This window comes from Dehalococcoides mccartyi (assembly GCF_001889305.1).
GTDB lineage: Bacteria > Chloroflexota > Dehalococcoidia > Dehalococcoidales > Dehalococcoidaceae > Dehalococcoides > Dehalococcoides mccartyi_A.
In genome coordinates, this window is the sequence record NZ_CP013074.1 from 1,017,368 (window position 1) to 1,074,149 (window position 56,782).

General features: G+C 46.4%; 64 protein-coding genes, 1 tRNA gene and 1 pseudogene (1 of these 66 only partly in view). 42 read left to right on the forward strand and 24 right to left on the reverse strand.

The features are described 5' to 3' along the window. Positions 1–45: 45 nt before the first annotated feature. From ASJ33_RS05625 to ASJ33_RS08430, 6 genes and pseudogenes are all read left to right on the forward strand, one after another. A tRNA-Met gene (locus tag ASJ33_RS05625) sits at positions 46–120 on the forward strand. 88 nt (positions 121–208) lie between these two features. Further along, positions 209–265: pseudogene (locus tag ASJ33_RS08675) on the forward strand (hypothetical protein); the annotation flags it as partial. A 342-nt stretch (positions 266–607) separates the two neighbouring features. Continuing rightward, positions 608–1,621: a hypothetical protein gene (locus ASJ33_RS05635; protein WP_072555756.1), complete on the forward strand. Its 1,014-nt coding sequence runs from the start codon at positions 608–610 to the stop codon at positions 1,619–1,621. A 1-nt stretch (position 1,622) separates the two neighbouring features. Further along, positions 1,623–2,000, forward strand: a complete 378-nt coding sequence (locus ASJ33_RS05640; RefSeq protein WP_072555758.1) for a dATP/dGTP diphosphohydrolase domain-containing protein — start codon at positions 1,623–1,625, stop codon at positions 1,998–2,000. Next, positions 1,991–2,251, forward strand: coding sequence for a SemiSWEET family sugar transporter (locus tag ASJ33_RS05645; RefSeq protein ID WP_072555760.1), 261 nt, complete (start codon positions 1,991–1,993; stop codon positions 2,249–2,251). Before ASJ33_RS05640 ends, ASJ33_RS05645 begins: the two co-directional genes overlap by 10 nt. Next, positions 2,235–2,411: a hypothetical protein gene (locus ASJ33_RS08430; protein WP_155760398.1), complete on the forward strand. Its 177-nt coding sequence runs from the start codon at positions 2,235–2,237 to the stop codon at positions 2,409–2,411. The genes ASJ33_RS05645 and ASJ33_RS08430 overlap by 17 nt, the downstream gene beginning before the upstream one ends. Here ASJ33_RS08430 and ASJ33_RS05650 read toward each other — a convergent pair. Continuing rightward, the gene (locus tag ASJ33_RS05650) at positions 2,408–2,776 is read right to left on the reverse strand and encodes a type II toxin-antitoxin system HicB family antitoxin (RefSeq protein WP_072555762.1); all 369 of its coding nucleotides are present in this window, start codon (positions 2,774–2,776) and stop codon (positions 2,408–2,410) included. The genes ASJ33_RS08430 and ASJ33_RS05650 overlap by 4 nt on opposite strands. A gap of 20 nt (positions 2,777–2,796) precedes the next feature. Beyond that, on the reverse strand, positions 2,797–3,018 hold the full coding sequence (locus ASJ33_RS05655; RefSeq protein WP_072555764.1) for a hypothetical protein: 222 nt from the start codon (positions 3,016–3,018) through the stop codon (positions 2,797–2,799). Between the two features lie 94 nt (positions 3,019–3,112). On the opposite strand from ASJ33_RS05655, the gene ASJ33_RS05660 reads away from it, so the two are divergent. From ASJ33_RS05660 to ASJ33_RS05780, 25 genes are all read left to right on the forward strand, one after another. After that, on the forward strand, positions 3,113–3,313 hold the full coding sequence (locus tag ASJ33_RS05660) for a hypothetical protein (protein WP_041331045.1): 201 nt from the start codon (positions 3,113–3,115) through the stop codon (positions 3,311–3,313). Next, positions 3,294–3,833 (forward strand): hypothetical protein, encoded by a 540-nt coding sequence (locus ASJ33_RS05665; protein ID WP_072555766.1) that lies wholly within the window; start codon positions 3,294–3,296, stop codon positions 3,831–3,833. Before ASJ33_RS05660 ends, ASJ33_RS05665 begins: the two co-directional genes overlap by 20 nt. Next, entirely contained in the window at positions 3,823–4,989 is a 1,167-nt protein-coding gene (locus ASJ33_RS05670; RefSeq protein ID WP_172812217.1) for a PBSX family phage terminase large subunit, read from the forward strand. The genes ASJ33_RS05665 and ASJ33_RS05670 overlap by 11 nt, the downstream gene beginning before the upstream one ends. 11 nt (positions 4,990–5,000) lie before the next feature. Further along, complete coding sequence (locus ASJ33_RS05675; RefSeq protein WP_072555768.1) at positions 5,001–6,983, forward strand: phage portal protein; 1,983 nt, start codon at positions 5,001–5,003, stop codon at positions 6,981–6,983. A gap of 56 nt (positions 6,984–7,039) precedes the next feature. Next, complete coding sequence (locus ASJ33_RS05680) at positions 7,040–7,903, forward strand: HK97 family phage prohead protease (protein WP_072555770.1); 864 nt, start codon at positions 7,040–7,042, stop codon at positions 7,901–7,903. Beyond that, positions 7,904–9,115: a phage major capsid protein gene (locus ASJ33_RS05685; protein ID WP_072555772.1), complete on the forward strand. Its 1,212-nt coding sequence runs from the start codon at positions 7,904–7,906 to the stop codon at positions 9,113–9,115. 55 nt (positions 9,116–9,170) lie between these two features. Next, positions 9,171–9,554 (forward strand): hypothetical protein, encoded by a 384-nt coding sequence (locus ASJ33_RS05690; protein WP_072555774.1) that lies wholly within the window; start codon positions 9,171–9,173, stop codon positions 9,552–9,554. Between the two features lie 64 nt (positions 9,555–9,618). After that, on the forward strand, positions 9,619–9,819 hold the full coding sequence (locus ASJ33_RS05695; RefSeq protein WP_072555776.1) for a hypothetical protein: 201 nt from the start codon (positions 9,619–9,621) through the stop codon (positions 9,817–9,819). Beyond that, positions 9,820–10,275 carry a hypothetical protein gene (locus ASJ33_RS05700; RefSeq protein WP_072555778.1) on the forward strand — a complete coding sequence of 152 codons (456 nt, stop codon included), beginning with the start codon at positions 9,820–9,822 and terminating at the stop codon, positions 10,273–10,275. A 1-nt stretch (position 10,276) separates the two neighbouring features. Next, the gene (locus ASJ33_RS05705; protein ID WP_072555780.1) at positions 10,277–11,929 is read left to right on the forward strand and encodes a hypothetical protein; all 1,653 of its coding nucleotides are present in this window, start codon (positions 10,277–10,279) and stop codon (positions 11,927–11,929) included. Positions 11,930–11,999: 70 nt separating this feature from the next. Further along, positions 12,000–12,518, forward strand: coding sequence for a hypothetical protein (locus ASJ33_RS05710; protein ID WP_041331055.1), 519 nt, complete (start codon positions 12,000–12,002; stop codon positions 12,516–12,518). Between the two features lie 13 nt (positions 12,519–12,531). Further along, the gene (locus tag ASJ33_RS05715) at positions 12,532–12,861 is read left to right on the forward strand and encodes a BppU family phage baseplate upper protein (protein WP_041331057.1); all 330 of its coding nucleotides are present in this window, start codon (positions 12,532–12,534) and stop codon (positions 12,859–12,861) included. Between the two features lies 1 nt (position 12,862). Next, positions 12,863–13,441 carry a head-tail connector protein gene (locus tag ASJ33_RS05720; protein WP_041331058.1) on the forward strand — a complete coding sequence of 193 codons (579 nt, stop codon included), beginning with the start codon at positions 12,863–12,865 and terminating at the stop codon, positions 13,439–13,441. Between the two features lie 107 nt (positions 13,442–13,548). Beyond that, positions 13,549–13,830, forward strand: coding sequence for an HK97 gp10 family phage protein (locus ASJ33_RS05725; protein ID WP_236886645.1), 282 nt, complete (start codon positions 13,549–13,551; stop codon positions 13,828–13,830). Then, on the forward strand, positions 13,827–14,243 hold the full coding sequence (locus ASJ33_RS05730) for a hypothetical protein (RefSeq protein ID WP_041331059.1): 417 nt from the start codon (positions 13,827–13,829) through the stop codon (positions 14,241–14,243). The genes ASJ33_RS05725 and ASJ33_RS05730 overlap by 4 nt, the downstream gene beginning before the upstream one ends. Positions 14,244–14,255: 12 nt before the next feature. Beyond that, positions 14,256–14,624, forward strand: a complete 369-nt coding sequence (locus ASJ33_RS05735; protein ID WP_041331060.1) for a hypothetical protein — start codon at positions 14,256–14,258, stop codon at positions 14,622–14,624. 11 nt (positions 14,625–14,635) lie between these two features. Next, positions 14,636–15,442 (forward strand): hypothetical protein, encoded by an 807-nt coding sequence (locus tag ASJ33_RS05740; RefSeq protein ID WP_041331062.1) that lies wholly within the window; start codon positions 14,636–14,638, stop codon positions 15,440–15,442. Between the two features lie 255 nt (positions 15,443–15,697). Continuing rightward, positions 15,698–15,985, forward strand: coding sequence for a hypothetical protein (locus ASJ33_RS05745; RefSeq protein WP_041331064.1), 288 nt, complete (start codon positions 15,698–15,700; stop codon positions 15,983–15,985). A gap of 7 nt (positions 15,986–15,992) precedes the next feature. Then, positions 15,993–17,234 (forward strand): phage tail tape measure protein, encoded by a 1,242-nt coding sequence (locus tag ASJ33_RS05750; RefSeq protein ID WP_041331065.1) that lies wholly within the window; start codon positions 15,993–15,995, stop codon positions 17,232–17,234. A 1-nt stretch (position 17,235) separates the two neighbouring features. Continuing rightward, positions 17,236–18,480: a hypothetical protein gene (locus tag ASJ33_RS05755; protein ID WP_041331066.1), complete on the forward strand. Its 1,245-nt coding sequence runs from the start codon at positions 17,236–17,238 to the stop codon at positions 18,478–18,480. A gap of 12 nt (positions 18,481–18,492) precedes the next feature. Next, positions 18,493–18,915: a hypothetical protein gene (locus tag ASJ33_RS05760; RefSeq protein WP_041331068.1), complete on the forward strand. Its 423-nt coding sequence runs from the start codon at positions 18,493–18,495 to the stop codon at positions 18,913–18,915. A 37-nt stretch (positions 18,916–18,952) separates the two neighbouring features. Continuing rightward, entirely contained in the window at positions 18,953–19,135 is a 183-nt protein-coding gene (locus ASJ33_RS05765; protein ID WP_148311294.1) for a hypothetical protein, read from the forward strand. Between the two features lie 58 nt (positions 19,136–19,193). Beyond that, a complete protein-coding gene (locus ASJ33_RS05770; protein WP_041331071.1) occupies positions 19,194–19,733 on the forward strand; it encodes a hypothetical protein in 540 nt (179 codons plus the stop codon). Continuing rightward, a complete protein-coding gene (locus ASJ33_RS05775; protein WP_041331073.1) occupies positions 19,726–19,974 on the forward strand; it encodes a hypothetical protein in 249 nt (82 codons plus the stop codon). The genes ASJ33_RS05770 and ASJ33_RS05775 overlap by 8 nt, the downstream gene beginning before the upstream one ends. A gap of 1 nt (position 19,975) precedes the next feature. Then, entirely contained in the window at positions 19,976–20,362 is a 387-nt protein-coding gene (locus ASJ33_RS05780) for a hypothetical protein (protein WP_041331075.1), read from the forward strand. On the opposite strand, the gene ASJ33_RS05785 is transcribed toward ASJ33_RS05780, so the two are convergent. After that, entirely contained in the window at positions 20,363–20,941 is a 579-nt protein-coding gene (locus ASJ33_RS05785; protein WP_148311295.1) for a GNAT family N-acetyltransferase, read from the reverse strand. Further along, entirely contained in the window at positions 20,910–21,074 is a 165-nt protein-coding gene (locus ASJ33_RS08435; protein WP_155760399.1) for a hypothetical protein, read from the reverse strand. The genes ASJ33_RS05785 and ASJ33_RS08435 overlap by 32 nt, the downstream gene beginning before the upstream one ends. A 512-nt stretch (positions 21,075–21,586) precedes the next feature. On the opposite strand from ASJ33_RS08435, the gene ASJ33_RS05790 reads away from it, so the two are divergent. Next, positions 21,587–21,829 (forward strand): hypothetical protein, encoded by a 243-nt coding sequence (locus ASJ33_RS05790; RefSeq protein ID WP_012882189.1) that lies wholly within the window; start codon positions 21,587–21,589, stop codon positions 21,827–21,829. 75 nt (positions 21,830–21,904) lie between these two features. On the opposite strand, the gene ASJ33_RS05795 is transcribed toward ASJ33_RS05790, so the two are convergent. Continuing rightward, complete coding sequence (locus ASJ33_RS05795; protein ID WP_041331774.1) at positions 21,905–22,282, reverse strand: RidA family protein; 378 nt, start codon at positions 22,280–22,282, stop codon at positions 21,905–21,907. A gap of 130 nt (positions 22,283–22,412) precedes the next feature. Here ASJ33_RS05795 and ASJ33_RS05800 point away from each other — a divergent pair, with 130 nt between their 5' ends. Beyond that, a complete protein-coding gene (locus ASJ33_RS05800; protein ID WP_041331077.1) occupies positions 22,413–23,738 on the forward strand; it encodes a hypothetical protein in 1,326 nt (441 codons plus the stop codon). Positions 23,739–23,829: 91 nt separating this feature from the next. On the opposite strand, the gene ASJ33_RS05805 is transcribed toward ASJ33_RS05800, so the two are convergent. Further along, on the reverse strand, positions 23,830–24,969 hold the full coding sequence (locus tag ASJ33_RS05805) for a tubulin/FtsZ family protein (protein WP_041331079.1): 1,140 nt from the start codon (positions 24,967–24,969) through the stop codon (positions 23,830–23,832). Positions 24,970–25,152: 183 nt separating this feature from the next. Here ASJ33_RS05805 and recN point away from each other — a divergent pair, with 183 nt between their 5' ends. The 5 genes from recN (at position 25,153) to ASJ33_RS05830 (ending at position 30,611) form a co-directional block, all read left to right on the forward strand. Next, on the forward strand, positions 25,153–26,919 hold the full coding sequence (gene recN / locus ASJ33_RS05810) for a DNA repair protein RecN (protein WP_041331081.1): 1,767 nt from the start codon (positions 25,153–25,155) through the stop codon (positions 26,917–26,919). Between the two features lie 2 nt (positions 26,920–26,921). Then, entirely contained in the window at positions 26,922–27,785 is an 864-nt protein-coding gene (locus ASJ33_RS05815; protein WP_023652449.1) for a DMT family transporter, read from the forward strand. Between the two features lie 105 nt (positions 27,786–27,890). Then, positions 27,891–28,415 (forward strand): hypothetical protein, encoded by a 525-nt coding sequence (locus ASJ33_RS05820; protein ID WP_041331083.1) that lies wholly within the window; start codon positions 27,891–27,893, stop codon positions 28,413–28,415. A gap of 93 nt (positions 28,416–28,508) precedes the next feature. After that, the gene (locus ASJ33_RS05825) at positions 28,509–29,192 is read left to right on the forward strand and encodes a response regulator transcription factor (protein ID WP_012882196.1); all 684 of its coding nucleotides are present in this window, start codon (positions 28,509–28,511) and stop codon (positions 29,190–29,192) included. A gap of 6 nt (positions 29,193–29,198) precedes the next feature. After that, positions 29,199–30,611 (forward strand): sensor histidine kinase, encoded by a 1,413-nt coding sequence (locus ASJ33_RS05830; RefSeq protein WP_041331085.1) that lies wholly within the window; start codon positions 29,199–29,201, stop codon positions 30,609–30,611. 29 nt (positions 30,612–30,640) lie between these two features. Here the strand turns inward: ASJ33_RS05830 and ASJ33_RS05835 are convergent, their stop codons facing one another. The 5 genes from ASJ33_RS05835 to ASJ33_RS05855 all read right to left on the reverse strand — a co-directional run bounded on the left by ASJ33_RS05835 (position 30,641) and on the right by ASJ33_RS05855 (position 36,193). After that, on the reverse strand, positions 30,641–31,630 hold the full coding sequence (locus tag ASJ33_RS05835) for an ABC transporter ATP-binding protein (RefSeq protein WP_041331087.1): 990 nt from the start codon (positions 31,628–31,630) through the stop codon (positions 30,641–30,643). Continuing rightward, positions 31,615–32,610: an ABC transporter ATP-binding protein gene (locus ASJ33_RS05840; RefSeq protein ID WP_041331089.1), complete on the reverse strand. Its 996-nt coding sequence runs from the start codon at positions 32,608–32,610 to the stop codon at positions 31,615–31,617. Before ASJ33_RS05840 ends, ASJ33_RS05835 begins: the two co-directional genes overlap by 16 nt. A 1-nt stretch (position 32,611) precedes the next feature. Continuing rightward, on the reverse strand, positions 32,612–33,517 hold the full coding sequence (locus ASJ33_RS05845) for an ABC transporter permease (protein WP_012882200.1): 906 nt from the start codon (positions 33,515–33,517) through the stop codon (positions 32,612–32,614). A gap of 7 nt (positions 33,518–33,524) precedes the next feature. Continuing rightward, the gene (locus ASJ33_RS05850; protein ID WP_023652453.1) at positions 33,525–34,442 is read right to left on the reverse strand and encodes an ABC transporter permease; all 918 of its coding nucleotides are present in this window, start codon (positions 34,440–34,442) and stop codon (positions 33,525–33,527) included. 74 nt (positions 34,443–34,516) lie between these two features. Then, positions 34,517–36,193: a peptide ABC transporter substrate-binding protein gene (locus tag ASJ33_RS05855; RefSeq protein WP_023652454.1), complete on the reverse strand. Its 1,677-nt coding sequence runs from the start codon at positions 36,191–36,193 to the stop codon at positions 34,517–34,519. A 254-nt stretch (positions 36,194–36,447) separates the two neighbouring features. Between ASJ33_RS05855 and ASJ33_RS05860 the strand changes: the two genes are divergently transcribed. Continuing rightward, positions 36,448–37,851, forward strand: coding sequence for an MBL fold metallo-hydrolase RNA specificity domain-containing protein (locus ASJ33_RS05860; protein ID WP_041331091.1), 1,404 nt, complete (start codon positions 36,448–36,450; stop codon positions 37,849–37,851). A gap of 371 nt (positions 37,852–38,222) precedes the next feature. Here the strand turns inward: ASJ33_RS05860 and ASJ33_RS05865 are convergent, their stop codons facing one another. Together ASJ33_RS05865 and ASJ33_RS05870 are read right to left on the reverse strand one after the other, a co-directional pair. Next, the gene (locus tag ASJ33_RS05865) at positions 38,223–38,921 is read right to left on the reverse strand and encodes a response regulator (protein WP_023652456.1); all 699 of its coding nucleotides are present in this window, start codon (positions 38,919–38,921) and stop codon (positions 38,223–38,225) included. Then, a complete protein-coding gene (locus ASJ33_RS05870; RefSeq protein WP_041331093.1) occupies positions 38,918–42,598 on the reverse strand; it encodes a PAS domain S-box protein in 3,681 nt (1,226 codons plus the stop codon). Before ASJ33_RS05870 ends, ASJ33_RS05865 begins: the two co-directional genes overlap by 4 nt. A gap of 133 nt (positions 42,599–42,731) precedes the next feature. Here ASJ33_RS05870 and ASJ33_RS05875 point away from each other — a divergent pair, with 133 nt between their 5' ends. The 3 genes from ASJ33_RS05875 to ASJ33_RS05885 are packed head-to-tail and all read left to right on the forward strand — an operon-like array spanning position 42,732 to position 45,187. Beyond that, on the forward strand, positions 42,732–43,913 hold the full coding sequence (locus ASJ33_RS05875; protein ID WP_041331095.1) for a class I SAM-dependent RNA methyltransferase: 1,182 nt from the start codon (positions 42,732–42,734) through the stop codon (positions 43,911–43,913). A 35-nt stretch (positions 43,914–43,948) separates the two neighbouring features. Further along, positions 43,949–44,485: a carbonic anhydrase gene (locus tag ASJ33_RS05880; RefSeq protein WP_041331097.1), complete on the forward strand. Its 537-nt coding sequence runs from the start codon at positions 43,949–43,951 to the stop codon at positions 44,483–44,485. Positions 44,486–44,512: 27 nt separating this feature from the next. Next, positions 44,513–45,187, forward strand: a complete 675-nt coding sequence (locus ASJ33_RS05885; protein WP_041331098.1) for a Maf family protein — start codon at positions 44,513–44,515, stop codon at positions 45,185–45,187. Positions 45,188–45,232: 45 nt separating this feature from the next. Here ASJ33_RS05885 and ASJ33_RS05890 read toward each other — a convergent pair whose 3' ends face one another. The 11 genes from ASJ33_RS05890 to ASJ33_RS05940 all read right to left on the reverse strand — a co-directional run. Beyond that, positions 45,233–45,661: a DUF3795 domain-containing protein gene (locus ASJ33_RS05890; RefSeq protein ID WP_023652461.1), complete on the reverse strand. Its 429-nt coding sequence runs from the start codon at positions 45,659–45,661 to the stop codon at positions 45,233–45,235. 27 nt (positions 45,662–45,688) lie between these two features. Next, complete coding sequence (locus ASJ33_RS05895; protein WP_041331100.1) at positions 45,689–47,389, reverse strand: NAD+ synthase; 1,701 nt, start codon at positions 47,387–47,389, stop codon at positions 45,689–45,691. 86 nt (positions 47,390–47,475) lie between these two features. Beyond that, positions 47,476–48,807 carry a glutamine synthetase family protein gene (locus tag ASJ33_RS05900; protein ID WP_023652463.1) on the reverse strand — a complete coding sequence of 444 codons (1,332 nt, stop codon included), beginning with the start codon at positions 48,805–48,807 and terminating at the stop codon, positions 47,476–47,478. Between the two features lie 121 nt (positions 48,808–48,928). Continuing rightward, complete coding sequence (locus ASJ33_RS05905; RefSeq protein WP_041331102.1) at positions 48,929–49,267, reverse strand: P-II family nitrogen regulator; 339 nt, start codon at positions 49,265–49,267, stop codon at positions 48,929–48,931. Further along, complete coding sequence (locus ASJ33_RS05910; RefSeq protein WP_041331104.1) at positions 49,264–50,490, reverse strand: ammonium transporter; 1,227 nt, start codon at positions 50,488–50,490, stop codon at positions 49,264–49,266. Before ASJ33_RS05910 ends, ASJ33_RS05905 begins: the two co-directional genes overlap by 4 nt. A 143-nt stretch (positions 50,491–50,633) precedes the next feature. Next, the gene (locus ASJ33_RS05915) at positions 50,634–51,305 is read right to left on the reverse strand and encodes a response regulator transcription factor (protein ID WP_041331106.1); all 672 of its coding nucleotides are present in this window, start codon (positions 51,303–51,305) and stop codon (positions 50,634–50,636) included. 21 nt (positions 51,306–51,326) lie between these two features. Further along, complete coding sequence (locus tag ASJ33_RS05920) at positions 51,327–52,097, reverse strand: hypothetical protein (protein ID WP_041331108.1); 771 nt, start codon at positions 52,095–52,097, stop codon at positions 51,327–51,329. Continuing rightward, positions 52,098–53,600: a glutamate synthase-related protein gene (locus ASJ33_RS05925; RefSeq protein WP_012882216.1), complete on the reverse strand. Its 1,503-nt coding sequence runs from the start codon at positions 53,598–53,600 to the stop codon at positions 52,098–52,100. 1 nt (position 53,601) lies between these two features. Then, positions 53,602–54,363, reverse strand: a complete 762-nt coding sequence (gene hisF, locus ASJ33_RS05930; protein WP_041331110.1) for an imidazole glycerol phosphate synthase subunit HisF — start codon at positions 54,361–54,363, stop codon at positions 53,602–53,604. After that, the gene (locus ASJ33_RS05935) at positions 54,357–55,487 is read right to left on the reverse strand and encodes a class II glutamine amidotransferase (protein WP_041331111.1); all 1,131 of its coding nucleotides are present in this window, start codon (positions 55,485–55,487) and stop codon (positions 54,357–54,359) included. The genes hisF and ASJ33_RS05935 overlap by 7 nt, the downstream gene beginning before the upstream one ends. Positions 55,488–55,499: 12 nt before the next feature. Continuing rightward, positions 55,500–56,782 carry the 3' portion of an NAD(P)/FAD-dependent oxidoreductase gene (locus ASJ33_RS05940; protein ID WP_023652469.1) on the reverse strand. 25 nt of this gene lie beyond the right edge of the window, so the window shows 1,283 of its 1,308 coding nt (coding positions 26–1,308); its start codon lies beyond the right edge, outside the window — the gene reads right to left on this strand; its stop codon occupies positions 55,500–55,502.

Here is a 56,782-nt window from a genome sequence, read left to right on the forward strand (position 1 = left end):
ATTATACAACTGGCCACTCCGGTGATGCGTTGCCGGAGACTATAACGCAGGGTAGAGCAGCGGTTAGCTCGTCTGGCTCATAACCAGAAGGAGCTGGGACAGAACCGGCACCCGTTACCAAAATTCACGCTTTTGACTGAGGAGAATTATGCATTATCGTAAAATCCGTATTTCAAGGGCAGAGACCAAGGATGAACACAGAGTAATCATGGAACGGTTATTAGGTAGGCCTCTAAGAAGCGACGAGGTTGTTCATCACATCAACGGTGATAAACAAGATAACCGTCCTGATAATTTACAATTGATGACATATAAACAGCATAATAGCCTGCATTTTTCACCCGATGAGCCGCGTATTTGTTCGATTCCCGGGTGTGGAGGAATACATGATGCTCAGGGATATTGTAAAAAACATTGGTTCCGATGGCGAAGGACTGGTAGTCCTTATGGATTAAAGGGGCATAGTAGCAGAAATACTGCGTGTATTCCTTAGCCGCCCCCTGCAACCAGCCTTTACCATAGCCCGCCTAACCAGCGGGCTTTATTATTTCCCCTTACAAAATCTTACGTAATCTTACGTTTTTTGACAAAACTAAAGGAGAAGGTTTTGAAATTACCAGAGGGCGAAACCAAGGCATCTTTGTTAGCCAGATATGACCTTGCCAGAGGTGATAAGGATAAAATTATGGAGCTAATGGCTCTCTGTGGGCGCAGTTCAAGAAACTCACTCAGAGACTTTATGTCCACCTTACGCTGTGAGCCAGACCCTCAACCTTTCAGCATGGGTATAGCTCCAACTTTAAAAGACCATCTGGAAGCCTTCAAAGCCTCAGACAAAATCGTATCATACCATCAGCAAGTACCCTTTGAGTGGGTATTTGAGATTAAAACAAATAAACCAGTTGCAATAGTACATACCGCAGATTGGCAATTGGGAGAGTCCGGGGTAGACTATGAGCAATTTGAAGCAGACCATAATACGTGGCTAATTACGCCCAATCTCCTCGTTAATGTTGGCGGAGATGGGTATCAGAATATCATTCAGACTTCCAAGATGGGGTCTTCGCATAACCAACAGCCGATAGTAAGCCAGCGGGGTATTTACTACACGGCAATTAAACCTTTGAGCGACGCGAAAAAGCTTCTTGCCATAGGTACAGGCAACCATAACTACTGGTCTGCCTTACTTTCGGGAGAAGATTGGGATATGGAGTTAGCCCACCGGCTTGATGTTGCCTATTCCAGACATGCTTCGGTAATCCACGTCAAGGTTGGCAAAATGGACTATCCGATACTCAGGATGCATAAGGGCCGGTTTAACTCCTCGTTTAATTTAACCCATTCAGCTAAACAGCATCAGAGAATGGATTTCCCGGATGCCAGAATAGTGGTTGTTGAACATCATCACTGCCCAGCGGTTGAGCAATATTACTATAACAATAAATGGTGTTGTGCTATCCGGCCCGGAACTTACGCTGTCAATGATGATTTTGCTCAACAGAATGGTTTTTTCGGTGCAAGGGTAGCAAATCCAACAGTGGTTTTATTTCCTGACGAAGACAAGATAGTTGGCTTTTTGGATATGTACGCTGCCATTACTTACTTAAAGGCGGTCAGTTAGGATGACAGAAGAATTTGACCATGTGCAAGATAGCGGGGAACGGCAATCATTTCAGACCGGTGCAGTCCGAGACGCTCAAGACCACAAAGGCCGCTATGACCTGTTACCGCCATATGCCATAGAACGCTTGGCAAAACATTTTGAAAACGGCGCAGTCAAATATGCTGCTCGCAACTGGGAAAAGGGTATACCCCTAATGCGCTATATAGATTCCGGTATGCGTCATATGTACAAACTGATGGATGGGCAGACAGATGAAGACCATGCGGCAGCCGCCATGTGGAATATTGCCTGCTATATCCAAACTGAGAAATGGATTAAGGACGGCATACTCCCTAAAGAGCTTGATGACCGCCCTGTACGGATACAATGGACATAATAGGCTGGCTTGGCGTCTGTATAGGCGTTGTAGTGCCACTCCCCCAGCTTATACGCATATTCAAGACGGGTAAGGTCGCCAATATCTCAGTTTTAACCTACGCCTTACTGGTCGTCACTATCACCTGTTATCTGCTCCATGCCATACAGATAGGCGATGCTGTTTTTACAGTGAGCAATGCCTTTAATCTTTTAACAAACAGCCTGGTGCTGATTATGCTCATAAGAGGCCGATATGACAGAGGCAGATAGAACTGAACTTATACTGGACAGCCAGATAAAACTGCGTGACCGGTTCTGCACTGAGGCCATGCTGGAACTGCAAGACCGCTATCCCGGCAGGCCTCTTTGTAACCGCCAGTGGTTTAATACCTATATCAGGCTGTGGAGCGAGTACGCAAGGACTAACTAACTACCTACTGCCTCAGCCAGCTTCTCAGTAACGAACTGGTTCAGGCTCATCTTATCCATAGACGCCTTTTGAGATAGTTTGCGGTGCAGTTCCGGGCCGACCCGGACATTGAACTTACCGCTGAACTTCTGCTGTGGTTCAGGAATTTTATACCCACGTTCCAGTTGGTCTTCAAGCCACATTCGCTTGTGGATAGCCAAACTCTCAAGAGCTTCTTCTGGAGTATCTCCATCACCTATGCACCCTGATAACTCTAAAGCTCTGGCTACATAGTAAGTACCGCCGTCATTATCTTCGTCAGGCTCAATGACAACTGTATAAGGCAATCCCATATAGTAGTCCAAGTTCTTTGATGCTGTTTTCATATTAACCTCCAGACAGCCTGTTATTTCAGGCTGTCTATTTTATTGATTAAATCCTTTACATAGCAAGTGCGAATTGGGTTTGTTCTCGGATAAGGCAGGGAGTATTGCCCAATCTGTGCTTTTGCGTGAGACCCACCCATTTTGATTGTTCCGTATTTATTGACCAGCCATTCAAAATCTTCAAGTGAAACATTCTTAGGGTTCTGGCGTATCTTCTGCTCTCTTTTATCGCTGGTGGTCATTTCATTAACTCCTTACATTCATATAGTACCATATACAGTACCATGTGTCAATACTTTAATCACTGATTATCAAAATATTTTTAGCGGGCAAGTTATGAAACAGTCAGTATTTTACGCCTCACTCCCCCCTATTCAATCAGCAATCAAAATCGGGCAGGACGGGGCAAGAATCCAGTTAGATATTCCTGAAACTGAACTGGATAAACTGGCCCAAATAATCCAGTGGCGGGATAAAGTCTTAAGAATAACCATTGAACCGGTTGAAGGTTACATTTATGGTGCAAAAAGCGAATAAAAAGACATCTGACAAAACAGCAAAAAAGGTTGGCCGTCCCCGAATAAACATAGATTGGGAGATGGCTAAAAGATTATGTGAAATACACTGTACCCAAGAGGAAATAGCCAGCGTACTCAGGGTGTCTGTTGATACTCTGGACAGAGCAGCTATACGCAAATTCAATCATTCTTTGTCTGAGTTTATGCAAAAGAATTCAGAGATTGGCAAAGCCAGCTTACGCCGGATGCAATGGGAAGCATGTATGGGTGTAGCCCCTCAACTGGCAAAGGATAAGAACGGCAATGTAATTCTTGACCGCAAGGGCAAGCCAACAGTCATCCCCGGTATTCCTCCAAGCCCTACAATGCAAATCTGGCTTGGTAAACAATATCTCGGACAGGTTGATAAACATGAGATTACGGGGAAGAACGGGCAGGAACTTATGAACCAGCCCATTATTCAAGTTATTTCTGTGTCTGCCCAACAGGCTACTCAGCGAATTACGGCAGGCGAAGGGACAGAACCTTGTGCAGATTAAAACTACCCGGATTTATGAACAGAATGCCAATGCATGGCTGAAACGCAAGGAAGGTATCCGGCGTGCTTTAAATGAGGGTGGTACGTCCTCAAGCAAGACTTTCTCCGTATTGCAAACTATCTATCTCATTCTCTCCCACTCAAAACGCCCATTACTGGCAACAATCGTTAGCGAATCATTACCGCATCTGAAACGGGGTTGCATACGGGATTTCTTTACAATCCTTGATGAGTCTCCCGACAACAATCCCAAATACAATAAGACAGACCACATTTACACCTTTGTCAATGGCTCCAAGCTGGAATTCATGGGCTTGGATGAGATAGGCAAAGAACGTGGGCCGAGACGGGATATCCTCTACTGCAATGAGCTTAATAACCTCAAGTGGGAAGTGGTGCAAGGGCTTGATGTCCGAACCAATCTATTCACATTTGCAGACTGGAACCCGACCTCTGAATTCTGGGTGCATGAAAAGTGGATAAACCGGCCTGAAAACATCTATATCCACTCAACCTATCTTGACGCTTTGAATGTATTGCCGCCGGAAGTGGTGGCCAATATAGAAAGCAATAAAGACACAGACCCCAACTGGTGGAATGTGTACGGGTTGGGCCGTATAGGCAAGATTGAAGGTCTGGTATATCCGATGTTTGACCAGGTCAATGAATTACCCCCAGGTGATATGTTCTACGGCTTGGACTTTGGTTATTCAAATGACCCTACAGCCCTTGTCCGGTGCGTTATTCAGGGTAAAGACCTTTACTGCCAAGAGCTTATTTACCAGTCAGGTCTTACCAATGATGCTATTGCCTATCGCATGAGCGAGCTTGGTATCCGTAAGGGTTATGACGAGATATTCGCAGACGCGGCAGAACCCAAATCCATAGAGGAAATACATCGGCATGGGTTCAATATCAAGTCATGTCCTAAAGGGGCTGACAGTGTGGAATACGGCTTACAAAGAGTACGCCAACATCGCATCCACTGGACAAAGGACAGCTTAAACAGCATCAAAGAAATACGAAACTATCGGTATATAGCCGATAAAAACGGAGCCTTAACTTCCAAAACCACTCATCAGTACAGCCACATGATGGACGCAATGAGGTATGGAGTTATAGGCAAGATAAACAGAATTCCCATTATAGTGGCTTAGGGGGAGCGTGAATGTTAGACACTCTAAGAGGCAATATCGCTAGTTTTATATATCCGAAGCATCAGAAGGCCAAGACTGCCGATGTGGTTGGTTTCCAATTTACCTCTGACCAGCCCATCTATACCAATATGTCAGTTGAAAAGGGTACACGCGAAGGTTATGCCTGTTCCGTTTACGTCTACCGGAGTGTGAGGACTATCATTCAGGCCGCATCTGCTATCCCTTGGATGGTTGTAGATAAGGACGGAGAACGCATACCCGGCCATGAATTTGAAAAGCTAATGGCCAAGCCTAACCCGTATTTTTCCGGGCAGGACTTGATAGAATTCACGATTGCCCACTTATGCTTAGTGGGCAATTCCCTTTGGCAGCCTATCTTTGTAAATGGGAAACCGCGAGAATTCTGGGTAACAATGCCGGATAAAGTTAAGCCTGTTCCGGGTGGTGATTGGATATCACGCTGGGAAGTCAAAGGAGAAGGTGGCAAAACAGAAAATAGACCGCCTGAAACCTTTATCCACTTCATGCAGGTAAACCCCGGCAATCCTTATTGGGGTATCGGGCCGCTACAGGCAGCTGCTAGAACTGTAGACACCGATAACGAAGCCCAAGACACTCAGAAGGTCACCATGCAAAACAGGGCAATGCCTTCGGGTATTTTATCACCTGATACAGACATACCCCCTGACCAGTTTGAACAGACACAAAAGCAATTCAAGGAGCTTTATAAAACCAAGACTGCTCGGCGTGAACCCTGGCTCTTAAATGCGGGTATGAAGTGGCAACAGATGAGCTTATCAGCTGTTGAAATGGACTTCATCGCTTCCCGATTACAGAATAAACGTGATATAGCCGCCGCTTTCGGTATCTCCCCAATATTCTTGGGAGACCTTGAGCAGTCCAGTTATAACAACATGGCTGAGGCCCGTAAGGCTTTATACCAGGATGTAGTAATCCCCATGCTTGATGATATACAAGCTACCCTCAATATGCGGATAGCTCCCTTGTATGGAGATAACCTGTCAATAGCCTATGACCTTTCAGGTGTGGCGGCTCTGCGAGGAGACTTCACCGCCAAGGTAACACAAGCCCAGACACTTTTTAACATGGGCGTACCCTTTGAACAGATAAACAGCCGTCTTGAGCTTGGATTTGAGAAGTTCACAGGCTGGGATAGAAGTTATAAGCCGTTTAATCTGATGGCAGACGGAAAGTCCATGCAGTTACCTGCCGGCAATAAATCAGAAGTCATGTCTGAGGAACAGAAGACTGCCGCGTGGAAACGGATTGACTCCCGACGTATTGGTTGGTGGAGTGTTGTTGGCGACAAGGTTGAGGAGTTATACAAAGAAAATGGCGACCTATTGGCAAAGGCCAAAGGTAAAACCCCCACTGAATACATAAACGCCGCTAAAAACGCCTTGGAATCAACTACCCCTGAATGGGAGAAGAAACTCTCCGCCATGTATATGTCCTTGATAGAGGATTTTGGGGGAGAGATAGCCGGTGATTTAGGCATGAGGAAAAAGGCCGATGAGCCTTTTGACCCCTTTACTGAAGCGGCTATGGCTTGGATAAAAAAGAATGCCGCCAAGACAGTGACTACCATCATGGAAACTGAACTTGAAGCAATAGCCGGGATAATAGAGGCTGGTTTTGCTGATGGTTTATCTATCCCCAATATCAGTAAGCAGATTAGGCAGTACTATGATGACAACTCCGCATGGAAAGCCGCACGAGTTGCCAGAACAGAAGTGGCAAAGGCAGCCGGATATGGGCAACAGGAAGCGGCCAGACAATCCGGTGTGGTAAAAACTCACACTTGGCTGGCTTCCAGAGATGAACGTACCAGAGATTCGCACTCTTATATGGATGGCGAAACAGTACCTCTTGGCAAGCCCTTTTCCAATGGTTTGAAGTATCCGGGTGACCCCAGCGGTGGTGCGGATGAGGTAATTAACTGCCGGTGTACAGAGTTATACGGCGTAGATTAAGTAACAAGTTATCAAGCAAGCCCCCTTAGCCGGGGGCTTTTTTATTGGAGGCAATTATGGCTGAGACCATAGCCGATACACCTATAAACACTATCAATTGCCCATATTGCAGTAACCCGAATATCAGCCGGTCTGAGTGTGTTGATGAAGGCTGGTTATGTCTGGACTGCGGAAGAACATTTAATTTTTTTGAGGTGATGGGTATGACACGAATACTGGAACACAAAGAATACAAACTCGCTATTAAGGCCGTTGATGAAGAAGCCGGCACTTTTGAAGGTTACGCTTCAACCTTTGACTCTGCGCCGGATTCTTACGGCGATGTAGTTGACAAAGGTGCGTTTACCAAAACCATCAACGAGAACAAGAAGCGTATAAAGCTCTTATTCAACCACAACGCTAACGAGCCAATCGGCAACATTCTTGAACTTAGTGAAGATGATGTTGGGCTACATTTCAAAGCCAAACTTTCCTTAGGCGTACAAAGGGCGAGGGAAGTGCTGGCGCTGATGAAGGACGATGTCATCAACACGATGTCCATCGGGTATGACACCATCACCGAGGAATGGAAGGACAAAATCCGCCACCTCAAAGAAGTCAGATTATGGGATATCTCCCCGGTTACCTTTGCGGCCAATCCTGAGGCCGTAATTACCGGGGTTAAATCAGGGCGGGTATTATCCGCCTCCAATTTATCCAAAGTTAAAGAGGCCATTTCCGCTTTACAGGCACTTGTGGAGTCTGCTGAGCAGGACGAGGAGCCGGCTAAGTCCACTCCCCCCACTGTAAGAGACCCGGAAGCCGCTGAATTAGAGAAAGCGGTTAAAGACCTTAGGGCTGCTTGCCTAGGTTTTGACTTTCAAAAAGCTGAAGCCAGTATCGCAAGCAATTTCAAGAAAATAGAAGGAGAAAGTAAATAAATGGAAAACAAGGAATTAGCCGAACTGATTCAAGGTGCAGTTGCTGACCTCAGGAATCATGCTGCCCGGATGGACGAGGAAGCCAAGAAATATGGCGCCGCTTCTGCCACCGCTCAGGCCACAATGGAAAAACTGAATACCCGCATTGACGGGCTGGAGTTGAAACTTCAGAAAAACGCCATCGTACCACCCGGTGAGGCTGAAAACGCCGAAAAGAAAGCACATACCACAGCCTTCTTCAAGTGGATGCGGCATGGCAAATCAGGGCTGGAACCCGCTGAACGCAAAGCCCTTGTTCAGGACACTACCGGTCTTTATCTGGTGCCTGAAGAAATAGAGAAGGAAATCATAAGGGCTATTCCTGGGCTGAACATTTTCCGCACCTTGGTTCCTTCTCGCCCTATTACCACTGACAAAATCCGCAAGCGGACTCTGACCGAGGTGTCTATGGGCTGGGGCAAGATAGAAACCGGTGCAAGCATCACCGAGTCCACCCCCACTCCTGCCACTTCCTACATTTACGCCGAAGACCTGTACGGCCTGGCTAAAATCGGCGAGGATGAACTGGCTGATGTGGATGCCAACTTGTCCGCCATTATCGCTGACAGCTTTGGGGTAGCAAGAGGCGAATCCGAAGAAGCTGCCTTTGCAATTGGCACCGGGCATACGTATGAACAGCCCTGCGGTATCGCCGTAGACTCTACCTTGCTGACCGGTATCGGTAGTGGCGCTGGAGCAGGGGCTGTCGGCACTTATGGCCGCACTTGGGCTACTGATAACACTGTCACTGTTGAAGACCTCCTGAAGTGCGAATATGCTCTGCCGGCTCAGTACAAGAAAGGCGCTGTCTGGCTGATGAACAGCAAGACCGAACTGGCTCTGCGCCTGCTCCGTGCCGGTGGCAGCACTACAGGAGATGGTCCGTTCCTTTGGCAGCCTTCACTGATTGCCGGTCAGCCCAACACCTTTGATGGTTTCCCTGTTTACAACAACGACAGCATGAAATATCCCGCTGATACCACTGCCGGTATCAACGTCATATTCGGCAACTTCCAGTTGGGTTATCGCATCATTGACCGCCAGGGTATGTTCATCCAGAGGCTTGACGAACTGTACGCCGAAGATGGTCTCGTGGGCTTCAAGGCTCACTTCCGCGTAGGCGGCGATATAATCCGCCACGCTGCCTTCCAGGTTATTGCCAACGATGTCTAAACCCTCAGAAGGGGAGCGGTTATCCCGCTCCCCTTACTAAATTTAAGGAGTTGAAATGCCCATACGAGTTTCCAATGATATAGGTGCCACGATTACAGTCGGCACCCCAACTGCCGGGGCTTTCCCGGTCAGTGTTCAGCTTACCGGGCCAACTGGTAAAGACCTGCGGACAGCAAGAGTAGTCCAATATTATCTGGCCAAAGACTCTGCAGGAGATACCTTGTGTACTGATGGCACAGATACGAGTGACGTAACCATCGGCACAGATGGCACACTTATTGCAGAAACTGCAGCTGATGTTGCCGGCATAGTCAAGAGTGAGGCTGACGGCGACATTGATTTTGTCGTCACAGTTATCACTACCAAACAGGCTTATCTTGTTATCGTTCTTCCTGATGGGGAAACAGTTATGTCTGCTGTCATGGCTTACACCGCTTAACCCCGATAGGCTTTGGGGGCTGAGCCTTTTAATCAACCCCCATTTTTAAAGAGGTATCAAGGTTATGAGACTTCGCATATTAAAAGATTGCTATTCATTATTTGGCTTGCTTAGAGCAGGTCAGATTGCAGATATACCAGAGCCTGAAGCCACAGAATGGCAGAGGAGCGGCCTTGCCATGCAGGACAAGGCTTACGAACCAACTGAGAACAAAGCCGCTCAGATTAACACCGAGAACCCAAGACGCAGGGCTAGAAAGAAATAGATGTACGCCATAATTGTCGGCACCCAAACGAATAAAAAAGGGCAGGAATTCGTCCGGGTGGACTTTTACCTTGAGAAGGGCGAACCTCTGTATGATGGATACCATGTCCGTATGCCTGCCCGCGAACTGAACGAGAAGGAATTATCCAGCCTGACAAACAAAGACGGGGTAATCTCAAAAGCTGATTACGAGGCTTTCGTGGATAAGAACATTGGCTGGGAGATGAAAGATACCCCGTTTAACTGCCACATGTTCGCAAAGCCTGCCACCCTTGAAGACCTTGATGATGCGGTACAGGCACGTATCAAGCTTTTAAAGGCCAATTGTGCCGAGAATGCAAAGACCAGTACGGAGTTTAAGCCATCCCGAATACTCTGCCAGCTGACTGTCTGCTCTGCCAAATACTCCATGGGGTTAAAGGAGATACTGCCCGGCACAGAACTAATGGAGACTTGATATGGCTGTAATTGATATTGGGCCAGGGGCAATTAACCGGGGTGATAACTGGTCTTCAGGTTATACTCGTGTAGACTGTAACAACCCCGCTAATGACGACGGGATACTAGATACAGTAGAAGTGTGGGCAACTTCCCAAAGTTTGTCTGGATTCAAAATAGGTACTTTTTCAGGGTCAGGTACTAGTTATGATGACAGAGATTATGCGACAATCGGTTCAGTAACTGCGGGTTCAAAACAAACCTTTACAGGTCTATCTATAGATGTAGTTACTGGTGATTTCTTAGGCTGCTACTATAGTAGTGGCGTTATCGAACGCGATACATCTGGGTTTGATGGCGTATATAGCGGAAATTCCAGTGGTGACAGGTTTGGTTCGGGTTCTAGCACATATATCCTATGGGCAGGCGACGCTATCTCTATTTATGGCACTGGTGCAACTACCAGTAACACCTATGAATTATCCTGCACTGATGGGCTAAGCGTAGGAGACAACAATAAAGGGAACTTACTCTTAAGCCTATCTTTAGCGGATGGGCTTAAATCCGGTGAAAGTTTGGGCAATACCAGAGCTTCTTTCCCGATAATCTCAGACGGATTGTCTTTGGGCGAAAGCCTAGCCGCATATTTAAAACTTTCTCCAGCTCTTTCTGATGGAATTGCCTTAGGAGATGCCCAAGGAACTCAGCTAACAACTAATCCAGAAGTTAATGATGGGTTAAAACTAACTGATATCTTAAATACTCAGGCAATCCTGAACGCCTCTGCTCAGGACGGCATTTCTTTGGGGGATACACCGCAGGGGAATATCAGTATTTTCTTAAGTCTCATAGACGGGCAAACGCTTTCCGATACAGTAACAGCTGGCTTCTTAATTTCCTTACTCTTATCAGATGGCGTTTCATTAAGCGATACAACGGCAGCACAGGCTATCCATAACCCCGCCCTTGTAGATGGTTTAAATCTCTCTGGCTTGCCCTCAGGTACCGCCCTGTTAAGTTTGGCGGTAGCCGATGGAGTGACTACAGGAGACACACCAAGTACACAAGTGAGTTTTAAGGTAGCTCTGGCTGATGGACTGATTACTGGAGACAGCGGATTAAACTCACTTATTCTTAACCTGCAAGCTATAGACGGCATTTCCCTTAATGACACTACCCTTGCCAATCTGATTTACCAACTGCTGGTGCAGGCAGGGCTTAAGTTATCTGATACTCCATTAGCAAACGCCATATTAGAACTCTTGGCTCAGGATGGTTTATCCCTTTCGGATAGCACCTATTATTCCAGCGCAGCCATTTACAATATGCTGGTTTCTGACGGGCTAACGCTTTCCGATTCCCCCAGTACAACTTGCACGCTAAACCTGATAGTTCAGGAGAACATCTCACTCGGAGATACTGGCAGTATTATCTGCCAGTTTTTTGAATCAGTAACTGACGGCTTCAAGCTGGGTGATATCGCACTGAACTATACCAACGGACTTATTAAACTCACTGTCAACCTGTACGGCAGAAACGGAACGGGAACACTACCTGCCCGGACTATCACAGTAAACCTGCTTAACCGCAGTTCGGCAGCAGAATTAAAGCAAAGAGCGGTTAATCTGGGGCTGAAAGACCAATCCATAACCTTAAATACAAAAACTGAATAAATAAACAAAGGAAATGACCTTCAAAGACCAACTCACAAGTTGGTCTTTTGGTTTATAAAGGGAGGATTAAGTGGAAAATATTAAAGACGGATGCAAACTAAGCGGTAAGTTCATTACCGAGTGTTACCGCAAAGGCAAGCTCATCTGGAAGGAAGAAAGCCATAACATCGTAACCACCGAAGGGCGTAACCGCATACTTGATGTGATGTTCCATGGCACTACCCAGATATCCACCTGGTACTGTGGACTTGTGGAAACAGACACTTCCCCTGATGCAGGTATGACTTATGACGTACCAACATTTACCGAAAGTACCGCCTATGATGAAGCGGCTCGCCCTGCTTTTGTTGAAGCGGCCTCCAGCTCCGGCTCGGTTACCAACTCAGCAAATAAAGCTGTCTTCACCATTTCAGGTACAAAGACAATGTACGGAGCGGCACTGTTCAGCGTCAATACCAAAGGAGACCATACCGCTGGAGCAGACAATGTACTGTACTGTTATTCCAAATTTACCTCCGGGCGTTCTGTGGTAGACGATGATGTAATCAACCTGACCTACACAGTCACTGCTGCTGATGATGGTGCATAAGGGAGGCTGATTGATGGCTACCTTAACAATACCGAACAGTGATAAGGGTTATACCCTGCAATTTACTGTCCATGATTCTGCCGGTGCAGCAAAAAACCTGACCGGGTACACAGTCACTTTGAAAGTCTGGAGACCTGGCGCACCTGCGACCTTGCTTGTAACCGGCGCTTGTACAATAAGCGATGCTGAAAATGGGGTTGTTACTTACACTTTGACTGGAACAGATTTTGCTCTTACCGGCACTTATCATGCCGAGTTGGAACTGACAATGGTATCCAGCGAAGTAACAACTGTACGGGAAAGCACCGGCAATTTCAGCATTACTGTAGCGGAGAGTGGTTGATATGGTTGATTATTGCACCCTTGAAGAAGTTAAAAGAGAACTTAATATTTCAGGTGGCGAGTCAGACGATATACTCCAAGCATTAATAGGGCAAACTAAAGACCTCATAGATAAGTTTTGTAACCGAAGTTTTGATAGCGTTACCACTACAAAGTACTTCGACGGAACCGCCAGCCCATTATGTATTCCAGATTTGATTACGCTCACCAGTCTCAAACTGGACACAAACGGAGACGGAGTTTACGAGGCCACTTTAACCACAAGCGATTATATTCTTTACCCCCTTAACAGCACACCCAAGGAGTCCATTAGAATAAATCCTAATGGAAACTATTCCAGTTTTGCCTCTGGTATTCCAAGTGGAGTTTCTATCACAGGAACATGGGGTTATGCCTCTACTGTACCAGGGCCAATACACAGGGCCAGCATAATACAAGTACAACGCTGGTATAAACGTAAAGAGACCGCCTTCGCTGATGTAGTGGGAGTGCCAGAATTAGGCGAAGTGCATTACTACAAGGGGCTTGACCCAGACATACATTTGATAGTTCAAGCCTATCGCAAGCAGAGGTATTTTTAATGGCCATCAATGTCCATGTACTTGGTGCTGATGAAATTATTAAGGCACTCACTAACAAAGATATCTTATCTAATGTAAACAAAGAGCTGTCTAAACTAGCAATCAAAATGGCAAATCGAGCCAAGAAGGCAACTGTGGTAGATACAGGGCGCCTAAGAGCGTCAATCGCAACCCAGATATCAGACCTGTCAGCTGAAATAGGCACTAATGTTGAATATGCCCCTTTTGTTGAATTCGGCACGTCAAAGATGGAAGCCCGCCATTTAGAAGGTAGTTCTAAGGTGCTAGGTGAGGGTATGTTCACTTTCGCGGCCAATAATTCGCAAGAAGACATAGACAAATTCAGCGATGAGATGGGGAAAATCATGTCGGATAGGTGGCCAAAATGAGTGTAGAAATAATAGGGAATGGCCTCAAGACAAGGCTACAAACCATAACCGCTCTCAAGGCGGTTTTTTCTTGCTCCGAAATACCCCAGTCAGTTAATAGCTTCCCGACCGCCTTAATTTTCCACACCGGTACAGAATATGACCAAACGATGGGTGTTACCAATATGCAGCTACATCACTTCAAGGTAAAAATCTGTACCCAAACCGCAGACCAGTCAAGCGGGCTTAACGCTCTGCTGGACTTCGCGGAAAACACAGGCGATAACTCGGTTAAAGCAACCGTTGATGGTGACGTTACCCTTAGTGGTAAATGCGATACAGCAAGAGTCATAAGAAACTCTGGCCAAGGGACTTTTAGCATGGGTGGTCATGTTTATCTGGGGACAGAATTTGAAATTGAAGTATGGGAATAATAGGAGGACAAAATGCCAGTATTAAGTGGTAAAGCCGGAGAGGTAACTGTAGGAGGTACTACAGTAGCCGGCATTAAATCATGGCAATTGGATTACACGTCTGAAGTATTGGACAGTACGGATTTTGGAGATGCGGGTGTGCGGACATTTGCGGCCGGGTGTTCAAGTTGGGCAGGCAGTTTTGAAGGCTACAAAAAGGGTGCACCTTTAACCATTGGATCTGAAGTCGCTTTGGTTCTTAAAGAGAGCCAAACGGCAACTCAAAAATGGACAGGACAAGCAATTGTATCTGGTATCCACCCTGCAAATAGCATAGATGGGCTTACAGCCTATTCGTATGACTTTCAGGGGACAGGAGCTCTCACAGTACCCACGGCTTAAGGAGTTAAAAAATGAGTGTATTATCAGGTAAATTGGGCGGAGTTTATAGCTCTGCCTTATTAATTGAAGGTTGTGAGGCTGCATGGGACGAACTGATAGATGTCGATGTAACCGCTTCAGCTGACAGCACAGACTTCAAGGTGGGTACATATAGTGCCAAGTTTGTTTGTGCGGCAAGTCTGGGTGCCGGAGACATTATTGCAACCAATGACATCGTAAGTAAAGACCTCTCTGACTATAAAAAAATATATGCATGGGTAAAATCCAGCGTGGCATTAGATACTGGCGATATCCAATTTCTACTGGATGATACCGCTCAATGTGCTAGTGCTTTAAAAGCGCTAAATCTCCCGGCTTTAAGTGCTAATACATGGACACGTGTTTTGCTGGACTTAGGAGACGCCAGTGGCTTAACTGCAGTCATTTCGGTTGGGATAAAACAGGTAGTAGATAAAGGGGCTTTTAACCTCTGGATAGACGACATAGAAGCTCTAAAGGCTATCGCTGGCATTAAGTCGTGGCAGTTGGACTATACAGTAGATATCTTGGATAGTACATCCTTTATAGATGCCGGAGCTAGAACATTCTCACCTGGCAACTCTCAATGGGGTGGCTCATTTGAAGGCTACAAGTATGGTATTCCACTTGGTATTGGCACAAATGTGATATTAGCACTCGCAGAGGGTATTATCACCGGGCAGGCGTGGATGGGAAACGCATATATAAGCGGTGCGCATGTGGCCTCAAGCCTTGACGCTCTTGTGACTTACTCGTATGACTTTCAGGGGACAGGAAGTGTTGAGGTTGCGTCCTTGTAATGCGTAACCTAGACGAGACAATTGTTTATCTAATGAGAGTCTACAAGTGGCCGCTGGAATATACACGCAATTTGGTACGTACCATGCCTGTCAAAGACTTAAACACACTTATATTTGAGACCGATTATCAGGAACGTATGGCTACTTATCAACAGTCATACAATTTTGCCTTAATCCTCTCCGTAATATGCAGTTCAGAAAAACGTAAATACAAACCCTCAGACTTTATTGGCAAACAACCTGAAAGGAAGATAAATGTCTCTAAACCAAGATCCCAAACTGAAGCAGATACAATTGGGAGAAACCCTTTTTACACTCTCCCCACTGAACCTGAATGTGCTTGAAGATATAGAATGCGAATTTGGTTCTACCGGTGATATGGTAACAGCCTTGCAAGACAAACCTGTATCCACACTCAAGAAAATCCTCTGGATATTGATTAAGGATAACCATCCGGATATGACTCCAGATAGCATTGGGCGAATGGTGGAATATCAAGACATAGAACGGCTCAATGAGTCCATTGCTGAAGTCCTGAAGTGAGGTAATTATGGCTAAGTCTATTGCCGATTTGGTTATTAAAATAGGTGCAGATACCAAGGATATGGAAGCCGGTATTTCTTCTGCCCAAGTTAAACTACAGAAACTATCTGAAGGTGCAAAAAAAACTGGCATAGGACTGATGGCTGTTGGAACTGCGGTAACTGGCCTAGGTGTAGCTGCGGTTAAATCCTACGCCGAAACTGGTGATGCACTTTCAAAAATGGCTACCAGAACAGGCATCAGTGCACAGGCATTATCAGAGTTGAAATATGCAGCTCAGATGTCCGGGAGCAGTATTGAAGACCTTGAAACTAGTGTTAAGCGTATGCAGATGTTCATGGCAGACGCAGCTGAAGGTTCAACACTCGCTACCGAAACACTGGATAAATTAGGATTAAAACTAACAGACCTCCAAGGATTAAACCAAGAAGACCAGTTTTTAAAATTGTCTTATGCCTTGGCAGATGTGGATGACGCGGGCCAGAGAGCCGCACTGGCCTTTGATTTATTTGGTAAAAGCGGAACTGACTTGCTCCCTATGTTTGCTGATGGCTCAGCTGCTCTAGCATTATTGCGACAAGAGGCAAACGACCTCGGAGTTACAATGGATGATGTCAGTGCCAACAGGGCAGCCGAACTCGGTGATTCAATTGAAAAATTAAAAACTACCTTTGACGGCATGAAAGTTCAGATAGGAGAAGCACTCGCCCCAGCAGTGATCAATTTAGCAAACAGTTTTACCGAAAAACTAAAACCAGCTATCGCATGGTTATCAGAACACCCTGAAGCCACAGAAGCATTTATTAAATTTGGGCTTGCATTTGTGGGTGTTGGCGGTCTCCTGTTGATAATCCCCCGGATTGTTCAAGCTTTTAGAGCTATCAAAATAGCCATCATGGAAGTAAGCGCCGCCTTAATATTCCTTCAGACTTTGACAGGAGTTGGTCTTGTAAAGGCTTTAGTTGGAGTTGCAGCGGCAGGTGCGATTATTTTTGGCATGAATAAGGTCGTAGAGGCTAACACAGAAGATATACCGGGATTTGCAGACGGGGGTATTGTAACTAAACCCACACTGGCGATGGTTGGAGAGGCAGGTCCCGAAGCGATAACCCCTCTCGGACAAGGATTTGGTAATACGGTAAATGTTACTGTTCAGGGTTCGGTCATAGCAGAACATGACCTTGCTCAAAGTATTCGCTCTGCCCTGCTACAAGATAAATCCCGTAATGCCAATTTAGGGCTGGCTTAATATGATATTACCTACTATTCAAGTAAGAATTGCTTTTGAGAGTGCACCTTTTGCCGAAGTGCCTATTTGGACAGATGTTACTACTGACGCTATCTCTTTCTCTACCCGGAGAGGCAGACAGAAACAACTAGACCGCATTGAGTGCGGCGTAGCTACTGTTATACTTAACAATTCAAGCGGTAATTACTGGCCCAATAATACCGGCGGGGTTTACTATCCCAATATCCAACCTTGGAAGCGTATAAACATCCGGGCTACTTATAACGGCACAACTTATGACGTTTTTACAGGCTTTATTGAGGCATGGAGACCAACTTGGGCAGGCACAGGTGGCATGGGGCCTATGGTGCAGTTGACCTGTGCTGACCTTCAAAAGTCAATTTCTCTCTGTAATCTCAATGATATTACCGGGTATTCTGAAGAAAAGAGCGGGGCTAGAATAGATAATGTTTTGGATGATATCGGCTGGCCAAATTTGGCAACAGATGATTATTGGAAGTTAGGCACATCAACTCTAGACATTGATACTCTACTTGCTTATCGTGATAGATTTACCGATACAGGCCAATCATCCATTCAGGCAAGTGGTGCGCTGGGAAATGTCAACGCAATGGAACATATCTACTCGGTTATTCAGACAGAGATGGGCATCTTCTATATCGGTACAGACGGAAACCCCAAGTTTCAAGATAGGTACGCAAGGCTAAAAGAACCATATCTGACCAGCCAAGCTACGTTTGGAGATGATAACGGAGAAAACCACTACCACGTATTAGACCCTGTGTATGATGACTCCGATATTTTTAACGATATCCGGTTAACTCGTACAGGTGGCAGTGAGCAAGTGTCATCTGATGTTACCAGCCAGTCTGATTATGGAATACGCACTTTGTCAAGAAACAACCTGCTTATGACTACTGACGATGAGGCACTTGACCAGGCGAATTATCTGAAGGGTAAATACGCAAATCCCAATCTTAGTTTTAAACGCATGGATATTTGTCCCATGCGAGACCCTGATAATTTATTCCCGAAGGTGCTTTCATACGATATTTCTACACGCATAACACTCCGGCTTAATCAAGCATCCATTGACCAAGATTATCACATTGAAGGTATTAATCATCAGTACGCTACCAATAAGGCGGCATGGGTAACACAGTGGCAATTATTTGACGCCGATACCCAGTCATATTGGGTACTTAATGCAACCAAACTAGGCGAAACCTCAAGATTAGCATATTAAGGAGATTTGAAAATGAGTTGGACAGAACCACGCACTTGGGTAACAGGTGAGATAGTAACCGCTGCACAGCTGAATGAACAAGTTAGGGATAATATAGATTTTGTCCATGACGCATTACCCAGCAATACCCAGACAGTTACCAGTAATGTCTTGGGTACTGTATATCAAAACACCACATCGGCAATGAAGTTCGTGACTGTTACTATAGGCCATATATTAGCTGGTGCTGGACAATCAGCTAGAAACGTAGCATACGTTAAAAGCACCAGTTCACCTGATACAGAGGTCGCAGAAATTTATTCGGAGTATGGCTCTGCGATAACCAGTTATAGGTTAAGTATGACTTTCTGCGTGCCGGCCGGTTATTACTACAAGGTAACAGACGAGGATAGCGGAGGCGGTACGTCTACTCTCTTGAAATGGACAGAGTGGTAATGAAATGAACTTCCGAAATTTCTTAACGATATTCTTCTTGATTTTCTTTTTGGTCTGGTGCAGTGCCGTTGTTTATTGGGCTACTAACTACGGGTTGGATACAATGGAAGCCCTGGGTATCGGAGCATCAATCGGTTATTTTCTCAAGATGATTGGCGATGCATGGCAGTTTTACTTCCGTAAGAAGCCTTCAGCCGATACTACAAACGTAATCAAGTAACCTCTCAAAGCTATTAACCTCTACAATCAAAATCTAGCCACTTTATAAGGCGGTGCGTATGTTTCCTTATGCTGATACTCCAAGAATAGGCAGTCTTGTTATCTGGGGGAAGTCAGGGCGGTTGGCGTGGATACTTGCATGGGCTATCCGCCTCTTTGACCCAGACCCTTGGATAAGGGAAAACTATAAAACATGGTGGGATTCATGGCATACCTCTCAAATAGTTGACCAAACTGACAAAGACGGCTGGATACTTGACGAGGCTGCCGGCTCAGGTGATAGGCGCATACCGCTGAAAGACCTTAAAGGGCCGTACATAGTTATCAACTGGCTGCCGGATAATATCACTGCTGAAGAATGCCAGAATTTTATAAACGAGTTTCAGGGCTTCAGGTATGATGCACTGGCTTATCTCTGGGTAGCCCTTAACCGCTTAAGCCGGAATATCTTTCCTCGGATAGCTGATAACAGGCATATGTGCTGGGAGCGGACAGCTGACTTCTGTAATTTCATGGGACACCCTATTTGCCATGTATACGAAATGGCTTATATGCCGTTGATGATAGAACGCTATGCGATGAGGTGTGGCCATGACTAAAGAAGAACAAAAGCAGATAAATGACCTGGCGGTGGTAGTTGCCCGGATTGATGAACGCACAATAAACATTGAGAAAACTCTGGTAAACATGAACAAGGCAATTGATAAGGCCCAGAATAGAGCAGACGAGGCCTGTTATAAAGCTAACAAGGCTCAAACTCAGTTATCTACCCTTAAGTGGGTGGGCGGTTTTATAGCCGCTCTGCTGGGGGCTTTAGGAGGCTGGCTTGGCAGGGGGTAAGATGAAACAGATTGTTATGACCGCCGAGGAAGTCTTTAGCATCCTGAATAAACTCCATGTAAAAACCATTATGATTGACGATGAACTCCTATATTATCTCGCTGAGGAAGACTGGTTGCCTATACTTAAAGAGGCATCAGCAAATCTCCCCCCGTATCAACCAGACCGCTTTGACTGTGATAACTTTGCGATAGCTGTAATTGCCCACATATCTGAAAAGTACCAGCTGAACAGTTGCGGTATGGCCAGAGGAGAAAGTCCGGGTGGTTATCACGCATGGAACATTATACTGACCGAGCATGGCCCGAAATTCTTTGAGCCTCAGACAGGTAAACTATTTGAATTCAACGAGGGCGGATATTCCGCTGACTTCGTTTACTTCGGGTAATTAACCAATATCGAATTTAAAATTAGGTGGCGGAGAAAATCGCTTTAAATCGAATGCCATTGCTCTTATCTTATTATCTTTGTCTTTATCAGTCATAAGTTCAAATCCATTTTTCTCATAAAATCCCACCACATGGGAATAAGCATCTACAGTAATCCACCTACAGCCTGTCCTATTATCGGTCATAAATAAAGCCTTCACCATATTAAGCAAATGAGTTCCTACGCCATGTTGTTGGAATGGTTGATTGACACCAAATCGTGTCAACTTTACCGCTGGCAAAGAAGGATATTTCTTAACATCTGCATTAGTTATAAAACTTCTGTAATCTTTAAAACTAATTGAATCATTACAGAAATCTAATAATGCGACTGGTACTCCTAATTGAGTAGAAGATTGAAGGCAATAAGACTGAGCAATCAGTTGTTCTTTATGGGGTATTGACTCATTGTGGAAATAGTCATTTAAGTCATCATCACCACAATCAAACGAAGAGCAAATCGAATGGTCTTTTATTTTTTGAAGCAGCCATATACCGCTTTTACAGCTATTTCTTTGAAGAAGCATATTCTTTGACAAGTTTAGCCACTTGGTCAAGCTTTGGAGTAGGTATTATACTTACTGGTTTATTCTCATTCTCGTGCATTCTAGTAAGAAAACTAGCAGCTTCTTTACCACGCAATACTGGAGTAGGAGAAATTGGTAATGCCATATTTAGTGTCCTCCTCTCATGAAGGGTTAACTATACTATACTCTTGTCAATACCCTTGTCAACATTATACATGGTTATATAACATATATATACATTATACCGAGTCAAAAACCTGCATATCAGCACTGGTACAGCAAAGCCCCCATAACGGGGGCTACTTTTTGCATGCCCGGCGAATATACACTCCATCCGGTATCTTAACTGAGACTGTGAATGATAGTCTGTTGGCTACTACGCCCTGGGGTCGCCATTGAGCTTCTTTTTACCTTCAGTTACCAGAGTATACCACATTGCCGGTTTGTCATTTTCCCGTAGTGTTTTATTCATCTCCTGCCACCCTAATTCTAACGGATATATCTTAAAACTATCAGTTTCATCATATTTTTAAAGAATATTTTTAATAATGTGCATTTCGATATATATGCGTTCTCAAATAATAAATTTTCCGCAAGCCTTTCTTATAATGCAATGATAGGCTAAAATATTTCCAGAGTACTCTTAAGGAGCTACCAATGGAAAAAGAGAAATTTGAAATCGTAATTACCAGCCCTAATGCCAAAGAAGTAAAAACCATAACTATGGAAGGCACACTAGATGAGGCCAAGGCTAAAACAGACCAAATTGCCAGAGAACATATCGGCAGTATTGTCTCTGCTTTTACCACTAACGGCTTCAAGTCGGTTTACCAGAAACACTACCTATCTGCTATCAAATGCCCCAAATGCGGGGAGATTATCCCCATAGAACACCTGTAATTATAAAAATATTTTCAAAAGAAAAAAGCTGCCTCTAGCTTAGCTGAAGGCAGCTTTTTGTTTCCCAGTTTGCAGTTATACCTGTGGCAAATAGGCTATCGCCTCTATTTCCACCATTATTTCAGGAAAAACCATACCGGCAATCACAGTAGACCGGGCAGGTTTAGTGCCGCTGAAAAAGACCGTATAAACACTATTCATTTTGGCAAAGTCTTCCTGATTTTTTAAAAATACGGTTGTCTTTACCACATCATCAAAAGAAGCTCCAGCTGTTTTAAGCAGTTCCGCCATTTTTTCCAGACATCGCTTAGTCTGAGTCTCAACACTAGCTAAAGGTTTGCCGTCCGCATCAATATGGCCTATCTGACCCGAAATATACAGGTAATCACCTGCTTTTACCGCCAATGAATAAGGCCCTTGTGCTCCGGGTGCTGAAAAATACTTTTTGCTCATTTCCCATTCTTTCTTCTTTATTTTTTTCAAATTAGCCACCGTTCAGAGCAGCGTTTTAAAGCGTTGCTATAGCGGATTTTTAATTGTAGAATAACTTGTCTGAAATTACCAAATCATATGAGGTGTAAAAATGACCGATGAAACCGGCAAATCAGCCAAAGAATCCGCTGAAGAATATTTAAAAGTTACCCGTATAGCTCTTAAACAAGCTGAAGACCAAGCCAGAGCAGCAAAAAAAGCAGCTGAATCTGCGGCCAAAGACTCTCAAACAGCCATAGACAAAGCTGATGCTGCGGCCAAACAATATCAGGAAAATATGGAGAAATATACGGCACTGTACGCCCAAAAAGCCGAGGAAGCCAGCCGGCGTTCAGAGGAAATGATTGCCAAATATACAGACCTGTTTGAAAAAGCCATAAAACGGGCTGACGATACCAGCCGCTGGGCAAAAGATAACTGTGAAGAAGCAATACGCCAGACCAAAGAAGCTATGCTGCGCATAGAGGATGCCACCCGTTCAGCCAAGCAGTCTGCTTTGGACAGCATCCGCACCGCCAAAGAAATGAGCGAAGAATGTATACGTGCCTCCCGTGATGCTGTTTCCCAGTCTGATGAAACTATAGACATGCTGAAAAAGACGGCTGATGTATCCGTAAGGGCTTCCGAATCTGCTCTGTTAAAGATGCAGGAAAACGGCGCCCGCATACGCGAGAATGTAGATACCAATGTAAAAAATTCAACTAAAGCCATTGCTGAAATGAATCAGCTCAGCCATAATTCTTCAGCAGAAATTTCAGAGCTGATAACCAGGCTTCAAAATGAAATCCGCAAAGCCGAAGCTATGAATGCCCAAATGAAGCATCTGGTAGATTCTTCTAATGCTCATCTGAAAGAAACTGTAGCCAGAGTTGAAGAGGTCCAGCAAAATACTGTACAGGCAGTAAAGCAGATACAGGAAACATCCCGCAAGGCTGCGGATGATGCTAAGACAGCCTCTAACAAAGCTGTTGAGGCTAGCCGCAAAGCAGCACAAGAAGTATCCCAGACTTGGGTCGGGGTATTTAAAGAATTTATCGGCAGTGTGGATACTTCAAAACAGGTTATAGCCGCCATTACCAAGCAGACAGCCGAAAAACTAGATGCTGTGGCCAGCGAACCGTCTGTTACCCGCCCGGCAATCTCACCCCGCCCTGCCCACCAGCCGCAAGCTGTAACACCTGAAACCGCAAAGGCAGATGCTACTACTGATGAGGTTAATGAACAAGCCGAATCCACATCAGAGGAAAATCCCTATTACTCTGAACCGGAAGAAAAGGATAACAAGGTAGACTTACCTGCCAAAGAGGTAAATGAAGCAACCCAGAACCGTTTGGAATATCTGGCAAAAATGTATGCCGCCAACAAGGCCCGCCGCCAGAATGACCCCGGTGCCAAAGACACCGAAGATGACGATTAATTTAACCGCATGAAATAGGTTTATATACAAAGAGCCGTACTTTAAAGTACGGCTCTTTTATTGCAAATACAGATTCAGACAACAATCCCTGTCAGTCCAGCAGGGAGGGTATACTCCCGAAAGCGTCTTCCACGTTGAACCCCTCGGACAGACGCTTGTCCAGAGAAATAAAGCGAATGGTTCGGTCAAAATAATCCATAACCTTTTTGGGGCTGGAAATCTCGGACATAATAACAGTCACACCCATATTGTCTCCCCGCGGGTAATCGCCGCTGCGGATAATAGCATGCTTGGCATTGTCCCTTAGAGTGGCTGAAAGCTCCTTGATAATATCTATACTCATCTTGTTGGGGTTAGCAGACAGCAGGTATAAAGCCCGTCTGGCATCTTCGGGGCGGCATTTCAAAGAAAGCTCGGCAATAGCGTCTTCCATAGCCTGAGCCCCCTTTTGGGTTTCGGCATGTTTGCCTCTGAAATCCAGTTTGAACGGCAGGAAAGAGCTGGCAATCTTGCTATGACCGATAACCGTCCAGCCGGATAATGTTTGGATAATATCACCCGCATCCAGCACCTTTGAGCCTATATAACGGGGGGTAGTCTCTTCACCGGCGGAAAGTATATTGTAAAAAGGTTCTACAAAACGGTAGTTAATCTTGTTGAAATTATCACTTATCGAGGAGGCATCACGCACATAACGCTGGTTATCCGCCAGTATTACAGCATCCGCCACCCCGTAAGCAGACTTCAGGCAAGTCCCCACATTATAAATAGTCCGCTCTTCAGTGACTTCTTCATAGTTAAAGGGTAAAACAATCATATTGTAGACCGGTTTGTCTACAAACCGCTCTTTTATCATCTTGGTCAGCACCGCAATCGCCCCTGAGCCGGTACCACCGGATGCCCCTGCTATCAGCAAAAAGGCATCGGTATCCTGAAGCAGGCGGGTTTCGCGGATACTGTCCAGTATTTTATCCCCGTCCTCACGCGCCAGCTGGGCTCCCAGCTCATTCAGTTTACCCACGCCATGCCCGCTGGTTTTGCGGCTGCCTATAAGAATACGGTGTTTATAATCAGGCTTAACGTGTACCAGACCGGACAGGTCTGCAATATCGGTATTTACCGCTAAAACATTTGACACTATGCTGATGCCGCGCTGACGCTTTGCATTTTTTCCTAACAGGGCAAACTGGTCCGCAATACGTCCGCCGCACTGGCCGCAGCCTATGACCATTAATTTCACTTTTTCACCCGCTTCTCAGCAAAAAATCCGAAAACCTTTAAAAGTTTAACTGCTAAGGTAGCAATAGTCAATCAGAAGCTTGCCGGTTTAATACAAGATAACCTGTTTTCTTGATTTTTCGGCCTTAAAACCAGATAATGATTTTAATATAAAAAGCTGGTCAGGCACGATATTATGCTAGTTGAGCTTCGGGTAAAGAATTTTGGCATTATTGAGGATATCACCTGGTCTCCAGGTGAAGGGCTTAATGTCATTACGGGTGAAACCGGAGCCGGAAAATCACTGGTAATAGATGCAGTGGAAAGCCTGCTTTCGGGGCGTATCGGTGACGAACAAATTCGCCACCAGGCCAGTGAAGCCAATCTGGAAGGGGTATTTTATTTAAACCCCGCCAGCCGCCTGAAAATAGCCGCCATGCTGGCCGAAAACGGGTTGGAACTGGAAGATGACAGCCTTATTATCCGTCTTGAGTCAAAACTGGCCGGCCGCAGTGTGCTGAGGTTAAACGGCAGCGCCATAAGCCGCTCGGTCTTAAGCCGTCTCTGCCCGTATCTCATTGATATACACGGTCAAAGCGAACACCTTTCCCTTCTTAATAAATCTTTCCATCTGGATATGCTGGATGGTTATGCCCATACTACTGATGAACGCACCGAGTTTGCCCGTCTGGCACATGAGCTTAACAGCCTGCAAAGGCAGCTATCCGAATTGGAAAAGACCAACCGCGAAGCCGTCCGCCAGCAGGAATTCCTGCGTTTTCAGGCAGATGAAATAGAGGCGGCTAATCTTGCTGAAGGCGAAGAAGAAAACCTGCTTTCCAAACGGCAGGTCATGGCTTCCACCGAAAAACTGAAAACCCTGACCCACCAGTCACTGGAGTATTTGTGCAGCGGCCAAAACGGAGGGGTCCTGGCCGATTTAAACCAGGCTATGCAGTCCCTCAGGAAAATTGCCGAAATAGACTCCTCACTCAAAGATACCGCAGATGAAGTGGAGAGTGTATATTTTAGTCTTGAAGAAAGCTGCCGCTCTGTCCAGAACTATAACCGGGGGCTTGATTTTAACCCCGCAGAACTGGAAGATATTGAAAACCGTCTGGCACTTATCCACAGTCTGGAAAGGAAATACGGGCGGGATATCCCCCAGATACTGGCTTTTCTGGCTAAAACCAAAACCGAGCTGGATAATATAACCAGCTTTGCCGAAAAGACAGATAAACTAAGCAACGCTATAACAGAATTTAAAAGCCGCCTTGGAGATATGGCATCAGGATTAAGCAAACACCGCAAAGAAGCCGCTCTTAATCTTGAAAAAGCAGTCCAAGCAGAACTGGCAGACCTGAATATGTATCAGGTAATATTTAAAGTAAATTTCCAAACCCAAGCTGACGAAAACGGACTGCCGGTAAGCGGTCAGACGCTCGAATTTTCATCAAGCGGCACAGACCTAGTAGAGTTTTTTGTAAGCACCAATCCCGGCGAACCTCTCCGCCCGCTTAACAAAATAGCCTCTACCGGTGAAATATCACGCATTACTCTGGCTTTAAAAAGCGCTGCTTCACGGCTGGATGATATACCGGTGATGATATTTGATGAAATTGATATAGGCGTAGGCGGACGCTCCGGAGATATGCTGGGGCGAAAACTCTGGAAACTTTCACAGGGGCATCAGCTGATAAGTGTTTCTCATCTGCCCCAGATAGCCGCATATGCCGACCACCACTTTTATGTATCAAAAACCGAACTTAACGGCAGAATAAACAGCCGTATTGCACGCTTGGATAGTGAAGAACACCTTGCCGAACTTTCGGTAATGCTATCAGGCAGCCAGACTGGTGAAAAATCACTGGAGAATGCCCGCGAACTATTAAAAAAAGCCTCTATATTTAAGGAAACCAGCCCCGAACAACCTGAACTGAATATGCCCCTAAGCGGTAAATAGCCATGCCGCGGCATATTTTAATATCTCTTATCTTTACCACTTTATTCTGGGCATCAGCCTTTGCTGCAATACGGGTGGGTTTGGCAGACTACAGTCCGTCCCATATGGCTCTGCTCCGTTTTCTGGTAGCTTCATTAGCCCTGATTATATATGCAGTGATAACCAGAATGCGCCTGCCGGACAAAAGTGACTTACCGGCTATATTTCTGCTGGGGCTGGTAGGCATAAGCATGTATCACTCCGCCCTCAACTACGGTGAAAAGACAGTCACCGCCGGTGCTGCCAGCCTTATTATTGCTGCTGCGCCTATATTCAGCGTTTTACTGGCCAGATTTTTCTATAAAGATAAGCTAACCCCGGCAGGCTGGCTGGGCATAATTCTCAGCTTTGGGGGAATTGCAATAATCACCCTGGGCGAAGGGCAAACCCTCAGCTTTGAACCCCATGCCATTTTTGTATTGCTGGCTGCTATCTGTACCAGCATATACATAGTATTCCAAAAACCCCTGCTAAAAAAATACAGCGGATTTGAGTTTTCTACCTATGCTATCTGGGCAGGGACTTTGCTGCTCATGGTATTTGCACCCGGTCTTTTAAAAGAGATATCAGAGGCCCCTCCATCATCTACTTTGGCGGTGGTTTACCTGGGCATATTCCCTACTGCCATCTCCTACCTTTTATACAGTTATGCCTTATCCAAAGCCCGCACCGCACAGGTAATCAGTTTTTTATACCTGAACCCTGTTTTTGCCATAGGCATAGCCTTTTTCTGGCTGGGTGAAATACCGGCTGTTATCAGCCTGCTGGGAGGCCTGCTGGCACTGTTCGGAGTCATACTAGTTAACCGCTACGGCCACAGCCGCTGATATCCGCTTGAATCAATTTTGACATACCATTTACACACCTCCTCCATAATATCTCCACACACACCTTGTATAGTTAATGCATAACAACCTGAGGAGGTTACAGAAATGAAAAAGAGTCTAAAAATCTTAATCATTGTGGGGGTAGTAGCTGCCCTATCCGCCCTGTTCATGTTTTCCACTGTCTCGGCTGCTGGTCAAAACCGCAGTTTTGCCGGGGAGTGTGACGGAACAGTGCTTACTCTGCTTAATATGACACAGGCAGAGCTACAGGCGGAACGCCAAAGTGGTAAAACTCTGGCAGCAATTGCCGCCGAACAGGGCATCAGTACCGATGCTCTGGTAAATGCCCTTATGGAACAGCACAGAGCCGCAGTGCAGGCTATGGTAAATGCCGGACAGATTACCCAGGAGCAGGGTACTTACCGCCTGCAGATAATGGAGCAAAACGTTATCCGCATGGTAAACCAAACCGGCGGCGCTAACGGAGCAGGCAGCGGAAACGGTGTCTGTGATGGAAGTGGTCCTATCAGTGGTGCTGGTAATGGCACAGGCGTTGGCGCTGGCAGCAGCAACGGCATCTGTGACGGAAGCGGTATCGGCAGCGGTGGAGGACAAAGAGGCGGCAGATAAACTTGCCCGGTCTTTCTTTACTAACATCAAAGGGGCAGACTTTTGCGTCTGCCCCTTGCCGTTTAGAAGATTGCATTATAATATGAGAAGACAATGACTAAGCAAATACTGATAGCGGATGACGAAAAAAGGATAGCAGAAATCCTGCAAGCCTATCTTGAACGTGAAGGCTTCATGGTGGTTGTAACCTATGACGGAAAAACAGCTCTGGCAAAATTCCATGAAGAAAACCCTGACCTGATAATACTTGACCTGATGCTACCCGAAATATCCGGCTGGGATGTCTGCCGTGAAATCCGCAAAGAAAGCCGCGTACCTATAATAATGCTTACCGCTCGTGATGAACTTACCGACAAGCTGATAGGATTGGAAATTGGGGCGGATGATTATATGACCAAACCCTTTGAGGCCAAAGAACTGGTAGCCCGCGTCAAAGCTCAGCTCAGACGGTCTGAATACACTCCCAGCCTTGACTCAGTACTGATTATTGACCAGCTGGAAATAGACAAGGCACGGCGCCTGGTTAAAATAGGCGGTAAGGCGGTTGATTTGACTGCCACCGAGTTCGATATACTGATAAACCTTGCTGCAAGCCCGGGACGTGTCTTTTCCCGTATGCAGATACTGGACAAACTGGGTGAAGCTTACGAAGGATATGAACGTACCATAGACAGCCATATTAAAAATCTGCGTAAAAAAATAGAGCCTGATCCCGAATCCCCTGCCTATATCCTGACCATACACGGGGTAGGCTACAAGATGAAAGATAAAGGATAAAAGAGCGTGTTCCGCTTAAGCTATAAAATTTTCGGTGCCCTGCTGCTTACAGTGTTACTTTCGGTAGGTCTTACTTCGTTTGCCGCCAATCAGCTGACCGCCAGCCAGTTTCGCCAGTATATTATCCGTGGAAATACCGAGTTTATAACCGGTGTGGAAAGCACACTAAGTATGTATTATACCCAGTACCAAAGCTGGGATAACGTAAGTACCATACTTGTACAACTGCTGGGCAGTAACGGCGGGAGGCTTCTTTTAAGTGATGCTGGCGGGCTGATAGTAGCTGATACCCAAAACAAATGGGTAGGCCACCTGACAGACGAGTATAACCTGTCAGACGGTAACACGATAAACGTTTCCGGTACATTGGCGGGATATTTTTATTGGCTCGGCAGTGAAAGCAGCGCCTCAGGAAGCGGCTATGGCAAAGGAATGCATAGCAGCCAAAACAACACCGGCAATTCCGCTATCACTATCATCACCGAACCCCAACAGCAGCTGCTAGATGAAATGAACAGGTCTGTTTGGATATCCGGTATTTTAGCCGGTCTGGCCGCATTGGGTCTGGGACTACTGCTGACGAACCAAATTATCCGCCCTATAAACGCCCTTAACCGCAGTGCCAGGCAGGTTGCCGGCGGAAAGTTCTCCCAGCGGGTAAGAGTAGAATCCCGTGACGAACTGGGTGAACTGGCTGAAAGTTTCAACCACATGGCTAAAAGCCTTGAGACAAATGAACAGTCACGCCAGAGACTGCTGGCAGATATTGCCCATGAGCTTCGTACTCCACTCACAGTTATTGAGGGAACGGTAGATGGAATACTGGACGGGGTTTTTGAGGCTGATACCCGTCACCTTACCACCATCAAAGAGGAATCTGCCACGCTTACCCGCCTAATCAAAGATCTGCGTGATATATCTCTGGCCGAATCCGGCAAACTCAAACTGGAAATCGCTCAAGTGGATATAGCAGAAATTATCCGCCGTCAGGCAAGTCAAATATCCATACTGGCAAAAGATAAGTCTGTTTCCCTTGTAACCGATATACCAGAAAATTCATCTGTCATTTCAGGTGATGCCACCCGCTTAAACCAAATAACCGCCAACCTTCTTAGCAATGCCTTGCGGCATACATCTGCCGGCGGGCAGATAACCCTCAGCCTGAAAAATATGCTTTACAAGGATAAATCCGGAGTAATGGTATCGATAGCTGACAACGGGGAGGGAATACCCCCGACGGATTTGCCCCACATTTTTGACCGCTTTTACAGGGTAGCCACTTCCAGAGCCAGAAGCGAAGGCGGCAGCGGGCTTGGTCTGGCTATTGTAAAAGAAATGACAGAAGCACACGGCGGTTATGTATGGGCAGAAAGCTTACTTGGAAAAGGGAGCACATTTAACTACTGGCTGCCCAGATAACAGCTAATTCCCAGTCTTCAAAAACCCTTTTAAGGCCAGCATTCTTTATAAAGCAGACAAGCCACATGGTGCCCGGGTGAAACCTCCCCCATTACCGGCACTATTTTAGGACAATCTTCAAAGGCTTTAAAACAGCGCGGATGAAATACACAACCGCTGGGCGGATTCAGGGGGCTGGGTACTTCACCCTTGAGTATAATGACTTTACGTTCAGCCTCAACCGCAGGGTCAGGTATAGGCACCGCCGAGAGAAGTGCCTGAGTATACGGGTGAAGTGGTTTTTCATACAAACCATCCCTATCGGCTACTTCCATAAGTTTACCCAGGTACATTACCATTACCCTATCTGAAATATGCCTAACTACTGAAAGGTCATGCGAAATAAACAGGTACGAAAGACCAAATTTATTCTTCAGGTCATCCAGCAGATTTATTATCTGAGCCTGAATGGATACATCTAATGCCGAAAGCGGCTCGTCACACACAATAAATTCCGGCTGCAAGGCCAAAGCTCTGGCCACCCCAAGACGCTGGCGCTGGCCGCCGCTGAATTCATGTGGATAACGCTCGGCCATATAGGGTGATAATCCTACCAGCTTTAAAAGCTCAGCTATACGTTTATTATATTCTTTGTTGTTTACTTTATGTAAACGAAGCGGTTCGCCGATAATATCTGCCGCGGTAAAACGCGGGTCAAGCGATTCGTAAGGGTCTTGAAATACCACCTGCAACTTCTGACGGTACGGACGAAGCTCTTTGGTGGTCAGACTGGCCAAATCTTTATTTTTAAACCAGACTTCACCAGAAGTAGGCCGCTGAAGCTGGAGTATGTTTTTACCGATAGTAGTTTTACCGCTGCCGCTTTCCCCCACCAAACCCAGCGTTTCCCCCTTGTGAATAGCAAAACTTACCCCATCTACCGCTTTGACCTCAGCCAGTTTTTTACGGCCGAAAAGCCCGCCGGTAACAGGGAAATATTTAGTCAGATTGGTAACTTCAAGGATTATATCTTTTCCCACGGCAACGCCCCTTCCTGGGCAACCAAACAAGCTGTCAAATGACCCGGTTTTATTTCTACAAGCGGAATCCGTTTGATTTTGCATTCCGGCTTAACATATACACAGCGCGGGGCAAACGGACAACCCTGCGGCGGACCAATCAAATCGGGAGGCTGGCCATCTATAGGCTGCAAACGGGTGCGTCTGGGCTCGTCCAGCCGGGGCACAGAGCCAAGAAGTCCTGCAGTATACGGGTGGAGGGGTTTATGATAAACATCTATGGCTGTACCCTGTTCCATAATCTGCCCGGCATACATCACATACACCCGTTGGGCATATCTGGCAACCACCCCCAGATTATGAGTGATAATAATAAGTGCGGTATTCAAGCGTAAGGTCAGGCTTCGTATCAGGTCCAGCAGTTGGGCTTGAATAGTCACATCTACGGCAGTAGTAGGTTCATCAGCAATAACCAGCTGCGGTTCACAGGCCAAAGCCATAGCTATCATAACCCGCTGACGCATACCGCCGCTGAAATGATGCGGGTAATCATTTAGCCGCCCTTCGGCATGAGGGATACCCACCGATTTCAGAAGTTCCACTGCCTGTCTGGTGGCCTCATTTTTATTCAGCTTGAGATGGAATTGCAGCCCCTCGGTCAGTTGACGGCCTATGGTCAAGACCGGATTAAGCGAAGTCATAGGCTCCTGAAATATCATGGAAATGTTTGAACCGCGTATTTTTTGCATCTCTTCTTTATTTTTTTTCAGCAAATCCACACCGTTAAACAGCACCTGCCCAGCCACTATCTTGCCCGGCGGCTGTGGTATCAGCTGAAGCACAGACAAAGAACTGACGGTCTTGCCGCAGCCGCTTTCTCCCACCAATGCCACCATTTCGCCTTTATTAACTTCAAAAGAAACCCCGCTAACTGCCTGGACAATGCCGTCCTGAGTCATAAAATGAGTTACCAGATTTTTTACTTCAAGCAATTTAGCCATTTTATCTTCTCAACCTCGGGTCAAGGGCATCTCTCAGGCCGTCTCCCAGGAAAGTAAACGAAAGCATCAGTATAGCTATGGCAATAGCCGGGAAAATTACCAGATGAGGTGCGGCATATATAACGTTATTGCCGTCTGCTATCATAGTACCCCAGCTGGGAGTAGGCGGGCGGACGCCAATACCGATATAACTTAGAGCCGCTTCCGCAAAGATAGCTCTGGGTATATTAAAGGTTATGGCCACGATAATAGGACCGAGTGAATTTGGCAGCAGATGCCGCAGAGTTACATATGCCCCGCTTCCGCCCATCGCACGGGCGGCCGACACAAAGTCTCTCTGCTTAACAGATAGTATCTGCCCGCGTACCAAACGGGCTATACCAACCCAGGCAACAAGCCCGATAGCCAGAAATATCATAAAAATGCTACCGCCGAAAATGGCCCGCAGCAGAATTATCAAAAGAATATCCGGAAATGCATACATTATATCTACAAACCGCATAAGCATGTTATCAACTTTGCCGCCGGCTGCTGCCGCAATGGCACCGATGGGTAAACCGACCACCAGCACCACCAGCTGGGTAAACAAACCTACAGCCAGAGAGGTGCGGGCACCATATATAAGGCGGGAAAATACATCCCTGCCCAATTCATCCGTACCCAGCCAGTGTTCAGACGAAGGCCCTACCAGAATGGCATCGTAATTCTGGGTGGCAAAGTCATATTTCAAATAAAGCGGTGCAAATATAGCCGCCAGTGCCAGAAGCAGAATAATAGACCCGCCCAGGACCGCCAGCCTGTTACGGCGTAACCTTACCCAGGCATCACCCCAAAGAGTATGATGCTGACGGGAAGATGCTTCCGTTTCAGTGACCTCTTTTTTAGCCCGGTAAAACAGGTTAAACATATCTCACCTAATCATAACGGATACGCGGATCTATCCAGCCGTACATTATATCTACTATCAGGTTTACAATAGCCACTGCAAAGGCATAGAAAAGAATTGTCCCCATGATAAGCCCGTAGTCACGGGCAAATACCCCTTGAACAAACAAACGGCCTACGCCCGGTATGGAAAATATATTTTCAATAATAAATGAGCCGGAAATAAGAAATGCCAGCTCGGGTCCGGCTACTGTGACAACCGGTATAAGAGCATTCCGCAGAGTATGCCGGAAAAGAATAATTCGTTCGCTTAACCCTTTGGCTCTAGCTGTACGTATATAATCCTGCCTGACTACCTCCAGCATAGAGGCACGCGTAATGCGGGCGGTATAGGCGGCCGGAAGGGCAGCGAGCGAAAATGCCGGCATAATAATCTGCCGCCAGTCTCCCCACCCGCTGGTTGGCAGCCAATGCAACCAAACAGAAAAGATAATAACCAGCAAGATACCCAGTACAAAGCCGGGAATACTGGCAAACACGGTTGAAAAACCTACAGCTGCATAGTCTACAATTGAGTTTTGTTTGAGAGCCGCCGCCATGCCTAATGGAATTCCTATAACAAGTGCCAGCAAAAAGGCGACTACCCCCAGAGTAGCGGTGATGGGCAAACCGGTACCTATAATCTCAGTAACACTGCGGTCCTGATACTTGTAAGAAACCCCCAAATCCCCATGCAAAGCATTCCAGACATAATTTATGTACTGCTCATAAAAAGGTTTATCCAAACCGTATTTTATGTTCAGGTTTTCCACAATCTGGGGGGCAAGCTCTTTTTCCCGGTCCCAAGGGCCGCCCGGAACCAGATGCATGAGACTGAAGGTAATAAAGGACACTGCCAGAAGTACCAGTCCCAGCCAGAGTATTCGTCTGAGAATATACTTTCCCATACTATCCCTTTTAATATAGTGCAGGGCCCGACGCCACAAGTCTTATGCCGAGCCCTGCATTCAGGCTATCTGTGTTACTTGACTATAGAAACATTAACAAACGACGTATCACCCATTATGGTGCCATCCATACCGGTGGGTTCCAGTCCTTTAACATAGGGTTGGACTACATAGAACCGTTCACGGTAGAACATGGTTACAATAGGCATATCGTTCATAACCATTTCCTGGGCTTGAGCCCACATCTGAAGACGCAGGGTATTATCAAGTTCCATCATGGCCTGTCTTGCCAAGGCGTCAAAGGCAGGATTGGAATAACCTGTATGGTTATTGCCGCCGCCAGTGCCGAACAAATCAGGCAGCCAGTTATCGGGATCAGGGTAATCAGCTCCCCAGCCAAACCATGCCCAAGTATGCTGTTCGCTGTTTACAAAGGCACTGAAAGCTGAAGGTTCCATAGGTTCAAGAGTAAGATCAATATTTAAATTGGTCTTTAGCTGAGCCTGCAGGAACTGAGCGATAGTGCGGTTGCTGGCAGTATCTGCATACTGGAATTTAAGTTCGGGTAAGCCAACCCCGTTGGGATAGCCGGCATCAGCCAGAAGCTGTTTGGCTTTGGTAACGTTAAATGCAAAATCTTTACCCAAATCAGCATCGTATCCGGGCATGCCTGGCGGAATCCACGAATAAGCAGGTGCACCTACGCCACCTCTGACTTGGTCCACAAAAGCTACCCTGTCAATGGCGCAGGACATAGCCTGCCTTACCAGCAGATTATCAAAGGGGGCTTTATTAACATTAAACTGGAAAGCAAAGGTGGTCAGGTCATTATTCCGTACCACATGCTTGCCGTAAACCGAGTCGGCCAATACAGCGGTTTCCGTCCCTACCGGAACTCTAGCCATATCAAGCTCACCGTTCTGATAAGCCGAATACTCCTGAGTAGCATCAGTAATCATAAAGTATTTGATTTCAGTCAGGGTAGGTTTGGTATCCCAGTAATTCTGGTTGATGGTAAATGTCATGTGATCCTGATGCACCCATTCTTTCAGGGTATAAGGCCCGTTGCCGATAAGGTTACCGGCTTCTGTCCAGGCAGTACCCTTAGCGGTAATAACACTTTCCTTAACCGGAGAAGTAGGCCAAAGAGCCATAATGGAGAGGAAAGTAGGACGGGTTTGGGCTAAGGTAATGCGCAGGGTAGTATCATCTACCGCTGTTACACCTACAGCATTCCGCAGGGCTGTCTTGGTGGCGGCATCAGCATCCGCTGCGCCATTGAACTCAGCTGCACCCACAATATCATAGTAGAAAGTGGCATATTCAGCAGCTGTGTCGGGGTCAAGCATACGTTTGATGCTATATTCAAAGTCATGGGCGGTAACCTTTGAGCCATCACTCCAGGTCACGTTTGATTTGACTTTGAAGGTATAGGTCAAGCCGTCTGCCGAAATACCCCCGTTTGCCACGGTCGGAATTTCCTGAGCACATGCTGCTTTTAAGGACAAGTCTGAATTGAAGTCCAGCAGACCCACAAAGAGCAGCATGATTACGGATCTTTCCGTAGCCCAAGAAGCCTTGTTGGGATCTATGGTGTTGGGTTCACCTGCCAGGTTAACACGGAACACCTGAGGAGTGGTAACGGTTCCGTTATCCCCGTCATCATTGTTGTCATCACTGGTACAACCGCTAAAGACAATTGGCACAATGATTAACAGGGTTGCCAGCAGGTATAGTAACTTCCCTTTCATACAACCTCCTTTCTGGTATTGTTTTATATGTTTATTATACTCAGGTATCAGTAATTGTCTATAGGCTTTTATTTGCTTGCTATCTTTATATAGTTGTAGTTGTTTTGTTTTTATTATATCTTTTGCTTTTTGTATTTATATTTCCCTCGTCTTAACCACCTTAACTATTTAACACATTTGTCGGCATGCTTACTTTTATTGACCATATAATGCATAATAGTTAGGTAGACTGGGCAATCAGGGGGATATACCTTATGAGTATAGAAATACAGTTTTTAGGGGCAGCTCAAAACGTCACCGGCTCAAGGTATCTGCTGAAAACAGCCCAAACCCGCCTGCTGGTGGACTGCGGGCTATATCAGGAACACCGCCTCCAAGAACGGAACTGGCAACCCTTTGATATATCTCCGGAAAGCCTGAGTGCTGTACTTATCAGCCATGCACATATTGACCACTGCGGACTTTTGCCAAAGTTGGTAAAGGATGGCTTTAGCGGGTCGGTATTTGCAACAGAAGCCACTGCAGAAATCGCCCGTATATCTCTGGCAGATGCCGGCAAATTACAGGAAGAAGATGCCGCTTTTAAGAAGAAACGCCACGAACATGAAGGCCGAAAAACCCGATATCCTGAAATACCCCTTTACACTGCCGAAGATGCCAAAGCTGTATTCCCATTGTTTAATATCGTGGAATACAGCCGTGAAATACCTGTCTCCGCAGATGTAACCGCCACCTTTCATAATGCCGGGCATGTATTTGGGTCAGCCAGCATAGAACTACGGGTAACAGAGAATAATCAACATACCGTAATAGCATTTTCAGGTGACTTGGGTAACTGGAACAGACCTATTCTTAAAAACCCTGACCTTATAGACCAGGCAGATTATATTGTCATAGAGTCTACTTACGGTGACCGCACCCATGAAGATATAAATGAGGCATCGCTGAAATTAGCGGATATAATAAATCAAACCATTCAAAGAGGCGGGAATATTGTGATACCCAGCTTTGCCTTGGAGCGCACTCAGGATTTGTTGTATTTTCTTAACCGCTTTATGTCAGAGAGTAAAATACCCCGGCTGAAAGTTTTCGTAGACAGCCCCATGGCTATCAGCATCACTAAAATATTCACAAAATACCCGGAACTATACGACCGTGAAACTGCCGGCTGGGTAAAAAACGGCAGTTCTCCGTTTGAGTTTGAAGGGTTATATTTTACCAATAAGGCAGCTGACTCAAAAGCTATCCTTTCAGAAAAAGCCCCCTGCATAATAATAGCCGGCTCAGGTATGTGTACCGGAGGACGGATAAAACACCATTTGGTAAATAATATAAGCCGTCCGGAATCAACTATTCTGTTTGTGGGCTTTCAGGCAACTGGCACTTTGGGCAGGCTGATAACTGACGGGGCAAAGGAAGTAAGGATATTGGGACAATACTATCCGGTGCGTGCACATATCCAAGGACTGAGAGCCTTTTCGGCACACGCAGACCAGCCTACCCTGCTTCGCTGGCTGAGGGGATTTAAAAACAAACCCAAACGGGTATTTGTAACCCATGGTGAACCGGAAACAAGTGAAACGCTTATAAAAGCTATTACAGAAACTTTCAGATGGGAAGCAACTGCACCGGAATACCAAGAAAAATTTAATTTATAATAAGAGAAAATAAAAAACCGCTGTAAACAGCGGCAAATTTTACACACATTCCAACCCAATCAGCTTAGGCAACCACTCTAAGGCTAATGCACTTCCGCCGTATCAAGGTTGCTGATACTGATGATAATAGCTATAAGTATAAGCCATAAACCCAGCGAAGACATTATAAACCCCAAAAATAACTTGGCAGATCCTTCCGATAACCGATTACACCTAGGGCTCAGCACACGGCAGGGGACCTGGATGAAATTTAAGCTTTAGCTGCCTCAAACTAAAGCACCCTAGTTTCCCCCGAAAGGATCCGCCCGCTGTTACTATAAACTATAACTGTTCTGATTAATATACGTATGTTTACGTAATTAAAGGACGAATTATCCCGTAGTTTCCTCAGGTATATTTTTTTCGGACATTTCGCACTTGTTTTCCGGAGGGATGATACCTCTTTGCAAAGCGTAACGCAACAATTGGGTTTGGTTACGCAAATCCAGTTTACGCATCATGTTGGCACGGTGAACTTCTACGGTACGGGGTGATATAAAAAGTTTTTCTGCTATTTCGGCACAGGTATACCCCTGTGATACCAGATGCAACACTTCCCTTTCCCGTATAGTTAAAGTTTCATACGGATCAAGTGATGTTGCTTCGGCAGACTTTTCCATATAGGCTTCAATAGCTTTTTCAGAAAGCGGCGGACTGAGATAACGATGCCCAAGCATTGCTTCTCTCACTGACCTTACCAGTTCCTCGGAAGTGGAGTCCTTAAGCACGTAAGCCCGAGCCCCTGCCCTCAAGGCTTCATGTACATAAGCTTCATTACCATACATAGACAAAATTACTACCGCTGTTTTGGGTGAACGTTTGACTACCTGATAAGTAACCTCTATGCCGCTCATACCGCCCATCATCAGGTCAGTTACCAGCACATTCGGCTGCAGGCTTTCGGTCAGGTTTACCGCTTCAATACCGTCTGAAGCTTCACCCACCACATTAAAATCAATTTCAGCCTCAAGCAGTACCTTTAAACCATGCCGCACGATATGATGATCATCTGCCAGTACTATACTTATCATGGCTCGCCTCCGCTAATTCTGTCCTTTTCTTCACTCAAGGGCAGTTCAACTATAATATGTGTACCTGCACCCGGTTTGGATTCTATATCCAGTTTACCACCAAGAAAACGCACCCGTTCTTTCATACCCTTTAAACCGCTTGACATACCGGTAGCACGCTGGGCAGGGTTGAAGCCTTTGCCTTTATCCTGAATAACCAAAGCCAGATGGTTTTTATCCGCCTTCGCCCGCACAAGCACGTTGTCAACCCCCGCGTAACGTACAACATTTGTAAGAGCTTCCTGAATAATCCTGTATACAGCAGTGCCCAACTGGGGAGAAAACTTGCGTTTAAGACCGGCATGCTGGAAATTTACGTTTATACCCGTCTGGCTGGTAAAACGATCAAAATACCAGAGTAAAGCCGGCAGCAGACCCAAATCATCCAGCATACGGGGACGCAAATCAAGTGACATATTTCTGACACTGCTTATAAGTTCACTAACCAGAGGTTGAGCTTCGGCCAGTAATTCCTCTGCCTTGTCAGGAAGACCATCTTTTGCTTTATCCAGCATCAGTTTCAAAACCGTAAGCGATTGCCCCACTTGGTCATGCAGTTCACGGGCGATAATTGACCGCTCTTCTTCCTGAAGCTCAACCAAACGCTGGGAAAGGGTATGCAATTCGTATTCCGCAGCCTTCCGCTCACTTATATCACGCGACGCCCCCAGTATACCCAGAAAATGGTGATTTTCATCATACAGCGGGCGCATAAGCGTCTCGGTCATTATTATCTTGCCGTCCTGCCGCATAACATCCAGTTCCAGCGGGTTTACAATAAGCTCAGACCCGGTTTTGCGTACCTGCTGATATACATCCAGCAATTTTTCGTAAGATTCGGGGGTAAATATCATGGAAATATGTTTGCCCAATATATCCTCAGGGTAATAGTTGAGCAGACGGATAATGGACGGGGAAAGATAACTGGTATTTAAATGTTCGTCAATAGTCCAGATAAATGCCACCATGTTATCCGCCAGCAGACGATACCGTCTTTCGCTGTCCCTCAGGGCTTCTTCAGCCATTTTTTGTTCGGTGACGTCCTGAACAGTACCCAACACCCGCAGGGGAATACCTGTATCGCTCAGGGTTATTTCCGCCTGTTCATGCACATACCTCAAATGTCCGTCAGGCCGTATTATGCGGTGGTCTGTATTTATCTTCGATCCTGAAATTATGGCCTTTTGGGCTTCGGACCGTACAATATCCCTGTCATCAGGGTGGATCATTTCCATAACCTGTTTCAAACCCGTGATACCGTTTTTAGGAGATAAACCGAGTATATTGTAGACCTCATCTGACAGCAGCAGTTTATGCCCTAAAAGGTCATAATCCCAATTGCCGATATGGGCAATCCTCTCTGCTTGAGCCAGCAAACCTGCCTGATACCGCAGAATTATCTGCTCCATCTGGCTCCGCTCCGTAACATCATGGAAAAGGGTCAGCTTGGAATTGCTGCCATCAGGGTTTTTAATAGGTGTAGCCATAAGTTCATAATCCCGCTGGTTGTGCGGAGAATGCCACTCCCAGCGAACAGTCTGCCCGCTTAAAACTTCTTTGTTTTTGCAATATTCGCAGGGACTGCTGTTGTTGTGGAAATAGTCATAACATTTTTTGCCGTTTATAGGCCCGAACTGGGCCATAAGCGGCGGATTAACATACTCTATTTCATAGTCAGCATTTACAATATAAACCCCGTCTTCCATAGCATCCAGTATGCCCCGCAGCTTATCCCTCTCCAGTTTCAGGGCGGCGTCAGCTTTTTTCCTCTCGGTGATATCGCGGGCTACCGAAATAACCATAAGCTGTCCGCTCAACTCAAATTGCTGAATATTAACTTCAACCGGTATAGAAGTACCATCACGGCGTATATGCCTCTGTTCAGTAATAACCCTACCTTCTTTTTTCAACATTTTGGTGGCGTCAGCCATTGCCCCGGTAGAAGCAGGGGCATCTATCTGGCAGGGAGACATATTTAACAACTCCTGGCGGCTGTATCCGAGACGCTTGCAGGCTACCTCGTTAACTTCCACAAAATTGCTATTGCAGCCGTCTGGAGTTATGTAATATACAAAAACCGCATCACCAAAGCTGTTAAACAAAAAGCGATAGCGCTTTTCGCTTTCTTCCAGCATTTCGCGAGTTCGGTTGCTCCTGAAAGCGATAGCGGCAAGCGAGCTAAAAGAAGCGGCTACCCTGATATCGGATACATCAAACCCGCCTGTCTTGTTGAAAAGAGCCATCAGGCCAACACTCCGCCCGCTAAGACGCACCGGAGCAAAAAGAGCATTTTTTAAATCAGGGTAAGCGGCCGTATAAAATTCATTATCATTTTCAGCTGCAAAGTTGTTTTCCAATACAGGCTTTCCACTGAAACAGGACTGTAAAGCCAATCCGCTAAGAAGCACAAACACGGGAAGTTCCGGCTGATTTTTTGTGCTATCAAGGTAAATGATACGGCAAACTCCATCCTCTATATGCCCCACAAAACCGCTCTGGCAGGAGGTGATTTTCTTGCAGGAAGAATACACTGCCATAGCAGCTTCCGTAAAACCGGTATGCTCCAGTATGGCACGTGACGCCTCAAGCAGTGCCGTCGTTTCACGGGTACGCCGGCGGGTTTCCTCCAGTGAAAATTTCAAAGCCAATTCCATCTGTTTGCGGACAGTAGTCTCTAACAAGGAAAATATCAGCCCTTGAACCCTCCCACGGGAGTTTTTGATAGGCACCAAGCTCCAATCCCAGTAGGTAGTACCCCTCCACGGCTGGTCAGAATACTCAAAAGGCTTGTCATGAAATTCCACGGATTTGCCGGTTTTAACTACCCTCTTAAAAATTGCTTCGTTTTCAGTACTAGGGAAGAGTACAAAATGGTTTGCACCTATCAGTTCATCTTCCGTATGTCCGCAATTTTTTACGTATGCTTTATTTGCTTTAACAAAGTTGAAATCTCTATCTAAAAAAACCAGCTGGGCGGTTGTATTATCCATAATAGACTTAAGAGATTGGTTGTCACGAGATATATCATCCCTTATTTCCTTATCCTGCAAGGCAGTGGCTTTTAACATTTTTTCCTGTTTGGAAATAATGTTTTTATACTTGCTTATATTTGAAACTACCATCAATACACCGTTAAAATTGTTACCCTTCCCGAATGGCACTGAAACGTGGAAAACTACCCAGACCAAACGCCCGTTACCCTTCCTTAGCTGAAGCTCATAACGGGATGAAACACCTTTTTTATGCCTTTCCCATTGGGCAAGAATAATTGGTATATAGGATTTGCCTGCAAGTTCAAATATACTTTTGCCTTTGAGTACATCAAGCGGATAGCCGGCTATTTGGCTGAAACGGGGATTAACCAGCGTTATCCGTCCTGCGGCATCTGTGAGTATTACTCCCTCACCTGCAGTTTCCGCAATACGGCAACAGGCTTCTAAGGCATCCATTGCATTTTCCTGTACAAAACCCCCGGAAGATGTACCGCGAGTATTACTTAAAATCTGAAAAGACGCACCCGAAGATACTCTTTCGGAAGAACAAAGAGCGGTCTGGTTTGAAAGCAGTTTATCGTAGCGGCACTGCAGATCTTCAAGCTCTGCAACCAGCTGGGCATTGGTTTTGCGAATGTTACCCATATCACCCCCAGAAAACCAATTGTTTTAATTTTAGGCTATAAGTAAACTGGTAACAAGACATTTTTTAACACTTATGCCCCTTGTATCTAAATTAAACTCCTAATCTTCATTTATGCTACAATGCCCTCTGAATATGAACGAAATCACACCCGGAATAATTGAAAATGTCTGCCTTGAAGAAGGCCAAAGCTTCGGGCTGACCAAAGTAAGCCTGACAGATAGTACCCTTGAGGTTTTTGGGGGTATTAAAGGGGAAACAGTAGATATCCGCCTTTTTACCCATAAAGCCGGCCGGGGTTATGCCCAAGTAATAAAAGTACATACTCCTTCCTCTGATAGGATTGCCCCGTCCTGCCCGTATTTCGGTGATTGCACCGGTTGCACTTTCCAGCATATAAAGTACCAACATCAATTGAATCTGAAGCACAGGATAGTCTCTGCTGAGTTTGAAAAAGCAGGTCTGCACAGTCTTAATATATCACCTGTAATCCCTTCAGATGATAAAGGCGGTTACCGCAATCATGCCCGCCTTTCCATTTATCATGCCAATCTGGGTTTTGTAAACCGCTTTTCACGCCGCCATATACAGGTAGACCAATGCCAGATAATGAACCCCGGCATAAACAGGGTATTAGGAGAACTGCAAGGCAAATGCGGCGAAACCCGCCAGCTTTCCATCCGCCACGCAAGCAATAAGGATAGCTACCTTATCCAGCCTAAACTGATAAAGGCTGACATAAACATCGAAAGCGGTCAAAAAGAGTACCATGACCTGCTGATGGGGCATGATTTCTGCATATCCGCCGCTTCGTTTTTTCAGGTAAACAACCCGCAGGCAGAAAAAATGGCAAAGCTTATTAAAGAACACCTGAACCTAAGCGGCAGTGAAACACTGGTAGATGCCTATGCCGGAGTAGGTACATTTGCCGTACTTCTCAGCCCAGACTGCAAACGGGTAATAGCCATTGAGGAATCTGCCGCCGCTGTTAAAGATGCAAAGCTAAATATTTCGGGCATAGACAACATTGAACTTATCCAATCCAAGACAGAGGACGTTATAAACCGGTTTGAGGGACAGATGGACGCACTCATACTTGACCCATCCCGCAGCGGTGCCCACCCGTCTGTCTTAGCCACCATATGCCAAAACCCGCCCCGGAATCTGGTATATGTGGCCTGTGACCCTTCTTCATTGGCCAGAGACCTTAAAATCCTGCTTGCCGGCCCGTTTGAACTTTCACAGGTAATCCCGGTAGATATGTTCCCCCAGACTTACCACGTGGAAACCCTGGCCTTACTTAAATGCAAAGGATAGTTTCATCGATTTAATTAACCGTAAAGTGGGCTTTTATGAAAACTGTAAAAATAACCGATATCAGCCAGATACCACCTGAATATATGAATACCCCCATTGCCGAACTTATCGGGTATCAGAATCTGGGCAAGGAATTACATGCCTGTCACTCTGCCCGTCTGCTTGTAGGCATGTGCATGGATAACCGGAAACAGCTCCGCATACCCGAAAACTTTGCATATATACTCCGGACCGGCGGAGCAAATCTGCGAAACAGCGAGTTCAAGGTTTCGTACGCAATAGCCATAGGTGAAATCAAACATATAGCCCTTATCGCCCATAACAATTGCGGCATGGTAAACTTGGCTTCAAAGAAATCTCAGTTTATAGAGGGGCTTTGCAAAAATGCCGGCTGGAACAGGGACAGAGCCGAAGAACACTTTATGAACTATGCCCCGATGTTTGAAATTGACAACGAAGCTGAATTTGTAGTTGCGGAGGCCAAACGCCTGGCGGATAAATACCCCGGCATAATGGTTGTACCTCTTTACTACAGCCTTGAGGATAACCTGCTCAGCCTGATCTCAGATTAAATATGAGGCACGAAAGCAAGTGGAATTATGTCTGATAATCCAAGCGGCAAACTCCCTGAAATAATTCTGGCGTCAGCCTCACCCCGCCGACGCCAGATACTAAGTGAAATGGGCTTGGCGTTTTCAGTTTGCCCCTCACAAGCCGAAGTATCCCCTGACAGTTCGGCTGAACCTGCCGGATTTGCCGTTTTAAATGCAGAAACTAAAGCCAAAGATATTGCCGGCAAATGCAGCCACGGACTGATAATAGCCGCAGATACCGTAGTGACAGATGATTGCGGCATACTCGGCAAGCCTGCATCAAAAAAAGAGGCTTTAGAATATCTGCTGAGGCTGGGCGGCAAGAGCCACAAAGTAATAAGCGGCGTTTGCCTTCTAAATACCGCAAACGGCCAAATTCACTCCGCCTCCTGCCTTAGCACCGTTATTATGCGCCCTTTTACTGCCGCTGAAGCCCAAAGCTATGTAGAAAGCGGCTTACCCATGGATAAAGCCGGTGCATACGGCATACAGGACGGCGAATTTAATCCGGTGGAAAAGATAGACGGGTGTTACCTGAATGTAGTGGGGTTGCCTGTTTGTACTTTAGTGCGTCTGCTGAACAAGGCGGGTTTTAACCCTAAACTTGCCCGAAGCTGGCAGCCTGAGGGAGATTGCTCTCTTTGCCGCATTTACCGCACCGAAATATCCCGATTACTTTAGTCTGCAAGGCTTTCCTGCGGCTAAACCCTGCAGTGCAGGCACAACCTATCGGGAGGAGTTATCTATCGGGTATGTTTTAAGGCAGGTACTGCAGGTGCGGTTATGAATGCAGATTATCCCTCCGCATTCTGGGCAACTAAGACGTTCTTTTTCACGGGCAAAAAATGCCTCAAAACCATTCTGTTTCAAAAACAGCCCGTTTTCAATCAGGCTGAGGCCGTAACGTAGTCTATACCTTTTGTCAATATTGACAATCAAACGGCAGGGAAACACACCGCAAGCAGCACAAGCATTCACCTCATGCTCTGCGGCACATGCTTTTATACGGCAATTCCGGCAGCTATCTGACTTAGTTCGGCTGTCAGTAAAACATCCCGGACAGACCTTTTTTTGCATAATATGAGCCTTGCAGCCGAGGCAGTTTATACCGCAGGGGGCAATTATTTCTGGGGCTGAAGTTTCAGGCATTTCCATATTGTTTACTCCACGCCAGTCATTTGCTTAGTTAGCGTGATTATAGCGGTTGGTAATAGGCAAACGGCGGTCGCGTCCGAAAGCTTTGGAAGTTATTTTAATGCCCGGGGGGGCCTGACGGCGTTTATACTCACTACGGTCTACCATTTTGACCACCCGTTTTACAATACTCTCTTCAAATCCAAGTGCCACAATCTGGTCTATGCTTTTATCCTGTTCTACATAAGCTTCCAAAATAGGGTCAAGTACTTCGTATGGTGGCAGTGAATCAGTATCAAACTGGTTGGGTTTAAGCTCGGCAGATGGCGGTTTGGTGAGCACATTATGGGGTATCAGCTCAAAGCCGGCTGATTTATTGCGGTTGTGAGCCAGGCGGTAAACCAGCACCTTGGGAACATCCTTGATAATGGCAAAACCGCCGGCCATATCACCATACAGGGTACTGTAGCCTATAGCGGTTTCGCTTTTATTACTGGTATTAAGCACCAGCCAGTGAAATTTATTGGAAAGGGCCATAAGCAGATTACCCCGGATACGCGCCTGAATATTTTCTTCGGTTGTGTCAGTTTCAGTTCCGGCAAATACTTCTGAAAGGGTACTCAGAAATGATTTGAAAATGGGGCCTATGGGGATTTGCAAGGTTTTTATACCCAGATTTTCCGCCAGACGCAAACTGTCTGAAATACTGCCCGCAGAAGAATAACGGGAAGGCATAATAACTCCCACTACATTATCCGCACCCAAGGCATCTGTGGCTATAGCAGCTACCAAACTGGAATCTATCCCCCCGGAAAGACCGATAACCACCTTCTTAAAGCCATTTTTATTTATGTAATCTTTAGTACCCAGTAAAAGCGCCTGATAAACCTCTGCATCAGCATCCAGAGGAACACTGTCACTATTTTCAACCGGCAGTTTTGGCTCACTAAGACCTGATGCCGAAACAAATATAGAGTCCGGGACTTCTATATTTATATCCCTTTGTACAGGCGAAATAGGGATATCCAGGTCCAGCACCAGCAAATCTTCCTGAAACTGTTTGCCCCTTAACACCAGATTGCCATTATAGTCAAAAACATTGCTGGCACCGTCAAATACCAGCTCATCCTGCCCGCCTACCATGTTGGTGTAAGCAATATATACCCGGTTTTCCCGGGCACGGTTTGAAAGCATTTTTTCGCGCTGATTTCTCTTGCCCAGATGATACGGCGAAGCACTTATATTAATAATAAGTTCCGCTCCCTTGCTGGCTTGGGCAGTGGACGGACCGGAAGTAAACCAAATATCTTCGCAAATATTTACTCCTACCTGCAGTCCGCAAATGGTGTACACTGGACAGCGGTTACCCGGCATAAAATAGCGGTTCTCATCAAACACGCCGTAATTAGGCAAAAATATCTTATGATAGCTGTCTATCAAACAGCCGTTATGGATAACAGCAGCAGAATTATGAAGGCCGTCGCTTGAATTTACATACCCTACAACTACCGTAATACCCTGTGAAGCTTTTATTACCGCATCCAGCGCATGCAGGTTTTCTTCCACAAAGCGGGGTTTGTGCAGTAAATCTTCCGGAGGGTAACCGCAAATAGCCAGTTCCGGAAAGGCTATCACATCAGCACCCAGTGAACGTGCTTTTTGAATATTGCCGACAATACAGGCAGTGTTACCTGCTAAATCTCCCACCACACTATCAATTTGCGCCATTGCTAAACGCAGTTTTCCCATATTGCCCTCATATATAAAAAAACAGGGTCTGGTATAGGCTATTGTAACCTATTTCCCAGACCCTGTGCCAATTTATTTAGTAAAGGCTATAGAACGGGCAGATATCTCTTAAGTTCCCAGTCCGTAACAGCCATGCTGTACTGAGTCCACTCTATTTTCTTGTTAGCAATAAATGCCTCGTGAACATGTTCACCCAAAGCTTCACGCATCAGGGCGCTGCCCTCAGTCAGCTTCAGGGCTTCCAGCAAACTGCCGGGCAAAGTACCGATGCCGCGTTTAGCACGCTCAGCTTCGTTCATCTCATAGACATTCTCTTCTATGGGAGCAGGAGGAGTCAGTTTGTCCTCAATACCCTTAAGACCGGCGGCCAGCATAACGCTGAAAGCCAGATAAGGGTTACAACCCGGATCAGCAGAGCGAAGCTCTATGCGGGTAGATTTTTCATGTCCTGGTTTGTACTCAGGTACACGTACCAGATCAGCCCGGTTGCGCCGTGCCCAGGAAAGATACACAGGAGCTTCAAAACCGGGTACAAGCCGTTTATACGAGTTAATCCACTGGTTGGTGACTGCGGTAAATTCGGGGGCATACTTAAGGATACCGGCTACGTACTGCTTAGCCATAGGTGACAGATAGTAGGAATCTTTGGCATCAAAGAAAGCGTTTTTATCACCCTTGAAAAGACTCTGGTGAGTATGCATACCGGAGCCATTTACAGAAGCTACAGGTTTGGGCATAAAGCTGGCATGCAATCCATGACGCAAAGCCACTTCTTTGACCAGCAGCCTGTAAGTCATAACATTGTCCGCCATGGTTAAAGCATCGGTATAGCGGATATCAATTTCATGCTGGCTGGGAGCGACTTCGTGGTGGGCATATTCAACTATTATACCCATATCCTGCAAAGCCACTATGGTTTCGCGGCGAAGGTCAGTTGCCAAATCACGGGGAGTCAGGTCAAAATAGCCGCCTTCATCTAAAAACTCGGTTGAGCGGTCATTCTTGAAGTAAAAATACTCCAGCTCAGGCCCGACATAGAATGTAAGACCCATATCAGCCGCTTTTTTCAGGTTCCTCTTAAGGACGTAGCGGGGGTCACCTTCAAACTGCTCGCCGGACGGATGTTTGATATCGCAAAACATCCGGGCAACCTGATATTCGCCATTAGACCAGGGCATAATCCGGAAAGTATCCGGGTCAGGCAAGGCAACCATGTCAGATTCATCTATACGGGCATAACCTTCAATAGAAGAACCGTCCAAACCCATACCGTCTTCCAAAGCCCTTTCAAGCTCGTTATAGGCAATGGAATAACTCTTCAAGGTGCCTAAAATATCAGTAAACCACAGGCGGATAAACCGTACATTATGATCCTTAGCCGTTTTAAGAACGTACTCTACAGATTCTGCCCTCGTCATTTCTAACGTATCTCCTTTTATTGCCGGGGAAATATTTTCCCCAAATCAGTTGTTTAGTCTACCAGTTATATATTTCAGTATTATTTCACAATTGTTTCAGAAATGTTACGTCTCGTACAGTCTAGACTGCTTCAGCGCCTGTTTCACCTGTACGGATACGTATTACCTGCTCAACCGGCATTATGAATATTTTACCATCTCCGATACGTCCGGTTCGAGCAGCCTTGACAATGGCATCAACTGCAACCTGGCAGTCATCATCATGGCAAATCATTTCCAGTTTCAGCTTGGGCAGGAACTCTACCCGGTACTCACCTACTCTCCATTGCAGCGGAACGCCCTTTTGCTTTCCGCGTCCGCTTACTTCGGTTACAGTCAGCCCGGCAAATCCTGCCAGTTCCAATGCTTTTCTAACAGATTCCAATCTTTCTTCGCGGATAATGGCTTCTATCTTTTTCATCTTAAACTCCCACCATAAGCCCGTTCAGAGTGCTGGGCAATATCAAGCCCTATCATTTCTTCGGGTTCTTTAACACGCAGACCTACCAGCTTATCCACAACCTTGGCTATTATGAAGCTGCCAACGAAGGCAAAGCCGGCTGTAACAGCCACACCCAAAGCCTGTTTTAGGAACAGTTCCACGTTACCGGACAAAAGACCGTCAGCACCGGCAGAGTTTACTGCTACGCTGGCAAAGATACCTGTTGCCAAAGCACCCCAGATACCGCCTACACCATGTACCGCCATAACATCCAGGGAATCATCAAATCCGCGTTTCATCTTGAATATCATAGCACCGTAGCAAACCAAAGCTGCCACCGCACCGATAGCGATAGCCGCCAAAGGTGTTACAAAACCAGCCGCAGGGGTAATAGCTACCAAACCGGCAACTGCACCGGTAACAGCACCCAGCAATGATGGACGGCGGTGACGCCAGCTAAGGAATATCCAGCACAGAGCTGCGCTGGCAGCTGCAGTGTTAGTAGTAACAAAAGCATTTGAAGCCAGACCACCGGCAGTTAAAGCGCTGCCGCCGTTGAAACCGAACCAGCCGAACCAGAGCAGAGCCGCACCCAGCATAACCATGGGCAGGTTGTTGGGTTCCATCTGTTCCTTAAGGAAACCACGGCGGGCACCCAGTGCAAATACCAAAGCCATTGCGGAAACACCAGCGTTAATGTGTACAACAGTACCGCCGGCAAAGTCCAAAACACCCAGATTGAATAACCATCCGCCATCACCCCAGACCCAATGGGCAATGGGTGAGTAAATAAGGCAAAGCCAGAGCGCTCCGAACAGGAGCAAGGCGCTAAAGCGGATTCTCTCTACTACTGCACCGGTAATAAGGGCCAGAGAGATAATAGCAAACATACCCTGGAACATCATGAAGGCTAAATGAGGTACAGTAGTTGCATAAGTGTCAGACGGGTCTTGCCCCACCCCATTTAAACCCAGAAAGTTCAGGCCGCCTACCAGACCGCTGATATCGTTACCGAAACCAAGGCTGTAGCCGATCAGAACCCAGAGTACGCCACCCAGGGCCATAGCGCCAAAGCTCATCATCAGGGTGGAAACCAGATTTTTACGCCGGACCATGCCTCCGTAAAACAGAGCCACGCCCGGAGTCATTAGCATGACCAGAGCGGTGGAGACAAGTAGCCAAGTCGTATCGCCGCTGTCCATAACTAAACCCTCCTTCTGTATACTTATTTATATACAGTTTAGCTATGGCAGGTTAAAAACAGATTAACGCCGTATTGCAATCAAATTAAATTTAAGTTTCAGGAATATTACGGTAAAAATGCCAAAGGAGAAAACCGAGAATGTCAAAAACGGCGTTTAAAACGGTAGCCTATGTTACGCACGGTCTCAACAAATGTATGAGAGGAATCTTCTATCTTGCCCCGCAGGCGGGTTATGTGGACATCTACGGTGCGGTCTCCGCCGTAATAGTCATATCCCCACACCTTATTAAGCAAAGCCTCACGGGAAAAAACACGTCCCCGGTTTTGGGCTAAGAATTTTAAAAGTTCAAACTCACGGAATGTCAGGTCAAGCAGCCGCCCTGACAGAGTGACTTCACAGCCAAGGGTATCTATTACAAGATCACCTGCTTTTATAATACCCGGCTCACTCATCCCCCATTTTTCAGCCAACCGCGCCAGGCGGACTTTCAGTTCGCCCATAGAACCGGGCCAGCGGATAAAATCATCCAGCCCAGGGTTAAGAGCAATATTCTCGTAATCATCTACAGGTAACAGACCCATTACCAGCGGATTTCTATCTAAATGAACATCTTCAGGAATTTCCCATTCGGATGGCTCATTTTGCAGGCTGGTAAAATCCAGCAAAATAATATCGGGGGCAACTTCGGATAATAAGGGGTAGGCTAAAACAAAAGAGGCCGCCTGTTTTATTTCAAACCGGTCAGCCTCCAATTCCCTAAGCAAATTACCAATTTTTTTTATATCAGCAGTGATAATTAACAGTTTTAACAACTGGCCCGCCTTAAGTGTTTCTTAATAAGCGTACATCCTGCCATAAGGCCTGAGATATTTCGGATAAAGCTTGTAGAAAGGCCTGGCAGCTATCTCCTCTGCATTATAACCAAAGTGGAGAGCAAATTCATCAATTAAAGGGCGTAAAGTTTTCCAGTCTGCCTCATCCAACTCAGCAATAGCCACTTCTTTGCCAAGCTGGTGTTCCTCAACCTTGCCGCTCATATATATTACACCGCCATGCATGCCCGTGCCTATAAAGTTGGCCTTGTGGGTTTCGTTTTCCCCAAGCCCCAAACCCAGTACTACCAGCACGCCTCCAGCCATGTACTCACCCAGAAAGTCCTGAGCGGTATTCCCGATAACCAAAGAAGGTTTTTTATCCTGATAGGCTTTCATGTGAATACCGGCACGGTAACCTACGTAATCACGTACAAAGAGTTTGCCGCCGCGGGCAGACATACCGAATATATCCCCGCCATGCCCGTGAACGACAATACAGCCATTATTCAGAGTATTGCCGCAGCAATCCTGCACATTGCCGTTTACCGTTATGCTGGGGCCATCCATAAAAGCTCCAAGGTCATTGCCGGGTGTGCCGTTTATGGTTATTTTAAGGTCACCTTTAAGGCTGGTACCGATATAACGCTGGCCGCAGGCATTGTTAAGCTCCAAAGAGCGGACACCCTGATTTACCAGCTCTGCCAAACGGGTATTAAGCTCACGGTAATAAACACCGTGCAAATTTACACAGGCAGTATCCTGGTTTTGTTTCACTTCAATGCTATTCATTTATTCACCTGCCGCCCTTACTCCAAGAATTTTCAGCTCTTCAGCGGATAGACCTACACCTCGCAGATGGAGGCGGTTGCCTCTGAGGCTTTCAATAGCATTTACGCCCAAGCCGCCCAGCATATCTTTAATCTCAAGGCTCCAGCCGCGCAGCAGATTGGAAAGGCGTTTAGCACCTATCTCAGGGTTTATACGCTTGGTTAAAGCTAAGTCCGAGGTACAAATACCCCAGGCACATTTGCCGGTATGGCATTGCTGGCAAAGATGACAGCCTAAAGCTACTAAAGCCGCCGTACCTATATTGACAGCATCAGCACCCAGGGCAATAGCCTTGAAAACGTCACCGCTGTTGCGGATACCGCCAGAAATCACCAGTGAAGCCTGATTACGGATACCCTCTTCACGTAAGCGTGAATCAACCGCCGCCAGAGCCAGCTCAATAGGTATACCCACATTATCACGGATAACCTTGGGGGCAGCACCGGTAGCACCCCGCATACCGTCAATGGTCACTATATCCGCACCCGCCCGAACTATACCGCTGGCAATAGCCGAAACGTTATGTACCGCCGCAATCTTTACCGAAATAGGTACGCGGTAACGGGTGGCTTCTTTAAGCGCATATATAAGCTGAGACAAATCTTCAATAGAGTAAATATCATGCTGGGGAGCAGGGGAAATAGCATCTGTCCCCATGGGTATCATACGGGTAAGTGAAACATCAGCACTCACCTTTTCACCGGGTAAATGGCCGCCAATGCCGGGCTTGGCACCCTGGCCTATCTTGATTTCCACTATACGCCCTGAATTAAGGTAATCATTTTGAACGCCGTAACGTCCTGAAGCTACCTGGACTATGGTGTTATCTTTAAATTCCATCAAGCTGGAGTGAAGACCGCCTTCACCGGTATTCCACATAGTGCCCATATTTTTAGCTGCCTGAGCCAGAGAACGGTGGACATTCAGGCTGATTGCGCCGTAAGACATGGCAGAGAACATAACCGGCACATCTATTTTCACCAGGGGGGTAATGTTTTCTTTCACATTACCGCAATTATCAAAAGCGGCTTTTTCAGGCCTGCGCCCCAAATAGGTGGTAAGTTCCATAGGCTCACGCAGAGGATCTATGGAAGGGTTGGTTACCTGTGAAGCGTTTATAAGCAGTTTATCCCAGTAAATGGGTTTAGCCTTATCCATGCCCATACCGGTAAGGAGAACGCCGCCTGTTTCAGCCTGCTTGAAAATATCCTCTATCATTTCGGGCGTCCAGTTGGCATTCTGGCGGTATTCCAAAGGATTATTCCGCACGACCAGTGCATTAGTGGGACAGAAGGTCACACAGCGGTGACAACCCACACAGTTCTGGTTGCGGACCTTTATCTGGTCATCATCTTCGTCGTAATAGTGGGTATCAAAGCTGCATTGAGTTATGCAAACCTTGCACTTGATACAACGGTCTTCAATCCTGTCTACTATAAATTTAGAAGGTAAAAATGTCTTCATCTTAGTTCTCCAGCCTTACCGGCAAACCCTTGCTCTTAAGATATTGTTTTACTTCGGCTATAGTGTAACGCCCGTAATGGAAAATGCTGGCCGCCAGCACCGCATCTGCCTGCCCTTTATCCAGGGCGTTATACAAGTCTTCCGGGCTACCCGCCCCGCCTGAAGCGATAACGGGTATATTCAAGCGGGAACTGATTTCCCGGTTAAGCTCATTGTCATATCCGGTATTTTTACCGTCGGCATCAATACTGGTCAGGAGTATTTCTCCAGCACCCAGTGCTTCTGCCTTAATAGTCCACTCCACCGCATCCAGCCCGGCGGGTTTCTTTCCGCTATGAGTATAAACCTGCCAGCCGCTGCCTTCACGTTTAGCATCAACAGCCACTACAATACACTGCCGGCCGAATTTTTCAGCTCCCCGGCTTATCAAATCCGGGGTAGATACGGCTGCCGAATTTATAGAGACCTTGTCAGCTCCGGCCCGAAGCAGAGTATTCATATCCGCAATGCTCCGCAAACCGCCGCCCACACACAGAGGTATAAAAACCTCCTTAGATACCTGCTCTACCACCTCGGCCATAGTCTTGCGTTCTTCGGTAGTAGCTGAAATATCTAAAAACACCAGTTCGTCAGCACCTTCGCGGTAGTAACGCGCCGCCAGTTCCACCGGGTCACCGGCATCACGCAGATTTACAAAACTGGTACCTTTAACTACCCGTCCGTTATTCACATCTAAACATGGAATAACCCGTTTATTCAGCATGCAGTAGCTTCCTTTTGCGCCTTGATGGGATTTTTCAAGCTGCCCACTACCGGAACACCGCCAACGGGCAACCAGACTTTATCCAGTTCCGGTTGCACCAACCGGATAGCAGACTCTTCTGACGAAATAAACAGCTTTGACTGATATTCACCCACTACCATGGGTCGCAGACGTATACGGTCTGTCATACCTATCATTTCGCCGGTATGGGCCACAATGACTGTAAACGGACCATTTAAAAGCAAACCGCCGTAAATCTGGCGAAGAGTAGTCATAATCTTGCGTTCGTGTTCCGGCAAACGGGCTATCTGATTCCAGAGAGGCGCAGACATTACTTTAGCCGCCAGCTCAATAGACAGACCGTGCTTACGCATAAGCAGGTCTACCGCGTAGGCTACTACTTCGGTATCGGTTTCCATAGTGCATTTGTATCCGTACTGCTCCAGAAAACGCTTGTTTATGCCATAGGAAGAAATCTCCCCGTTATGCACCACTGTCCAGTCCAGCAGGCAGAACGGGTGAGCACCTCCCCACCAGCCTTTGGTATTGGTAGGAAAGCGTCCATGAGTAGTCCACAGATAACCTTCGTATTCTTCCAGGCGGAAAAAGCGCCCGATATCCTCAGGATAGCCCACACCCTTAAAGACACCCATGTTTTTGCCGCTTGAGAACACAAAGGCATCATCTATGCAGGTGTTTATGTACATTACGCGGTCTACCACGTAATCTTCTTCAATAAATTTGCCGCATTTTTCAGGGCTGACCGAGGCAAAATACCGCCAGACAATGGGCGGGTTGGTAATTCCCTGCTGGTCACGGGTAGGAACTTCTTCCTTGTATTTCAGATTAAAAAAGCTTTCCAGAAAACACTCTGTTTCCGTTTTAGCCTGCTGGCTGAGAAACATGATATGGAAAGCGTATTCTTCAGCAAAATCAGGGTAAATTCCGTAAGCGGCAAAGCCGCCGCCCAGACCGTTTCCACGGTCATGCATACTGCCGATGGCAGTAATCAAATCAGCCCCGGAGAAACGCCCCCCGGAGGTATCCATCATCCCGAAAAGCGAACAGGCATCTATAACCTTGCTGTCCGAATGGCTATTGCTTACTCTAGTTAAGTCTCTCATGGAAATCTCCTGCTAATGCTTGAAATCAGCCGGGGCTACCCTGCCCGAAGTATTGCCATGAAGGTGTTCTTCACGGCTGTCAGCCGGCAGATAGGCCAGACCAAAATTCTCATTAAGTATGTTATCTTTAATGGGGCGTACATCACTCTGGTCACGCATAAGGCCGAATATAATACCGGCGGTATCCGTTTCGCCCAGGGTCAGCATGCCCACAATCTTGCCTTGTTCATTTAAAACCAGTTTCTTGTATCCGTTGGCGGTGAGTGCCGAAAGAACTTCAAGACCACTGGCATCCGGCGGCAATACCGACATACCAGCAGTGGCAATATCCATGCCGAAGTAGTTAAGAGAATTCATCACTGTACCGCCGTGATAGGTGGTAACCATACCGGCCATATTGTAACCGGCTATCCGCCCGCCTATATAAGCATTAGGCCAGATAGGAGTAACCCGGCGGCTGTTATAGATAAAATCAAAAGACTCACAAGCATCACCGCAGGCATATACATCAGGGTTGCTGGTACGCATATTGTCATTTACCACCACCCCGCGGTTAACTTCCAGACCGGCGGCTTTAAACAGTTCTGTCCGGGGAATAACACCGATGGCTATTACCAGCATCTGGCTTTCTATCTGATGACCGTTGTCCAGCTCCACCCCGGCAACCTTGTGCAAACCCAGTACTTTACTCACAGTCCGTCCGGTGTTCAATTTTACACCATAAGAAGTAACTGTCTGAGCAGCTATCTTGCCGGCTGCTTCATCCAGAATAGTATTCAGGATATGGCCTTTAAGCTCAATAATATCTACTTCAATACCCAGCTTAGTGAGGGCATCCGCGGCACTCATGCCAATAAGACCACCGCCTATGATAACAGCCTTCTTTACATTTTCGGCCTTTACATAGCTGTCTATCAAAGAGGCGTCTTTCATGTTTATAAAGTTAAAAACACCCGCCTTGTTTGACCCGTCAATCAGCGGTACAATGGGTTTGCCGCCGGGGGCAAGCAAGAGTTTGCCGTAACCAATCTTTTCCCCGTTTGAAAGGCTGACCTCATGGGCAGCAGTATCCACCGCTTCCACTTTGGTATCAGTCAGACAGGTAATATTGTTATTAGCATAAAATTCCGGACGGCGGAAAAGTATTTTTTCCACGTTTTTTTGTCCGGAAAGATACTTGGCTATCATGGGGCGCGAATAAGCCAGATAAGGCTCTTCCCCCGCTATGACAATAGAACCGTCACGGTCCACTTCCCGAATAGCCTCTGCCGCGCCTATACCGCCGGCAGAACATC

Coding starts and splice junctions, on each gene's coding strand:
- ASJ33_RS05780 (WP_041331075.1), top strand. CDS start 19,976: ATGAAACAGATTGTTATGACCGCCGAGGAAGTCTTTAGCATCCTGAAT.
- ASJ33_RS05910 (WP_041331104.1), bottom strand. CDS start 50,490: ATGGACAGCGGCGATACGACTTGGCTACTTGTCTCCACCGCTCTGGTC.
- ASJ33_RS05690 (WP_072555774.1), top strand. CDS start 9,171: ATGCCCATACGAGTTTCCAATGATATAGGTGCCACGATTACAGTCGGC.
- ASJ33_RS05825 (WP_012882196.1), top strand. CDS start 28,509: ATGACTAAGCAAATACTGATAGCGGATGACGAAAAAAGGATAGCAGAA.
- ASJ33_RS05865 (WP_023652456.1), bottom strand. CDS start 38,921: ATGATAAGTATAGTACTGGCAGATGATCATCATATCGTGCGGCATGGT.
- ASJ33_RS05660 (WP_041331045.1), top strand. CDS start 3,113: ATGAAACAGTCAGTATTTTACGCCTCACTCCCCCCTATTCAATCAGCA.
- ASJ33_RS05845 (WP_012882200.1), bottom strand. CDS start 33,517: ATGTTTAACCTGTTTTACCGGGCTAAAAAAGAGGTCACTGAAACGGAA.
- ASJ33_RS05745 (WP_041331064.1), top strand. CDS start 15,698: ATGTCTCTAAACCAAGATCCCAAACTGAAGCAGATACAATTGGGAGAA.
- ASJ33_RS05730 (WP_041331059.1), top strand. CDS start 13,827: ATGAGTGTAGAAATAATAGGGAATGGCCTCAAGACAAGGCTACAAACC.
- ASJ33_RS05695 (WP_072555776.1), top strand. CDS start 9,619: ATGAGACTTCGCATATTAAAAGATTGCTATTCATTATTTGGCTTGCTT.
- ASJ33_RS08435 (WP_155760399.1), bottom strand. CDS start 21,074: ATGGCATTACCAATTTCTCCTACTCCAGTATTGCGTGGTAAAGAAGCT.
- ASJ33_RS05640 (WP_072555758.1), top strand. CDS start 1,623: ATGACAGAAGAATTTGACCATGTGCAAGATAGCGGGGAACGGCAATCA.
- ASJ33_RS05925 (WP_012882216.1), bottom strand. CDS start 53,600: ATGAAGACATTTTTACCTTCTAAATTTATAGTAGACAGGATTGAAGAC.
- ASJ33_RS05725 (WP_236886645.1), top strand. CDS start 13,549: ATGGCAAATCGAGCCAAGAAGGCAACTGTGGTAGATACAGGGCGCCTA.
- ASJ33_RS05895 (WP_041331100.1), bottom strand. CDS start 47,389: ATGGGAAAACTGCGTTTAGCAATGGCGCAAATTGATAGTGTGGTGGGA.
- ASJ33_RS05820 (WP_041331083.1), top strand. CDS start 27,891: ATGAAAAAGAGTCTAAAAATCTTAATCATTGTGGGGGTAGTAGCTGCC.
- ASJ33_RS05720 (WP_041331058.1), top strand. CDS start 12,863: ATGGTTGATTATTGCACCCTTGAAGAAGTTAAAAGAGAACTTAATATT.
- ASJ33_RS05665 (WP_072555766.1), top strand. CDS start 3,294: ATGGTGCAAAAAGCGAATAAAAAGACATCTGACAAAACAGCAAAAAAG.
- ASJ33_RS05905 (WP_041331102.1), bottom strand. CDS start 49,267: ATGAAAAAGATAGAAGCCATTATCCGCGAAGAAAGATTGGAATCTGTT.
- ASJ33_RS05650 (WP_072555762.1), bottom strand. CDS start 2,776: ATGAAAACAGCATCAAAGAACTTGGACTACTATATGGGATTGCCTTAT.
- ASJ33_RS05935 (WP_041331111.1), bottom strand. CDS start 55,487: ATGAGAGACTTAACTAGAGTAAGCAATAGCCATTCGGACAGCAAGGTT.
- ASJ33_RS05775 (WP_041331073.1), top strand. CDS start 19,726: ATGACTAAAGAAGAACAAAAGCAGATAAATGACCTGGCGGTGGTAGTT.
- ASJ33_RS05870 (WP_041331093.1), bottom strand. CDS start 42,598: ATGGGTAACATTCGCAAAACCAATGCCCAGCTGGTTGCAGAGCTTGAA.
- ASJ33_RS05840 (WP_041331089.1), bottom strand. CDS start 32,610: ATGGCTAAATTGCTTGAAGTAAAAAATCTGGTAACTCATTTTATGACT.
- ASJ33_RS05740 (WP_041331062.1), top strand. CDS start 14,636: ATGAGTGTATTATCAGGTAAATTGGGCGGAGTTTATAGCTCTGCCTTA.
- ASJ33_RS05750 (WP_041331065.1), top strand. CDS start 15,993: ATGGCTAAGTCTATTGCCGATTTGGTTATTAAAATAGGTGCAGATACC.
- ASJ33_RS05675 (WP_072555768.1), top strand. CDS start 5,001: ATGTTAGACACTCTAAGAGGCAATATCGCTAGTTTTATATATCCGAAG.
- recN (WP_041331081.1), top strand. CDS start 25,153: ATGCTAGTTGAGCTTCGGGTAAAGAATTTTGGCATTATTGAGGATATC.
- ASJ33_RS05655 (WP_072555764.1), bottom strand. CDS start 3,018: ATGACCACCAGCGATAAAAGAGAGCAGAAGATACGCCAGAACCCTAAG.
- ASJ33_RS05645 (WP_072555760.1), top strand. CDS start 1,991: ATGGACATAATAGGCTGGCTTGGCGTCTGTATAGGCGTTGTAGTGCCA.
- ASJ33_RS05755 (WP_041331066.1), top strand. CDS start 17,236: ATGATATTACCTACTATTCAAGTAAGAATTGCTTTTGAGAGTGCACCT.
- ASJ33_RS05685 (WP_072555772.1), top strand. CDS start 7,904: ATGGAAAACAAGGAATTAGCCGAACTGATTCAAGGTGCAGTTGCTGAC.
- ASJ33_RS05850 (WP_023652453.1), bottom strand. CDS start 34,442: ATGGGAAAGTATATTCTCAGACGAATACTCTGGCTGGGACTGGTACTT.
- ASJ33_RS05770 (WP_041331071.1), top strand. CDS start 19,194: ATGTTTCCTTATGCTGATACTCCAAGAATAGGCAGTCTTGTTATCTGG.
- ASJ33_RS05885 (WP_041331098.1), top strand. CDS start 44,513: ATGTCTGATAATCCAAGCGGCAAACTCCCTGAAATAATTCTGGCGTCA.
- ASJ33_RS05715 (WP_041331057.1), top strand. CDS start 12,532: ATGGCTACCTTAACAATACCGAACAGTGATAAGGGTTATACCCTGCAA.
- ASJ33_RS05795 (WP_041331774.1), bottom strand. CDS start 22,282: ATGAGCAAAAAGTATTTTTCAGCACCCGGAGCACAAGGGCCTTATTCA.
- ASJ33_RS05805 (WP_041331079.1), bottom strand. CDS start 24,969: ATGGTCATAGGCTGCGGCCAGTGCGGCGGACGTATTGCGGACCAGTTT.
- ASJ33_RS05860 (WP_041331091.1), top strand. CDS start 36,448: ATGAGTATAGAAATACAGTTTTTAGGGGCAGCTCAAAACGTCACCGGC.
- ASJ33_RS05900 (WP_023652463.1), bottom strand. CDS start 48,807: ATGACGAGGGCAGAATCTGTAGAGTACGTTCTTAAAACGGCTAAGGAT.
- ASJ33_RS05855 (WP_023652454.1), bottom strand. CDS start 36,193: ATGAAAGGGAAGTTACTATACCTGCTGGCAACCCTGTTAATCATTGTG.
- ASJ33_RS08430 (WP_155760398.1), top strand. CDS start 2,235: ATGACAGAGGCAGATAGAACTGAACTTATACTGGACAGCCAGATAAAA.
- ASJ33_RS05875 (WP_041331095.1), top strand. CDS start 42,732: ATGAACGAAATCACACCCGGAATAATTGAAAATGTCTGCCTTGAAGAA.
- ASJ33_RS05920 (WP_041331108.1), bottom strand. CDS start 52,097: ATGAATAGCATTGAAGTGAAACAAAACCAGGATACTGCCTGTGTAAAT.
- ASJ33_RS05700 (WP_072555778.1), top strand. CDS start 9,820: ATGTACGCCATAATTGTCGGCACCCAAACGAATAAAAAAGGGCAGGAA.
- ASJ33_RS05760 (WP_041331068.1), top strand. CDS start 18,493: ATGAGTTGGACAGAACCACGCACTTGGGTAACAGGTGAGATAGTAACC.
- ASJ33_RS05735 (WP_041331060.1), top strand. CDS start 14,256: ATGCCAGTATTAAGTGGTAAAGCCGGAGAGGTAACTGTAGGAGGTACT.
- ASJ33_RS05790 (WP_012882189.1), top strand. CDS start 21,587: ATGGAAAAAGAGAAATTTGAAATCGTAATTACCAGCCCTAATGCCAAA.
- ASJ33_RS05890 (WP_023652461.1), bottom strand. CDS start 45,661: ATGGAAATGCCTGAAACTTCAGCCCCAGAAATAATTGCCCCCTGCGGT.
- ASJ33_RS05705 (WP_072555780.1), top strand. CDS start 10,277: ATGGCTGTAATTGATATTGGGCCAGGGGCAATTAACCGGGGTGATAAC.
- ASJ33_RS05800 (WP_041331077.1), top strand. CDS start 22,413: ATGACCGATGAAACCGGCAAATCAGCCAAAGAATCCGCTGAAGAATAT.
- ASJ33_RS05815 (WP_023652449.1), top strand. CDS start 26,922: ATGCCGCGGCATATTTTAATATCTCTTATCTTTACCACTTTATTCTGG.
- ASJ33_RS05880 (WP_041331097.1), top strand. CDS start 43,949: ATGAAAACTGTAAAAATAACCGATATCAGCCAGATACCACCTGAATAT.
- ASJ33_RS05680 (WP_072555770.1), top strand. CDS start 7,040: ATGGCTGAGACCATAGCCGATACACCTATAAACACTATCAATTGCCCA.
- hisF (WP_041331110.1), bottom strand. CDS start 54,363: ATGCTGAATAAACGGGTTATTCCATGTTTAGATGTGAATAACGGACGG.